Consider the following 51,132-nt stretch of genomic DNA (forward strand, 5'->3'; position numbering starts at 1 on the left):
TATACCTCAATACCCTAAGCCGTGATAGCATTGGCTTTGCCTTAAACGACCGGGTAGCCGTAGTAGCGTCAGAGCAGATTTTTGGAAGCGGAATCGGTACCATTGTAATTGCTGTGCTCGTGATGATTTCTACTTTTGGTTGCGTTAACGGAATCGTCCTGGCCGGCGCAAGGGTTTTTCAGAGTATGGCAGAAGACGGAATGTTTTTTAAAGCTGCGCTTAAAAACAATAAAAATGGAGTTCCTGAAAAATCACTCTGGATGCAGGGGATATGGGCTTCTGTTTTATGTTTAAGCGGACAGTATGGAAATCTTCTGGATATGATATCCTTTGTAATTGTACTCTTTTATATGATTACCGTGTTTGGCGTTATTTATTTGCGGATAAAAAAACCTAATGCCGACAGGCCATATAGAACCTGGTTATATCCGGTTACTCCGATTATTTATTTATTAATTGGCGCCGCATTTTGCGCTTTGTTGCTCGTTTACAAGCAGCAATATACCTGGCCGGGACTGGTGATTGTTTTGCTGGGAGTGCCGGTTTACTTTTTTATTAATAAAAAAGAACAGTAGGATCAGGCGGATTTTAAATGGGGCTCCATGAGACCTTTAAATTAAGTCTGCGAGGCTTTTTTTATGGGCATAGCGTCTCAGGTCTGGCTCAGATCTTTTAGGTTTTATTTTGAAAAGCAGGGTTCTGTATCAATCGGTTCCGGAAGCCCCGCTGTCCGCTTTACTTCGTGCCCGCTGCCATCGGGTTTATTTTGGTTGGGTCTGTACAGTTAACCGCGTTCTTAAACCAGGAATAAGGGATACGGGCCTTTTGAAGGCCTGCATGCCCAGCTGAACGAACGGGTAGATATATGAGCTTGTGGCGGGCTAACGCTGCAATAAAATGCAGCACTTGCTTTCCTAAAAAAAAAGAATGTAGCATCCAAGCCTTTGGTAAAGAGATGCATTGCCTCTAACCGCTCCCCAAACCTATTCAAAAACCGTATCATTTTTTAGACTTAATATGCCAAAGCTGGGCATGGGTATATGCTGTTGCAGAAAACTTTTCAACAATTTTACATTATCCAATATGGGGGTTTAAATCCTTTCTCGAGCCGTTTAATGATGCATTTCCTTTTCTTTTGATTTCCAATTGGTATTTGTTGATGGGCCCGGGATGTTACAATTGGCCTAATATTTGGTTTAACAAGCCCGGTAGCAATAGCTGCACTAATCAAATTTTAACCTTTAAACTTTAAAACTATGGCTTCCAAAGCTAGATTAAATTTTTCAGGCAAAAAGTACAACGTACTTCAGTATGCCTACGCATTAAAGCGTGATATATGTGGAAATATCTTTTCCGGAACTCACGTTAACAGTACAATTATCAGATTTAACAAAAACCTGGGCTAATTACCCTAATGCTAATTTAATGTGTTGGGTTAAAAGGTGTTACCACTTAGCGCCTGCGATAGGCCCGGCATTGTTTTTAAATTTTAACATGCAGTTTATGCGCTCGTACTTCCGTTTTAATGTTTTTTTTGTTTTGTTATATGCCGTATCTACCTGTTTTGCAGGTTGTAATGGTAATGGCAAGGAGGAAAATAAACCAGGCAATAATAAGGCCACAGCAAAAGCAAATGTTACCGATCTGTTTCTTTCTTATACCGATTCGGCGGCAAAGCTTCCGCTAGACAGGTTTAATGAAGCGGGTATAACATCTTTGAACAAAACATTTGCAGGTAAATTACCACTAACCATATATGACGGTAAAGAACATAGGGATGATAAAAGTATCGTCATTCAACCCTATAAAAATAATGATATTGCCACTATAAGTGCCGGCATGATATTGCTGGTTCCAAAATCGATTACCGAATCTTTACGTATAGGAGATTTTACCCGCCATTTTGGAGAAATTAAGAAAGAAAAACCGTTAATCGGCATCACAGAACAGCCACTTCCCGTTGAAATAAGTATAGATGCCCATACCTCGCTAAAATTGACTTTTAACAATAACGAAAAACTCGATCAGGCTCATGTGACCATGGTTGAAATTTTAAAATATAGGTAAACAACAATGAATACGCTCGTAAAAATTAAAGAATATGATGCTCACGGTGGCCCCTCAAATATTAAAATGGGAAGTGATGGCCATTCGCAAACTTCTACAACAACCGGTAGGTTTATAATCAAAAGTATCGAAAAACACGTTAGCTATGGCCGTTATGCCATGTGGTCGGGCATTGCCTGGGGAACCGAAGTAAAAATAAGCGGCAACATCGTGATGGTGAAACAGCTTGGCAGCTGGAAAAAATTAACCGATGTAAATGCACAATGGGGTAAATATAAAAACGATCAGAAAGGGGTTACCGATGCTGTACTTAAATACCAGCGCGATCTTTACCCCAACTCACCAATACCCACCAAATGGCTGTTCAATGATTTCGGACACATCTCGGTTAAGTATTTCAAAGACCTGAATAACGACCGGAAAATGAACGGAAAGGAATACATCATGGGCGATTTTATCCATACCACACCGCCCGATGAAGCCGCAACCGCTGCGGGCAGGATTTTCCAGCTGGCCGAATCGCATGGTTGTATCCATGTGCGGCCAAACGATATCGATACCATGATCGGAAATGGGTACCTTAAAAAAGGCAATACCATAGAAGTGCATCCCTACACGAAGAAGGCTATCGAGGTCTCGCCTAAAAGAAATGCAGCAGGAACGCAATTTGAAGTGCATTTTTATCCCGGGCTTTATAAAATTGTGGTTTATAAAACAATGTAGCCCATAACGCTACCGGTAAATGAATACTACACTATGGAAAACAAACTTATCGTAGAAATCAGTATTGAAGGTTCGGCAATAACTCATTTTGCGTCTTTTAATCTGCTACAGGCTTTTAACCAGCACCATTACTTCGAACTACATTTTAACCACGATCAATTGGGCGCTCCCGGTTTAATCAGCCTTGATGATAGCCGCGATTTCGTGGGCAAAACCTTAACCGCTTCTTTTGGCCATTCGCCAGAAAACCTGCAGCATTTTTCAGGATTGGTTACAAAAGTAGAACTCTCTCAAAGCCATGGCTATCACGGCGTACTCGTGGTAAGTGGCTATAGTCCTACCATATTAATAGACCGTGGACCAGATTTAGGTTCTTATCTGGATAAGGATCTTGATACCATTGTTAAACTGGCTACTAAAGATACGCCCGCTAACGACCTCGCCATTGTAAGCAATGCATCAAGGAAAGCAGCGATCGATTATCTTATTCAATACCGTGAAAGCGATTTTGAATTTCTGAACCGGCTATCGGGCGAATATCACGAATGGTTTTATTATGATGGAAAGCAGCTTAATTTTGGTAAACCCGATAAGCAAAAAGAAGTATCGCTTTTTTATGGCCGTGATGTGTTCAACCTGCAATACGCCATGGAGGTTTCGCCCATCAAATACAAACGTTTTGCCTATAACCCCCGGCAGGATGAAATGCTGCAAAGCGAAAGTACGGGCAAAGCTGATGGAAATCCGGATCTGGCACACGCCATAAAGGCCTCGAACACCATGTATAGCAAAACATTTAATCAACCCTCTTTAATCAGGGTTGATAGTGGCAACGATATCAAAAGCCATGTAGAAAACGAAGAAAAGGCACATATCAGCGAACTGTTAAAAATTAATGCCAGCGGAGATAACGCTCAACTGAGTATTGGCAGCATTGCAGAAATCACCATGAGCATCAGAAAAGAGCTTGCCTTCGCAACTGAAAGTCTAGGTAAATTCCTAATTACCAATATTAACCATCAGATAGATGGAACGGGTAAATACAGTAATACTTTCGAAGGTTTGGTGGCAACTACCGAGCGTATCATGGTTAAGAATTACCAAAAACCACAATCGGACATGCAGCTGGCTGATGTGATCGATAATGACGATCCGCAGGGACAGGGTAGGGTGAAGGTTAAATTTAAATGGGAATGCCAGACGAACGATCCTACCGAATGGCTAAGGGTAGTGAGTCCGAATGCAGGTAGCGGCGATACAGGTAAAAATAGGGGTTTTCATGTTATCCCCGAAAAAGGCGATCAGGTGGTAATCGCTTTCGAAGAAGGGAATGTAGCCAGGCCGGTGGTAATGGGCAGTGTATATCATGGCAAAAGCGGAGATAGCAGTGGATTTAAAAACAGCAATACCAAAGGACTCACTTCAAGAAAGGGAAGCAGTTTAAGTTTTGATGACCTTAACCACGCATTAAATCTTGGTACCAATGCGGCAAATTTTGTAAAAATCGAAAACGGTCCGGGGTTGATCACGGCTCAATCTGCCGAAACGATTGTGATTAAGACCGGGCAGAGCAGCATTACATTAAAGAAAGACGGAACGATTGATATTATCGGTAAGGTGGTTAATATTCAGGGCACCGAGGTAATTAACGCAAATGCAGGTGATAAGCCAGGCAATGCGGTAAATATTGGTAAAAATGCCACTACCGCAGTAACCATTGATACAAAAAATATCGATTCAAAAGCGAGTAATGGCATTACCGTTAACTCTCAAACCACTATTTCGCAAACCTCAACAGGCGTACACACCATTACCGGTAGCCAGGTAGATATTAATTAATTATGAGCAGATTTAAATTTTTTGATGAAGAAATAAAACAAGAGGAAACCTTTAAGGACAAATTGGAATATTTGGGAGGACCAAATGATTTAAATTATGTCATTATGCAGCAACAGAAGACAGTTGCAAATGGACAGGCAATTTCTGATACTGAAACGAAAATGCTTTGGCAGCTTGAAAATATAAAAAACGATAAAGAAGGATATCAACTCTATCTGAATCAAAAAGAGCATGATGTTTTAAAAACAAATAGCCAGTTGCAGGAATTAGTGGGCTTTGCTAAATTATTTAATGCTCCAACATCAAGATTGCATTTAAGATTTAACAAAACAGGTAAAGTGATTTCGGTACTAAATCAATCAGAAATATTAGCCATCTGGCAAAATATGAAAGAAAATGAATTATTATCGCTTGTTAATGCGAATAGTAATGAAAGTAATCTTATTCTAAAAGCTGGAGATAAAGACTTTTCGGATAGTGTGCCGCTTGTTAACGACGGAATATTATACCAACTATTGTTTCCGTCGTTTTATGGGATAGCAAATCGAAATCATGTGACTAAAGTACAAAGGGATTTCAGATCTAATATATTTAACGAGAAAAGAATTGAACTTTCAGGAGAAAGAATAGTTGAAGGAGGTGGGACCGATGAGTTGATGGTTAGAGAAAATTTTATCAACGGAAAAAGGGGAGATTATACTCAAGAAATATTAAAGACCTATAATACACAATATAAGCCAATATTTATTGCTGATTTAGATTATATGTATCGGGTGAATATTGACTATAAATTTTTTAATCATTCTGGGATATTAAAAAATGTAGAATGTGAAGTAGAAGAGCGGTTAAATAATAATTTTTATTTTAAATCGCATTATTCATTTAAATTAAAAAATGAACAGTATGGCTAAGATTTATGTACCTGATCAAACTTATCTGGTATGCTCTGATGGCATGTCTAAACAACAATTAAAAGTTGGAAGTCAGTCTACTATAAAAATTGTAGGTGGACGTCTGGCAGGGACGATAGATGACCGTATGGGAGGGAATTTTAATTGTGCTAAGATGGTTGTAGCCGGTGCAATAATAGGAGCAATAGTCGCAGGGCTTATCGCTGCTGCAACGGTAGCAACCGGTGGTGTAGCAGGAGCACTTATCATTGGCGCGATAGCTGCTGGTGGAGCCGCTGGTGGAGCTGCCTTAGGACTTGGTGCAGGTTTTATGCCTTGCATTTGTGCATTATTAACTTCGGGGAGTGATTGGGCACCTGTTCATCCAAAAGTTTTAATTGAAAAGAAAAAAGCATTGATAGAAAGTTCTAAAGTAAGCTGTTTCTTCGGCGGCCAGGTAATGATATTTTATTCGGAAAAAGCTGCTGATGAGGCTATTGATTTAAAGAGAAAAAAAACTTTGGCAGACGTCGGACTTGTAATGGCCTCTGCTTTTGTTGCAGGAGGTGCTTTCCAGGGGATCGTAGGGGCATTTAGTACAGGATCGACAATTTTGGCAACTTTTGGTAAGGTTGCACTAGGGGAATATGTTGGATTAACTTTATTAGGAGGTGCAGGGGCGTATGGTGCGGATTTTGTTTTGAGCAAAACAAAGGAGGGAGCGTATGAATATGCTGGTGTTAAAGACCAGATTGATGGCTATGAAACTGATATTACCGTTATAAATCAGCAAATTGCTAAACACGAGCCATACACAAGTGAAACTGCACTAGATCAGGGAACAAAAGGGATAGATGCTACAGGTAAAGGTCATGAAGTTAGTAAACAAAATATATCCGGATCTAATACTTATGTATCTCAAGATTATGCGAGATTAAATGATATAGAGGAGTACGGGCAAACCAGGACTTATTCCAGTGTAGATCCGAATGCCATTCAGGGCAATAATCCACAACGTGAAACAAGTTATAACCAAAATTCACACTTTTCTGATGAGACCGGTAGTTATTCCGACGGGCAGGTGCAGCACGTGACGACCAATAATCAATGGTCGAGGCTTTCGCGAAGTAATGCGATGAAAGGTATAGGGCAAGGTGCAACGAACACATTTAAAGATTATAAAGGTTTTTTACTTGGGCTTATACCAGATTTGTATAAATATATCACCAACCCATTTGTGAAAGACGAAATCCAGGATTATATTAAAGCGATGGTTAATGACGAAGCCAAAGCCAAAGCAGGAATAAATGTGATCGAGACAGATATATGAGTTGGTATAAAATTTATAGATTCCCACTTCTGGCATCAATCACCTGGGCGGTTTTTATTCTATTTCTTGCTGTCAATTTTAAACAGGCAACCGTTATTTCTCTTGCAAGAAAAGATATTCTTCTCCAAAAAAAGAATAGTGGGGTTTATGGGAAATTTAGTTTTACACTAAATATATCTGACCATCAAACAAACAACTATTCAAGGTCATTTAAAAATTATTGCATTTCAAATTTATTTCTCAATTTAAAAAAAATTGAAAATGCCGATTCAATCTATATAGCAGTATCAGCCAATCAGCTTGGTTCTAAGAATCAAAACAAGCATCTTTATTATGTGACAGATCATAGGCTAAATGTGCTTGAAAAAATATTTCATATGATTTCTTATACCATTAGTAACCAAATCTTATATTTAGTTATTCCGTTGATCCTGACATTTATACTTTGCACAGATGAGTACAAAAAAGACTACCGGTATATAAATAGTTTACATAAAAGGTTGTCAGACATTGCCTATTCATTAATTGGAATTTTTATTTTGTTAGTTGCTATTTACTAAACGCTATGGGAAAAAAACAACCTTTAAAGGGTACTAAGCTGATTGTATTCGGTATTTTATTTACAGTATTCATGCTGTTTTTGGGTTATAAAATTCTTTTTAAGTCTAATGATGAAACAAATATTACTTCCATTAACCAAAAAATCGAAAAGGATAAAGGACTTCGCCAATTTGATAAAGGACTTGAGCTTTATGATCAGAAAAAATATGCTGCAGCCGGTAAATATTTTGAGGAATCAATAAATAATGGCTTTCCTGTAGCCCATGCTTTATTGGGGGAGTGTAAATTACATCTCGGAGATCTAAAATCTGCCCAGTATCATTTAATGCAGGCTTTAGCTGTAGAAAATGGTGAAAATGAATTGGCTGGATATTATTCGGGAGTAGAATTTAATTTAGGTGTGGTTTTTAACTTGCAGAAAGACACTAAAAACGCAATAGCACATTTAAAAAAGGCCAGTGAATTAGGAAATAAGGATGCCGCAATGTACCTGTCCAAAATAAAGTAAGGTTTATTTAACAGCTCTCTGCAATATGTTAATCCCAAATTGTAGGCTCAATCTCACATCTGCTATGTAATGTCTTAAATCTAACCCCACGTCTCGTTCAAAAACTGTATTTTTGCAAACAATGGGAACACAGGTAGATTCAGGTATAAAAGGATATAAAAATTACGGCACGTATCTGCGCGAAAAATATAAAGGACAACGTGTATTTAAAGTAATTGTTGATGGCGGTTTTACCTGCCCCAACCGCGATGGCAGCAAGGGGTATGGCGGTTGCACTTATTGCAATGTAGATTCTTTTACACCAGAGCCTTCACGGAAAAATCCCAACATTAAAGACCAGCTCGAAGAAGGTATGCTAAGGGCCAAAACCGCTTACAAAGCCGATAAGTATATCGTGTATTTTCAGCCCAACACCAATACATACGCACCTGCGCACTATTTAAAGATGATGTATGATGAAGCCTTGTCTGTCAACACGGAAGATATTGTGGGATTTGCAGTGGGTACCCGTCCGGATTGTATCGATGCAGAAAAGGTAGCCTTATTGGAAAGTTATACCGATCGTTTTGATGTGGATCTTGAAATGGGTATGGAATCGATTTACGATGAAACGCTTAATCAGATCAACAGGGGCTGTAGTCATGCTGAGTTTGTTGCTGCGGTTGAGCTTTTAAAAGACAGCAAGCTCGATCTTTGTGTGCATACCATTTTTGGCTTTCCCTGGGAAACGAGGGAGCAAATGCGGGGCTACATCCACGAGATTAACCGCTTTCCACAGATCAAATTTGTAAAATTCCACCACCTTCATGTGGTAGAGGGATCAATAATGGGGGCGAAATACAAAAAAGAACCATTTAAACTGTTTTCTTTAGAAGAATACACTGATCTGCTCTGCGAACTGATCCCATTGTTGCGGCCTGATATTGTAATACAACGGCTTTTTGGTATTTCAGACTGGGATTTATTAATTGCGCCTAACTGGGGGCTTAATAAATCGGCAATTCAGACCTATATGGATAAAGAAATCGAAAAAAGGGGTGTTATTCAGGGTTCTGAGTATTTTTATTGAAAGAATAGAATTTTATATATTTTTTTGAAAAACCAGTGAATTTTCACTGGTTTTTCTGTTTTTAGCGAGTTTTTTTTACTTATTGGCGGTGTATTTCATGTAAAATATTGTAAAATGCTTAAAATGTGATGTTTTATTTTTATTAAAAAGATGTATTAAAATCCGCTATTTTTTTCATTATTTTTATTTTTTAGGTAAATTTTTGTTGTGTTTTATAAAAATAACTGTTTTTTGTTAAAATATTTCAATTTAATGGTGTAAAAGTTACAATATGTCGTATTTTTATGAAAAATAAATAACCAAAAATCACACTATTTAATCAATTCTAACAAATAAATCTAAAAACTATGAGTAAATTCTCCTTTAAGCAGTTTGCGCCTTTCGTTATTTTGATGGTTGTCGCAATTTTCGCTCTATTTATTCCTCTTCTTCCAAATTTTGATGAAGGAAAGTACAGCGGTCCGGATATTGCCTTTATTTTAATCGCTGCCGCATTGGTATTTTTAATGACACCAGGCCTTGCATTCTTTTATGGTGGTATGGTTCATCGTAAAAATGTGTTGTCTACCATGATCAAAAGTGTGGTAGCTGCAGGAGTAATCACTGTTTTATGGACAGTTGTAGGTTTTAGTTTAGCTTTTGGTGATACTATTGGCGGATTTATCGGAAACCCATCAACGTTTTTGTTCTTTAAAGGGGTAAACTCTGGAGCACCTCACTTGCAGGGAGGGGCGGACTTAACTATCCCGCTTTCTTTATTTGCTGTGTTCCAGTTAATGTTCGCCATCATTACCCCAGGTTTAGTGGTTGGTGCTGTTGCAGAACGTATCCGTTTCACCTCTTACATTTTATTTATCGTATTATTTGCAATCTTCGTTTATTCTCCTTTAGCACACTGGACCTGGCATCCGCAAGGCTTCCTGTTCAAAATGGGCGTGTTGGATTTTGCTGGGGGTACGGTAGTACACATTTCGGCAGGTATGGCGGCTTTGGCAGGTGCATTGGTTTTAAAACGCAGAAAATCGCACTTAGAACATAAAGAAGTTCCACCAGCTAATATTCCCTATGTTTTAATCGGTACAGGTTTACTCTGGTTCGGTTGGTTCGGTTTCAATGCGGGTTCTGCATTAAGCGCTGGTAGTTTAGCGGTTTCTGCATTCTTAACCACCAATACAGCTGCAGGTGCTGCCGGTTTATCATGGATGTTTTTCGATGTAGCCAGGGGTAAAAAACCTTCAGTATTGGGCTTCTGTATCGGTGCTGTAGTAGGTTTGGTAGCCATTACACCAGGCGCCGGTTTTGTAAGCATTTCATCAAGTATATTCATCGGCGCCATTGCTGCGGTTATTTCTAACCTGGTAGTTACTTGGAAACAAAAAACCAGCTTAGATGATACTTTGGATGTTTTCCCTTGTCACGGTGTAGGCGGTATCGTTGGTATGTTATTAACAGGCGTATTCGCTACAAAAACAGTTAATGCAGCTGGTGCCGATGGATTGTTCTACGGTAATGCAGCATTCTTTATCACCCAGTTAAAAGGCGCTTTGATCGTAATCGTTTTTAGCTTCGTGGTATCCTTCATTATTTTCAAACTGGTAAACTTGATTAATCCAATCAGGGTTTCAGAAGAAGAAGAAGAATTAGGATTAGATGCATCTCAGCACGACGAAAAATACTCTCAGGGAACCTTATTAGTGGAAGAGAAAGCCATCTATATCGAAAAAAACAGTCCTATAACAGAACCAATTTAAGGATTTTATATAATATCTAAACTCAATTCAAGCTCAAACATGAAGAAACTTTTAACCGCTATTTTCGCAATGGCCGGCACTACGTGTGCCCTGGCGCAGGAGACCACCACATCACCACTTGAAATTTCAGGTTCGGTTGATACTTATTTCAAATATGATTTTGCCAAGAAAGCAAACAATATCACAACCTCGTTTGCCAGCGACCATAATTCGGTATCGCTGGGTATGATCGATATTGCTTTGAAGAAAAAAACTGGCAAAGCTTCATTTGTAGGGGAACTGTCTTTTGGTCCGAGAGGGCAATCTCAATCCATCCCGGATGCTGCTGCGGGTGGTTCATCTTTCCATATCCAAAACTTATATGTGAATTATGATTTTACCGATCAATTTTCAATGACTGCAGGTTATATGGGTACATTTATAGGCTACGAAGTAATTTCGCCGGTTGGTAACTTCAACTATTCTACTTCGTACTTATTTACCAATGGTCCGTTTCAGAATGCAGGTATTAAAGCAACCTATAAATTTTCTGATAAAGTGAGTTTAATGGCAGGTGTTTTCAACGATTGGAACGTTTATAGCGCAACACGTGGGGTGTCTGCAGTAGGCGGGCAGTTAATGGTAGCACCGGTAGAAGGGTGGACTGCTTATCTTAACGTCTTGTCGGGCGCAGGCGCTGGTGGTTATGGTACTATCGAAGATTTAACAACCTCGTATCAGATTACTAAAGAATTTAAACTGGGCTTAAATGCTGCAAATTACGATATCGATAACGATGGTGGTGGTTATGCAGGTGCTGCACTTTACCCTCAGTATGCGGTAGCCGATGGTGTAATATTAGGTTTAAGAGGCGAGTACTTTAAGTATAAAGATGTAGGTCCGGTTCAAGGCGTAAAATATACTGCCGTAACTTTAACTGCAAACATTAAATCTGGCGGTTTAACTTTTATCCCGGAAGTTAGATTAGACCATAGCGGAGATAAACCGTTTTTTAACAAAAGCGGGGGAGCTGCGCCAAATGCCGGTCAGTTTTCTTTAGCCGCGGTTTACGCATTTTAAAAGAATAAATTTGTTAATATTGAGCCGTCCTGGTGTAAAATCCGGACGGCTTTTTTGTATCTTTAAAAATATCCGGTTAGTTATAAATCCATTCTAATGAAATACATTCTTCTGATTCTTTTGATTACCATTTCTATTGATCTCTCTGCACAACAAAAACAGTTTGCTAAAGATGATAACGGTAATTTTATTTACTATCAGGTGGTAGATTCTCAATCTTTAAGTAAAGATACCTTATTGCAAAGGGCCAAATCTTTTGTTAACGTCGTTCAAAAAAAAACGATGAAAGCAGAAAGCATTACCGATACCTCTGTTTTGGCCAAAGGAACTATGATTATCGATAAAACCATTTTAGTGGTCGGTCACCCAAGTGGCGAAGTGAGCTATAATTTTGTATTTGAAGTTCGTAAAGGGAAATACCGTTTTTGGTTAACTGATCTTTTGTTTATACCCTATCAACGCGACCGTTATGGAAACTTCGTAGCCACCACTAAAATCGGTGTGCCTTTAGAACGTACGCCAGGCAAGCTTGGGGCCGGAGCATGGAAAGATATTGTAAATAGTACCTACACTAAAATTGAAAAATTTGGAGAGGATTTTAAAAGATATTTAGCAACCGACAGGGTAGAGAAAGCCAAAAAGAGAACCGAAACCATTTCTACCAAAAAATGGGAATAGCTCAAATTAAAACTTGCCAAAAAGTTCTTCAACTTTCTGATAGCGGAATTTAAAAATCTCTTTGATTTTACTGTTTACGAGTATTGCATTTGCAATGCTGCCGACCGGGCCCCATCCTATACTGTAGTGCAAAGTATCGTGCATTAAAATACCTCCATCTATTTCTTCGAAATGATGTTGATGGTGCCAGAAGGCAAACGGGCCGAAACGCTGTTCGTCTATAAAATATTCTTTATCCTTCACATGAGTAATTTCGGTTACCCAGCTCAATTTAATTCCGAATAAAGGAGAAACCTTGTACGTAATAATTAAACCCGGATACATTTTGGTATTCGCCATATTAGGCGAGGTAACATCAAATGCCATATCTTTTGGGGTAATCTCTGCCAGGTTTAAGGGCGAAGAGAAAAAATCCCACGCAGTATCTAAATCTATTGGGATTCTCTGCTTAAATTCTAATCTATAAGTTCTCAACTGTTTGTTTTAAGCTAAAACAACAAAGATGCAGTTTTGTTGGCATTTAACCGCAAAGTTTGCAGAATGAAGGCGCAGTTGGAGCGCGACGGGTTTCGTCCTCCCGACTGAAGTGCAGCGGAATGCCTTGCCGTACAGGCGTGGAGGGATCTATTAGGGATATTGATCCCCAAAGTGGCCTATAGATTTCTCGGCTACGCCCGAATTGATGGCGCTAGGTTTCAGGAACCTGATCCCATCATCAATTTCACATCTTACAGCTTAATGTACCATTTTATCAGCGCAAGTGGAACTGGCAAATGCTTCCGGTTTAGCTTTAAAGATAAAACCCATACTTAAAATATAACCCATCGCATCATTAAGTGCTTTGTTCGATTTAAATGAAGGACTGGTGTTGATATCAGCATGTACTTCCAGTGCTACATCATAAATGTCAAGTAAATCGCAGATAGAATAAGCGGTTTCAATAGATTTTTGTACTTCCATCAGCATTCTTTCCTTAATGCTTACCTGTTGCGTGCTTTTCTCCTGGTGGATATACATAAAGCCGCCATGATGTTCTCTTAACAGCACAATTACCGTTGCAAAATCGGTTATGGCTCCTTTTACCTGCGAATCGGTACCGATGCAAACTTTAAGCTTATAGCCATTTTCGCTTTCTCTGATAATTGCTTTTTCTACTTCTTCCAAGATCGAAGTCTTAATAATTTCACCATTAAATTTTTTCCACGTCATACATTGTATTTTTTGAGGTTAACTCCAAAGGAAATCCCTTTGGTACAAATGGTTATCAGGTTTCTATAAAAATAAGTGCTAAAAATTAAATATGTGTTAAGTGTAAATGGTTTATTTGCTAACAAAATATTAGTTATCAACAAGTTAATAATAATGTTTTGGATCAACTTATAATTTATTGAAACAAATTATTATCCGGGTCGTTACTATTTGTACATTCATAAAAAATCTTAACTATGAGAGCAGAACTGATTTTAGAGCTCCAGTTATTACAAAATAGCAGGGCCAATAAATTTTCGGATGAGCTGGCAGATAGAATTTTATCCTCTGTTGATACCATTAATGAAAAAGTGCTATCATCCATGTCTAAACGTGGAAACATGTTAATGTTATTGGATAAAACCTTAAATTTTTCGAGGTTGCGCAAATTAAAGAACCGGTTTTTCAGGCCCTAAAACCAAATCACCGGTTTTTGCCCAGGGGGAAATGATTACCTTTATGGCTGAATGATAGAACATGCGTTAAAAAAATTAAATATTACTGCACTTAACCAGATGCAGGAAGCTTCTTTACAAGCGGCCAGAACCGGTAAAGATGTGATACTGATTGCACCAACGGGTTCGGGAAAAACATTAGCCTTTTTATTGCCCGTGCTCTCCAGCTTAAAAACAGGGGTAAGGGGTGTCCAGGCACTGATTTTAGTGCCATCGAGGGAACTTGCCCTGCAGATCGAGCAGGTGTTTAAACAAATGGGTACTGCATTTAAGGTAAACTGCTGTTATGGTGGTCATGCGGTACGGATAGAAAAAAATAACCTCGCACACCCGCCAGCCGTTTTAATCGGTACACCTGGCAGAATAGCATACCACCTGGATAACCAGAATTTTGACGAATCTTTTATCCAAACACTGGTTTTGGATGAGTTTGATAAATCGCTTGAGTTTGGTTTCGAAAATGACATGTCTTATATTATCGGCTCGCTACTTTCGTTAAAACAGCGAATACTGACTTCGGCAACGAAAATGGAAGAGATCCCGGCATTTGTGAAAATCAATACTCCGGTAGAAGTCGATTTTTCAAAGCATACAGAAGCCAGGCCAGATCTAACACTTAAAAAAGTAACCGCGCCGGCTGCCGATAAATTAGATTATCTTTTTCGATTGCTAAGTAAGATAGGTGATAAAAATACGCTGGTTTTCTGTAATCATAGGGAAACAGTCGACCGGATCAGCGATCTGCTTTTCGAAAACGGGCTAGGACATGATGTATTTCATGGTGGAATGGATCAGTTTGACCGAGAAAAGGCTTTATTAAAATTTAGAAATGGAAGCCATAGGATTCTGATCACAACAGACCTTGCTGCCCGTGGCCTTGATATCCCGGAAGTAGAGCACATTGTACATTACCAATTACCCTATACACAGGACGCTTACATTCACCGTAATGGTCGTACCGCGCGGATGCATGCCAAAGGGACAGCTTACGCCATTTTAACCACCGGAGAACATTATAGTTATTTACCTGATGATATTGAGGAAGAGATTTTATCAGCTCATTATAAATTGCCCGGGGCCAGCGATTGGATAACCTTGTATTTGGCGCACGGTAAGAAAGATAAAATCAACAAAATTGATATTGTTGGTTTATTTTTGCAAAAAGGTAAGTTATTAAAAGAAGATCTCGGATTAATAGAAGTTAAGGATACTACAAGTTACATAGCCGTTAAAAGAAACAAAGTAGAAAAACTATTGAAAGCCTTAGATGGAGAAAAAATTAAAGGGAAAAAACTTAAATTAAAAATTGCCAGTTGAGCCTTTTGGTTCAATGGTTCATCAGCCAATAGTTCATTGGCTTTAGGCAACCGTCAAACTTTGAACTTTCCAGCATTAAATTTTTTTCGGGCCCGCAACATTTTAGCTTTAAAACGTTCTAACATTAAACATTCAACAACTCAAACCCCATGAGCAATAACGATATATTAAAAAAATTAAGAGTAGCCTTATCATTAAAAACGGAAGATATTATTACCATTTGCAACCTGGTAGGCTTTAAGGTAACCAAAGCTGAGCTGGGTGATATTTTCAGGAATGAAGATCATGAGAATTTTAAACCTTGTGGCGATCAGATCCTCCGTAATTTTTTAAACGGTCTGGTGATTTACAAAAGAGGTCCGAGGGATGAAAAAAAGCAATAAATTATGCTTTTTATTATTTTTTATACTGATCACTTTCTCTTTTAACGCTCTCGCACAGTCTCAGTTTAAAATAAGAGGCAGCATCATCGATTCCCTGAAAAAGCCTATCGAGGGTGTATCTATCCGATTACTTGCCAATCAAGATACCCTTCGTTCAACTTCTGATGCGAAAGGGAATTTTACATTCGCAAAGGTAAGCCACCATAAATTCTATCTTTCCGTTGCTGCTTTGGGCTATAAACCATTTGCCTCCGTCTATGAAATTGAATCTTCGGAGAAAAACTCCGTTTTAGCGCCCATTATGCTCCAAATGGAAACAATTCGTCTGCAAGATGTAGAGGTTAAAATAAAAGTAAATCCCATTAAGATCAAGAAAGATACCATTGAATATAATGCCGGGGCCTATGCAGTAAGGGAAAACGATAAGGTTGAAGATCTGTTAAAGCAACTTCAAGGCGTTGAAGTTGATGAAAAAGGAGCAGTTACTGCCATGGGTAAAAAAATGACCAAGCTGCGGGTAAATGGCGAAGATTTTTTTACCGGTAATGTAGAAGATTACATTAGGCAATTGCCCGCAGATATTATTGCTAAACTTCAGGTTATTGATGATTATGGTGATGAAGCCAACTTTACAGGCATAAAGACCGGTACGCCACAAAAAATGTTAAACCTGGTAACCAAGCCTGGTATGGGTAAAGGTTATTTCGGCGGGGTGGATATGAGTTCTGCTACCAATAATGCACACCATCTTGGCACTAAAGGTAATATATGGGAAAAAACAAAGCAAATTGGTTTTGGAAGCCGTTATGGTATAACCAATAATGAGTTTGCCAAAGTAAACAATGGAGCTTTAAACGGTAGCATCAGAGACAAAATCTCGAAGGAATTTAATTTTAATGGAGGGTACCATTTTACTAACGGCATTAATAAATCTGTCCAGAGTACTTACCTGGAAACCTTTAATCCCCAGGGAACCCTATTCGATTTAAGGGAAAGTGCCAATACTTCCAAATCCATAAACAATACCATCAACCTGGGCTTAAATGGGGCCACAAAGAAAAACTATTTTAATGTTTCGCTCAGTGGGGCTTTAGCCAATACCCGTAATGATGTATTTTCTACTTCGAATAAAACCGGTTTTATTAACCAGGACCTGATATCTAATTCAGGTTCGAGGAATAGAAACCCTAATGTTAATGCAAGTGTTAATTGGTCTTCGCGGTTAGCTAATCGTAAACGGTCATTATCGATGGGATTTAATTTTGGCTCAAGCGAAGGAAATTCAAGCAGCACGATTAACGACATGATCAGGTACTATAACGAAACCACAAACGTACTGGTTAAAGATTCATTATTAAACAGATTGGTTGCGAACAATACCTCAAGCTCTAATTTTGGGGGTAATTTCCAATTTTCCAATTCATTAAAAGAGCCGAACGACAGTACAGGCTACAGCTTTATTAACCTTTCTTATCGTTTTTCGGTTAGCAGGAACCGGAATCTGCAAACTACCATGGTTACCAATCCGTTCGGTAATAGTTTCGTTGTCGATTCGCTCGGGCAAGATTATGTATCTGATTTTATTAATCAGAATTTTGGAATTGGTTTTAGTACCAATACCAAGCAGATCAGTTACAATTTCGGGCTTAATTTTTCACCGAGCATCATAATGGGTAAATACCAAAATAGGGGGGAGGAATTAAAAAACTATCAGTTAAATTTTTCGCCCTCTGCAAATTTAAGTTACCAGCTTAAAGACAATGAAAATTTAAGTTTCGGTTACAACGGTTATACCAGCTCACCTGATTTTAATAAATTGCAGCCTATCAGAAATAATAATGACGTGCAGAACCTGGTTATCGGTAATCCGGACCTCAAGGCAACATCGAGCCATACTGCCGATTTGAGTTATAATCAGTTTGGCCTTAGGTCGGGATTGAGTATTATGGCAGGTTTAACGGGTTCTTTCGCTTTTAATAGCGTAGTCAGTAACACCATTTTTCTGCGTGATACGCTAAACAGCTTAAAACAGCAAACCACCTACGAGAATGTAAACGGTATTTACAATGTGGGAGGTAATTATTCCTTAAATAAAAGATTGTTGACCAATAAGCTGTCACTTTCGATCAATGGCAACATTGCCTACAGCCATAATGTTTTTTATACTGAAAACGTATTAAACCGCAGTAGTGGGATTAACGTTTCAAATGCTTTTAGGCTTAACCTGAACGAGAAAAAATATTCATTTAATACCAGTGTGTCGTACAGTTTTAGTTCAAACACTTATTCTATAATGAATCAGAATATTAAGAATGTCCAGGTTTTAGCTTTAAATAGCAATGGCAGCTGGATTCCAAATAAACGTTTTAGGGTAAATGCATCGGTCTCTAAAAGTTTAAATTTTGGGTATAATCTATCTGCCGGAAATCCTTTATTGGTAAATATGGGACTAAATACCTCTTTTTTAAAGGATAATAAACTTCTTTTTTCTATCCAGGCAAACGATCTGTTTAATCAGGGAGCGTTGTTTAGCAGCAGTATCAGCAATAACGCTATTTCCGAGAACAGGACAAGGTTCATCAGCCGTTTTGTACAAGCTACTTTGAGCTATAACCTGAGTCAGTTTGGAAATAAAAAAGGTAAAGTGGATAGTAACTTTAACGTCGACGAATAAAATAATTAAATCCAGATTATTTAGTTTAGCGTTTCGCTTGTTACCAATTATATACCCCATGAAAAGTAAATTCTTGTTTTTCATCTTGCTAATTTCTGCATGCAATTTATTTGCCCAGGTTCAGAATGCAGATTCTTTAAACAATAAACCTAAGAAAGAAAACTTTGCCGATGATTGGGCGGCGCTTACGAAGTACCAGAAAGAGAACGAACTTTTGCCCCTGCCAAACCGAAAAGAAAAACGGGTGGTATTTTTAGGGAGTTCGATTTTTGAATTCTGGAAGCAGAAAGATCCTGAATATTTTACTAAAAACCCCTATCTGGATAGGGGGATAAGCGGGCAGATTTCGCCGCAACTGCTTATCCGTTTCCGGCAGGATGTAATTAACCTTAAGCCAAAAGTAGTGATTATTTTGGCGGGCAGTAATGATATTGCAGGCAATACAGGTCATGTTACCATCGATAAGATTATGGATAATATTAAATCGATGGCAGAACTGGCGCGGTTACACCATATTAAGGTCATACTTTGTAAATACCTGCCTGTTTATGAATATCCGTGGAATAAGAATATTAAAGCAGCCGATATCATTGTTAATTTAAATGAAAAGATTGCCGCCTATGCAAAAGATAGAAATTACACCATTTTGGATTATTGGACACCTTTGGTAGACGACAGGAAAGGGCAGCGGGCTGAATTAACAATTGATGGTGTTCATCCTAATCTTGCAGGTTATAAAATAATGGAAGAAGTGACAGATGCTGCGGTGAAAAAAGCCTTGAAAAGCAGACATTAGCAGTCACCTCTACCGAAGTAAAGCGGAGCAGAGCGCGCTATCCCTAGTGGACTTTTATATCACTCATAGCAATGATTTTTTCAGGATAAACTGATGTGATAGTTTATTTTCATGAATTTTCAATAATATTTGAAAGTTTAATAAATTTAACTTACTTTTACATGGTGATAGGAAAAAGCGCATAAAACATTTTAAAGACTGCCTCTAAAGAGGTGTATTTTTTTAACCTGTACTTTCATTTTTTCCTGAAAAATAAATAAATTAAAGTTGCTGGTTATGGATTACAATATACTCGGCTATGCCATTTTTATAACGGCTATCGTATTTATCATAGTAGTTGTAGGAAAAATATGCTACCATAACGGAAATATCTTTGTAGCTGAACTGATCCCTGATCACCTCGACCTCTGCAAACAGATCAATAAAACGCTACTGGTTGCTTATTACCTGGTAAACATAGGTTATTGTGCCATGACCTTGGTAGGTTGGGAGACGATCACTTCATGGCAGCAATTGGCAGAAGTAATGGCAGTAAAGGTGGCCACCATTGTCTGCATTTTATCGGTACTTCATTATTCAAATATTTACCTGCTTACCTATACCATACATAAATTAATAAAATAACAACCTAAATTTTTTCATTATGGAAACGACTAAAATTTTAATCGGCTATGCAGTTTACCTGCCCATTGCACTTTTTTTAACTTTTTATGTTTCAAAAACGCTGTTCAAAAACAGTAAGGTATATATGCTCGATATTTTTAAGGGCAGGGAAGAAATAGCGGGGGCTACCAATAAACTTTTCGAAACGGGTTTTTATCTGCTCAATATCGGCTTCGCCCTGCTAATCATGAAAATTACCATCCACGAAAATAATTACCGCAATTTAATAGAAGCTTTAAGCTCAAAGATCGGTGGATTTGCGATCTATCTGGGCATAATGTTGTTTATTAACCTGTATTTCTTTTTCAGGGGAAAACGAAAAGCCAAAGAAAGCTTAAAGCCTATTCCTTTTCAACCTGCATAATTATAAGAAAAATGGTTATCCTGAGCTTGTCGAAGGACCTACGTAGATTTATGGTAAGCGTTTCGATACTTCGTCAAGCTCAGTACAGGCTGGGCTCAACATGACATTTTCTGGTTTTTCAAGTTGTCTTTTTTTAACACTCAGATTTATTTAAAACCTTTCCATTAACGCCTCAAACAAAAAAGTCCCGATTTTTGATCGGGACTTTGCATTAACTTAATTTTTTATACCTGATGCGTTTTGGTGTAACATCACCTAAACGTTTTTTACGGTTTTCCTCATAGTCTGAATAATTACCTTCAAAGAAATAAACTTCAGAGTTACCTTCAAAGGCCAGGATATGTGTACAGATCCTATCGAGGAACCACCTGTCGTGGCTGATCACCACGGCACAACCACCAAAGTTTTCCAAAGCTTCTTCAAGGGCACGCAGTGTGTTCACATCGATATCGTTGGTCGGCTCATCCAGCAACAGTACATTTGCTCCTTTTTTCAAAGTAATAGCCAGGTGAACACGGTTACGCTCTCCACCGGAAAGAATTCCTACTTTTTTCTGCTGATCGCCACCGTTGAAGTTGAATTTTGAAACATAGGCACGTCCGTTAACTGCTTTGTTGCCCAACTGAATGTTATCTAAACCATCGGTAATATTTTCGTACACGGTTTTATCGGCATCGAGGTCGTTGTGCATCTGATCTACATAACCCAGCTCTACGGTTTCGCCAACGCGGAAAGTCCCTGCATCAGCTTCTTCCTGTCCGGTAATTAAACGGAACAAAGTGGTTTTACCTGCCCCGTTTGGCCCGATGATACCGACAATACCCGCAGGAGGCAGCGAGAAATTTAAATTATCGAACAAAACTTTATCGCCATAGGCTTTGGTAACGTTTGTAGCTTCGATTACCACATTACCCAAACGCGGGCCCGGAGGAATAAAAAGTTCCAGTTTTTCTTCTCTTTCTCGTCCATCTTCAGAAGCTAATTTATCATAGTTGGCAATACGTGCCTTCGATTTTGCATGCCGTGCCTTAGGTGCCATACGCACCCATTCGAGCTCGCGCTCTAAAGTTTTCTGGCGCTTGCTTTCGGTTTTTTCTTCCTGAGCCAAACGTTTTGCTTTCTGGTCTAACCAACTGCTGTAGTTTCCTTTCCATGGAATGCCTTCGCCACGGTCCAATTCTAAAATCCATCCGGCAACGTTATCCAGGAAATACCTGTCGTGGGTAACTGCAATAACGGTTCCTTCGTAATTCTGTAAGAATTGCTCTAACCAGTCGATACTTTCGGCATCAAGGTGGTTAGTAGGTTCGTCCAGTAACAATACATCAGGATGTTGGAGCAATAGACGGCACATGGCCACGCGGCGGCGCTCACCACCCGAAAGTACGGCTATTTTAGTGTCTGGATCCGGGCAGCGCAGGGCATCCATAGCCCTTTCGAGTTTCGAATCGATTTCCCAGGCACCTAAAGAGTCGATTTTGTCCTGAAGCTCCCCCTGCCGGGCCATTAACTTATCCATCTTATCAGGATCAGAATAGTTTTCCTCCAGGCCGAAAGCTTCATTTACCTCTTCGTATTCTTTTAAGATAGCGGTTACTTCGGCAACGCCTTCTTCAACTACTTCGCGAACGGTTTTCTCCGGATCGAGGATAGGTTCCTGTGCCAGATAACCAACAGAATAACCTGGTGAAAAAACCACTTCGCCCTGGTAAGATTTATCTAAACCGGCAATGATTTTTAAAAGCGATGATTTACCCGAACCGTTTAAACCGATCACCCCGATTTTAGCCCCGTAAAAGAAAGAAAGGTAAATATTTTTTAAAACCTGTTTTTGTGGCGGGTAAATTTTATTTACACCTGCCATTGAAAATATTATTTTCTCGTCAGACATGATATTTTTAATATTAGCGTATTTAAGGCATTTTTTCTTTGAAACGGAGATTTTTTAAGGGGGCTGATCAGTATAAATCCCTTTTTACCAGTTAGCGGGCCTACCAACCAAACAACTTCCTTAGCGCTGTAAAAAAATCGTTTGTACCAAACCTTACATCCATCCCAGCTCCGAAGCGGTAATGCCCAGACCGGGTACAAAGATAAAAACAACAGGGCCATTACAAAATGTTTGTGAAGTATATCATAACTTTTGATAATGGCAGAATCGTCATTTTGACTTGAAGGACTTGGAGTCGCTGCTATATTATAATGTCATCGAAATCAGATGGTGTCTAAACTTTAACAAAGTATTATAAGCACTTGCTGTATTCTGCGAACTTCATGTGTTAGGTATAATTTTTTCTAAGAAAAATAAGCGTTACTTAAACGTTTTAATTGGATAATAATTGTTTAATTGAGCGCCTGATGGGTTTTTCATATTAATTTGGCCCCTAAAAATTACCATATTGCCCCTCACTCGGATAGGGATTTTAATAGTTAATTTGTTGCAACCAACCAAATATAATAATGCACATATGGAGAAAACCAAACTATTAAAAACATTGGAATAACATCAACTTATAGTTACCCCTATAATAGATGATTTTGCCTAATTTATCATCAAGCTCTTTCACTAACTAGAAAAGCTTTCAGCTGAGTTTTGCAAAGTAAGTATATCTGCCATCATAAGGTTTGACCATATGGTGATTGGTACGCTCATGAATAAACTAATCAACAAACAATTTCAACTAAAATCAAAAAATGAGAAAAATCTACAAAAAGAATGTCCTGATTTCGGGCTGCCTATTTTTCCGTGGAGGCGTATTCCGAACGCTGCTCAGTATGCTGTTATTTTTGGGCATAGGCTTTTCGGTCTCGGCTCAGAATGAAGTAACGGTAAAAGGGGTGGTCAAAGATACTTTGGGCGGATTACCAGGAGTAAACGTAAAAGTTTCCGGAACAAGCCGCGGAATTTCTACAGATGATCTGGGAAGATACACCATAAAAGTAGCCCGTTCCGGTAAATTGCTTTTTTCCCTGGTAGGTTACAAAGCACAAACCAAAGCTGTCGCTGATTATGAAAAGTCCGGCGATGGAAGTTATATCATTAATGTGGTATTAAAGCCTGATGCCAATTCCCTTCAGGATGTTGCCGTAGTTGGTTTTGGTACACAGAAAAAGCAAAGTGTAATCAGTTCAATCACCTCAATTAATCCAAAGGAGTTGAAAGGACCAACCAGTAACCTGACCACGATGCTGGCTGGTAGGGTGGCTGGTATGATTGCTTATCAGCGAAGCGGTGAACCCGGGGCAGATAATGCGTCGTTTTTTATCAGGGGATTAGGTAGTTTCGGCGCAGGTAAGCAAGATCCTTTGATTTTGATTGATGGTGTGGAATCCACTCAAAATGACATGGCCCGTTTGCAACCCGATGATATTGCTTCATTTAACGTATTGAAAGATGCCACAGCTGCCGCGGTTTATGGTGCCAGAGGGGCAAATGGTGTACTTTTGATTTTAACAAAGGCAGGACAGGCCGGAGAAACCAAGTATTTTTTTCGTGCTGAAACTTCATTATCCGGTAATACGAGAAATTTCAAATTCGCAGATAATGTTACCTACATGAAGCAGGCAAACGAAGCCGCTTTAACCAGGAGCAGATTGGCCATATTACCTTACCTCCAAACCAAAATTGATGCTACGGCAGCTGGAGATAACCCGCTTTTATATCCAAATAATAACTGGATCGAAGAGTTAATTAAAGATTATACGTTTAACCAACGTTATAATATGAACGTAACCGGTGGGGGTAGTAAAGCGAGTTACTATATTTCAGGTACTTATAATATTGATAATGGGGTATTGAAAGTGGCTGATCTCAATAATTTTAACAGTAATATTAAGCTGAGAAATTATTCATTAAGATCTACGGTTAACATTAACCTGACCAATACCACTGAAGCTATTGTAAGGGTTTACGGTCAGTTTGATGATTACAGGGGGCCAGTAGGAGGTTTCGATAGCAACGGAAATAAAATCAATGGAGGCCAGAAAATTTTTAACCAGGCACTGTGGTCAAATCCGGTAATGTTCCCTGCGGTTTATCCTGCAAGTTACCAGCCATATGCTAAACATCCGTTATTTGGTAACGCTATTTCTCCTAGCGGATCACTTTATATCAATCCTTACGCAGAAATGGTAAAAGGGTATCAGGATAACAACTCTTCAACCCTGCAGACACAGATCGAACTTAAGCAAGATCTGAAAAGCTTACTGCCAGGTTTAAGTGCACGGATGATGTCTTATGTAATCCGGTATTCCTATTTTGATATTGCGCGAAATTATAATCCTTTTTATTATTCAGCTATTCCCAATCCGGCTGGTGGGGATTTTATACTAAACCTATTAAATAGCGGTGCACCTCCCACCTACGGCCTTACCGGAACAGAATATCTGAATTATTCTGAAGGAACTAAAAGTTTGAACTCCACTTTTTATACAGAAGTAGCGGTAAATTACAACCATACTTTTAGCGAAAAACATGCGGTAACCGGCATGTTGATTACCAATATGAGAAATTATCTGGCTGCAAACGCCGGAAGTCTTCAGTTGTCATTGCCATCCCGTAACCAGGGCGTATCTGGACGTGCAACTTATGGATATGATAACCGCTATCTGGCAGAATTCAACTTTGGTTATAACGGATCGGAGCGTTTTGCAGCAAATAACCGTTTTGGTTTCTTCCCATCCTTTGGTTTGGGTTATCTGATCTCAAATGAAAAATTCTTCAAACCATTGAGCAAAGTATTAAGCAATGTAAAATTAAGAGCCACTTATGGGATAACCGGTAATGATCAGATTGGAAGGACTCAGGATCGTTTCTTCTATCTTTCAGAAGTAAACATGAATAACGGAACTTTTGGCGCAACATTCGGTGAGAATAACTTTTATTATAAAGATGGTATCTCAATTTCTCGTTATGCCAATCCTCTAATCACATGGGAAAAATCCAAGCAACTCAATCTTGGTCTGGATATGACCCTGTTCGATGCATTAAGTCTCAATATTGATGTATATAAACAAAACCGTTCAAATATTTTAACAGATAGGGTATATGTGCCAAGTACCATGGGACTTCAGGCGGCAGTTAAGGCGAATACAAACGAGATGGAAAGCAGGGGAGTTGACTTTTCGGCCAACTACAACAAATCTTTTGGAAACAGCATGTATCTGCAATTGAGAGGTAACTTTACTTACGCTACCAATAAAGTTTTAATCAACGATGAACCAGCTTATAATACAAATGAGGCATACCGCACACGTGTAGGATTGCCAAGCACCCAAGCTTTCGGATATATCGCAGAAAGGCTATTTGTTGATGATGCTGAAGCCAAAAATTCACCTGTACAGTTTGCAGGTAAGCCCGGACTTGATTACGGTGGCGGCGATATCAAATACAGGGATGTAAATGGCGACGGTGTGATATCAGAAGCAGATGCTGTACCTATTGGATTACCACAATCGCCAGAAATAGTTTACGGTTTTGGAGGAACATTTGGTTTTAAAGGTTTTGATATTTCTGCCTTTTTCCAAGGTTCTGCCCGTTCATCATTCTTCATCAATCCGCAAAATATTTCTCCGTTTGTATTTAACGGCGGTTCACAAAATGGTCTTCTCGACGTGATTGCAAACAGCCACTGGAGTGAAGAGAATCGTAATATATATGCATTCTGGCCGCGTTTGAGTGATAAGTTTATCGCTAATAATAATCAGACCTCAACCTGGTGGATGCGTAACGGGTCATTTTTAAGATTAAAAACGGTAGAGCTCGGTTATAATCTTCCAACCAGGATCCAAAACAAGCTTGGAATCAGGGCTACCCGGTTTTATGTAAATGCCAGTAACCTTGCTGCCTTTAGCTCATTTAAATTATGGGACGTAGAAATGGGTGGAAACGGTTTAGGTTACCCTGTACAAACGGTATACAATTTAGGTGTGAGTTTAAGTTTTTAAAGATTGTTAAAGAAAATACAATGAAAAATACCGAAATATTATTTCAAAATAAAAAGAAGCCTGGTTTAATGGGGTTTGCCTCCATTCTAATGCTAAGTTTAGTTTTATTGGGTTCATGTAAAAAGTATCTGGATATTGTTCCTGATAACGTGGCCACAATAGACAATGCATTTACCTTAAGGAGTGAGGCAGAAAAGTATTTATTTACCTGTTATTCCTTTTTGCCTAAAGATGGCGAACCGCTATATAACATGGGTTTTATGGCTGGAGATGAAATCTGGTCGAATATTGAAGAACGCGAGTTTATTTCTTATGGTTGGCGCATTGCCAGAGGTAGCCAGAATGCCGACAATCCGTTAATGGATGCCTGGAATGGACGTTATCAGGGAGGAGGAAATGGTGATAACTTTGGTTTATACAGAGCAATCAGAACCTGTAATATTTTCCTGGAAAATGTACAGGATCAAACCAAAGTTCCGGATCTTAAATTGGATGAAAGGCAGCGCTGGATCGCGGAAGTAAAATTTTTAAAAGCATATTATAACTTTTTGCTGCTTCGTATGTACGGCCCGATTCCAATTGTAGATAAAAACCTGGATCTGGATGCGTCTGTTGATGAAGTGAGAATTAAAAGGATGCCTTTTGATGACTGCGTGAATTATGTAAATAATTTATTGGATGAAGCTATTACAAACTTACCCGTGATTATTACTGACAGAACCAATGAGCTGGGGCGTATTACCAAGCCGATTGCACTTGCAATCAAGGCAAGATTGCTGCTGACTGCTGCAAGCCCTTTATTTAACGGAAACACAGATTATGCAGGTTTCAGGGATAAGGATGGGGTTGCACTTTTTAATACGACCTACGATGCCAATAAGTGGATAAAAGCCAGGGATGCGGCGAAAGCTGCGGTAGGTGCAGCCGAAAGCGCAGGATTTAAATTGTATCAATTTCCAGGATCTCAGTTTAAATTGTCTGACTCTACACTAAGGGAGCTTACGATAAGAGGCGCATTAACCGAAAGGGTAGCTCAAAATTCTGAGCATGTTTGGGCTAACCCAAATAGCCTGTCATCATTTATGCAACAGGTAGCGATGCCTCGTTTAATGAAAGGTTCAGATCCGATTCCGGTAGGACTAGCCAGACAACAGCTGGCTCCTCCTATTAAAATTGCAGAAATGTTCTATACGCGGAACGGTGTGCCGATTAACGAAGATAAAACGCTCGATTTCAGTAACCGTTATACCATCAGGAAAGCAGTAAAAGCAGAGCGTTTTTATATCAAAGAAGGATACAATACTGCAAGATTAAACTTTGACAGAGAGCCACGTTTTTATGCCGATTTAGCATTCGACGGTGCTACCTGGTACAAATATGACAGCCCTTCAGGTTCTGATGAAAATACCTATACGGTTGAAGCCAAATCTACACAATTGGCCGGAGCGAATAACTTTGGCTGGTACAATGAAACCGGTTATTTTGTTAAGAAAGTGGTGGATTGGAATATGTCGCAAAGCAACAGCGGGGCAACCTACAGAACTTATGCCTGGCCGGAGGTTCGTTTAGCCGATTTATATCTGATGTATGCAGAAGCGCTGAATGAAACTTTATCGAGCCCTTCTTCAGATGTTTACACTTATATTAATAAGATCAGAACCAGGGCTGGTTTGCAAAGTGTAGAAACATCATGGACGAACTATTCAACCAATCCATCAAAATATACCACTAAAGATGGCATGCGCCAAATCATTCAACAGGAACGTTTAATTGAAATGGCCTTTGAAGGCAGCCGCTACTGGGATATCAGGAGATGGAAACGTGCGGCAGAAATGTTTAATCAGCCCATTACTGCGTGGAGTGTAAACCAGCCTGATGAGCAGTCTTATTACCGCGTAAGAACGGTATTAAACCAGAATTTTATAGCGCCGCGGGATTATTTATGGCCAATCAGAACATATGATTTGACCGTTAACCCTAAGCTGGTACAAAACCCTGGATGGTAAAATTTCATTAATCAAGAGAAAAATATGAAAAAGATTAATAAACTATTTTTTTTGGTGCTATCAATGATGATAGTGTCATTTATAGGATGTAAGCAGGATGAACTCAAACCATTCGAAAAGAATGAAACGCCACCAGGGCAGGTTTCCAACATTACAGTAGAGAATGGTCCGGCAAACGCAAAAATTAGTTATAGCTTGCCTGCAGATAAGGATTTACTTTATGTTAAAGCGGTATACAAATTAGCAAACGGTACGGAGGCAGAAGTTAAATCATCTTATTATAATAACAGTCTATTGGTAGAGGGCTTTGGCGATACCAATGAGCATGAAGTTATGGTTTATGCCGTAAACAGAAGTGAGGTCGCTTCAGCGCCAACAATTGTTAAAATCAAACCTTTGGAAAACCCGATTAAAGGAGTATTCAGAAACTTAAAAGTGATACCTGATTTTGCGGGCATTAACTTTACCTCAAGCAATCCGGCCAAAGCAGATTTATCAATTGAGGTAATGATCATGAAAAATGGTAAATATGAATCGCTGGGTAAAAACATATATACTTCTGCGGCAGATATTAACCAGTCAATTCGTGGTTTGGATACCATTGCAAGTAAATTCGCCATTACTATTCGCGACAGGTGGTTAAATTACAGTGATACCTTATACACTACATTAAAGCCACTATACGAAACAGCGCTTTCAAAATCACTATATAAAGCGTTAAAACTTCCTACAGATGCAGTACAGACTTACACCTCCACTGCATTAGAGAATATGTGGGATAATAACTTTATCGACTGGCCAAGGTGCTCACTTACGGATGTAACGCAGATAACGCCACAATGGGTAACGTTCGATCTCGGAAAACCTGCTATCCTAAGTAGGATTGTAGTATGGAACTATCCGGAATACCTAAATGCCGGAAGGATGTACTATTATGGGGGAAATTTAAAAGATTTTGAAATCTGGGCATCGGATAACCCTCCTGCAGATGGCAGTTTTAATAATTGGGTAATGATTGGATCATATAAATCTACCAAACCATCCGGTAGCGCTTATGGTGTGCAAACATCAGAAGATTATGCCTTTGCCAATGCCGGTATCAGTTATACTTTTGGAGCTGTTGCTAAAAAATTCCGTTATCTGCGCATTAAATCTAACAAAAACTGGCAGGGTACAACTTTTCAGTCTATTTCTGAAATTCAATGTTATGGGGATCCGCGATAGCGATTTAAGTTTCATTTAAAAATGATAAAGATGAATAATTATAAATCTAAAAAATATAGAAAGTTAACTGTTTCTGCCCTGCTTATATGTGTTGCAGGCGTTTACAGTGCCTGTACCAAACAGGATGACTTTAAGAAATTTGTAGCAGGTGGCGAAATTTCTTATACAGGTAAACTGGATTCTGTGAAAATGTACTCTGGTGATTCGAGAGTTGTGTTAAAAGGACTTTTCCTGGCAGATCCAAAAGTGGTAAGCTGTAAAATATTTTGGAACAACAAAAAAGATTCAATAGTAATCCCGGTTGTGAAAAAAAATATTGTAGATACACTTAATTACTCTATACCCATCAGTGCTGAAGGGTTGCAGAATTTTACCATATATACTTATGATAAGGCGGGTAATAAATCTATCCCGGTTTATGCCAATGCCAGATCGTATGGGGATCGTTATAAAGCTTCGTTAAGTAACCGCGGTATTTCTACAGCGGTTAAAGGAACAGACGGCAACGCAACCATCCAATGGTTAGGTATGGATAAATTAACCGGTGTTTTTACAACTGAGCTTCAGTATACAAATTCAAGCAATACGCTGGTTACCGTTAGAACACCAATTGATTCTACTAAAACAATCCTTAAAAATTATAAGAGTGGTTCAACATTTAAGTACCGTACTTTGTTTCTGCCAGATACAAATTGCGTAGATACTTTCAGAGTAGCTTATTCAGCCAATCTCTCTGTGGATGAAGATATGACCAGCTTATTGTCGAATACCGGCCCATTTGTAAGGGCTACTTATGATGGGTCAAGATGGGGAACATTGGCCGGATGGACCACCAGTGCCGGTGCTAAAAACATCAACAACAATCAGTATGGTGGATATGAGTTTAGAAATGGCACTGGCGTATTATCTTTCGAATCCGGCTGGGGAATCAATACGCCTGTTACCAATGGTCTTATTTATCAAACCATCACATTACCCGCAGGCAGGTATACTTTTAGGTTATCCGGTATTGATCAGAATAGTGGTGGATCAAGGTATATTGCTGTTGCTGTCGGTAACACCTTACCTAATGTAACTGATATTCCAACTGCAGCTATTGCTTATGCCAATATCGCTGATGGTGAATTAAATTTTTCACTTACACAACAAACTACAGTATCAATAGGTTTCGGCGTATCTATAGCTAACACCGGTCAATATATTAAGGTTGGAAGTGTGAAGTTATTAAAATGGGCTAAATAATTTTACCGGGGTTGTATCATTAATACTGAATTGTCATCCTGAGCTTGTCGAAGGACCTGTTTTAAATGTCTTACAGGTTTCGACAGGCTCAACGTGACAAATTCGATTGAATTACATTGAGGATGCAACCTCGTTTTTGTTCAGAATTCCTTTAGCAAAACATAGAAACAAGTGTTTGATTCTTGATTCTGACCCGCTATTGCCTAAATTTTTTCCTCACTAAATAACGAACCGAATGAAGACTCAATCAAAAAAATATCTTATTGCAGCATGTTTTATTATTGCCCTGATTGGCGGGTGTAAAAAAACTGAAAAAGTAGCAGAGATCACAACTGCCAAGACGGAAGTAACCGGCACTGTTGCTACCTTAACCACTAGCGAATTTACCTCCATTACAACCACCGGAGCGATAAGTGGAGGAACCATTATTAACAAGGGAAGTTCTGCCGTTACTGACCAGGGGATTTGCTGGAGTACCTCACCTAAACCGACTATTGAGAGTAAAAAGGCTGGTGTTGTTAGCATTAATGGCTCAGGTGTTTTTATCAGTCAGCTTACGGGCTTAACTGCCTCAACCAAATATTATGTCAGAGCCTTTGCCATTAATAAAGCAGGAGTTGCTTACGGTAATGAAATCGAACTCACCACAGCCAGTATAGCCGGCGCAACATTTGGTTTTTCGCCCATGTATATTATAGGCTCGACGGTAGCAGCAGCAGATATTGAAGTGTTAACAGATGGGGGAGATGCCATTACAGAACGGGGCATTGTTTATGCGTCCCTGCCAAATCCTACGGTCAGTAGTAGCAAAGTGAAGCATAATAATGCCGGACTTGGTAAGTTTAGGCTGAGCTTAAAAGGCCTTACACCAAAAACCACTTATTATGCCAGAGCCTATGCCATTAATGCAAAGGGGGTGAGTTACAGCAGTGAAGTTACCTTTAAAACCATTGCAAAAGGAAATGTTACCTATACGATTAATAAATCATCAAACCCAACTGAGGAAGAAATCAATGCCTATGCACGCATAACTGCTGCTGCTGATAGCGCTTGCTGGTACTTAAACAACTATACATCAGCAACTAAGAATATCACATTAAATTACGTGCCCGGTGTAGGAACAGCTGATGCAACTAATACGGGTTGGGTACGTTATGGCACTAATGCTACTTATCAAAAATTACGTACCACATTGCACGAGTTCAACCATACTTTGGGAACGGGAACCACCGACTGGTGGACCGGCACAGCTATAGTGAACGGGATTTATACCGGTAATACGGTAAATACTTTACTCAAAAAAATAACCGGTAAAGACACCCCACTTAATGGAGATAGGCAACATTGGTGGCCTTATGGCCTAAACCAGGATAGTGAAGTTTCATCAAGTTGGGATTATGTCTACAATTGCTTAATTATAGAAGCCATGCGAAAAGATGGCTTACCTGAATGGAGTAGCGGTACCTATACACCATAACCATTATTTTGAATGCAATGGCCTGAGCCAATTTTCAACCACAAAATGAAAAGCGGATAGGGAAATCCCAAAAGTTTTTAGTCTAACTTTTGGGGTTTCTCCTTATAAGGCAATCCGTTCCAAAGTGGTTAGATTGGCCTAACTTGTATCAGGCTTAACGAAAGATCTCAACACCTTCAGCACCCGCTTAGCCTTGGAAGTACTGATCAACCCAGGATAGTTTTCAGAACATAATCACTAAAAAGCAATAATCATTGAATCCGTAGAGCATCAATTTTAACCTCGTTTTATATAATTTATAGATCATGCTGTATAGAAAATAGGTGGTTTTTTCTTGGTGACTAAAATAATAACCAGGATTAGGCTGGCTATTATTTGGGCTATTGGTTTATGGGAAGTAAATAATAAGTTTTTTAATGATTTTTGGCTGAATTTAGGTAATTGAGGTTGTTTTGTTTGGTTTTTTTTAAGAATAATCAGATAATTGGTGTGTTTTATCAGTAAATATAGAAATTTGCGTTAATTACCTTATGAAATTAGAGGATGAAATTTTAAAACCCATTTTTTATTTAATTTATACCAGCATAGAAAGTAATCTGTTTAACAATAATAAACTTAAAGTACTATTTAGTCAGTCTAGAGATTTTAATAACCGGAATAACATAACCGGAATATTATTATATGTAAGGGGCCTTCCGATTACGAAGAGTAAAGGAAGATTTATGGAATTGCTTGAAGGAGACGAGCGGATTATTCGCAGGCTTTTCAGGAAAATTGTAAATGATGACCGTCATGAATCGGTTGTTTTACTACAGATTGGCAAATATGAACAGCGATGTTTTACAGAATGGCGAATGGGATTTGAACATACTGACGGAGAACTTCATCCATCGCTATCGGGTCATTTCAATCTGAATGAGATAAGTTCAAAATGTAATAAACTTGGCGTTGCCGATGTTCCGCTACAGTTTTTGCAGAAGCTATCTTCAAACCATAAAGAGGAATTTGCAGAGCCGTTTTATGGTTAAAAAATTTAATGACAGCATTGCCTGGTTTCTGGAGTGAAACGGTGTCTCCTCTGTGATGACTGATCATAACCATTTTTTAAAAACCAAAACAACCTAAATACAGTTAAATTCGTATTGGGTTTATTGGCAGTGCGGTTGATCAGATTTAGGTATTTATTTTGTGCTCATGAAATTGTTAAATGATGTCACGTTCTTTTTGTTTTTCTGTCAAAACTTGTAAATTGCCTTTGTAAAAAGCAACAAATTGTCAGTTATTCGAATCGAAGAAATCCTTACAATAAACCGACAAAGTAATATTTTAAAGGGTAGAGTTTGATTAAATCGCCTTTTAAAACCTATAAAACAGTTATTACGTATATAGATATATAGTTATAGGAAAGATAATCAAACCGTATTTTTTAAGCTGGTGGATATCATTACTGCCTTTTATCCACCTGTATGGCGCAATTGTTGATAAAATAAACAAAATGGTACAGTCGCTTTTTATAATTTATTTTATAGTTTAGGGACGTAGCTGTTAAGAAAGGTATTATGGAAGCAAAATTTTCACCACAGGTTAAAGATGTAATCTCTTTTAGTAGGGAGGAAGCGCTCCGCTTAGGGCACGATTACATCGGAACCGAGCATTTATTATTAGGCCTCATACGCGAAGGCGATGGTATGGCCATAAAAATTTTAAGATCGTTAGGGGTTGATACCGGTAAATTGCGCCGCTCAATTGAAGATGCCGTTCGCGGTACCTCGAGTGTTACAGTAAACTTAGGCAATATTCCATTAACAAAACAGGCAGAAAAAGTTTTAAAAATCACTTATTTAGAAGCTAAAATATTTAAAAGCGATTTAATTGGCACCGAACATTTGCTGTTATCGGTTTTGAGAGATGATGATAACATCGCCTCGCAAATCCTGTTACAGTACGGTGTTACTTATGATGTTTTTAAACAGGAGGTTGAAGTAAATAAAAATGGTTTCAGAGACGATATCTCAAACAGCGCTTCAACAGGAGGCGATGATGACTATCGTGAAGAGGAAAGCTTTAGTACACCTAAAAAGGTTTCCGATATAAAATCTAAGACACCTGTTCTGGATAATTTCGGGCGCGATTTAACCAAAGCCGCAGAAGAAGGCCGTTTAGACCCGATTGTGGGCCGCGAGAAAGAAATTGAACGTGTATCGCAGATTTTATCCCGTAGGAAAAAGAACAACCCGATTTTGATCGGGGAGCCTGGTGTAGGTAAATCTGCAATTGCAGAAGGTTTGGCCCTCCGCATTGTACAGCGTAAAGTTTCGCGTGTGCTTTTTGGCAAACGCGTGGTTACACTGGATTTGGCCTCGCTGGTAGCCGGTACCAAATACCGTGGCCAGTTCGAAGAGCGTATGAAAGCCGTAATGAACGAGCTTGAAAAATCTACCGATGTGATTTTATTTATTGATGAGATCCATACCATTGTTGGTGCAGGTGGTGCATCAGGTTCATTGGATGCATCAAATATGTTCAAACCAGCTTTGGCAAGGGGCGAAATTCAATGTATTGGTGCCACCACTTTAGATGAATACCGTCAGTACATTGAGAAAGACGGGGCTTTAGACCGTCGTTTCCAAAAAGTAATGGTGGAGCCTGCAACACCGGATGAAACAGTAGAAATTTTAACCCGTATCAAAGATAAATATGAGGAACACCACGGGGTAACGTATACAGATGAAGCCATCCAGGCCTGCGTTACGTTAACGTCTCGTTATATTTCTGATCGTTTCTTACCGGATAAAGCGATTGATGCTTTAGATGAAGCGGGTTCGCGTGTGCACTTAACGAATATCCACGTTCCACAGAATATCATTGATATCGAAGCTAAAATTGAAGATATCAAGTTGGAGAAAAACAAGGTTGTTCGTAGCCAGAAATATGAAGAAGCGGCAAAACTTCGCGATACTGAGAAAAATTTAATCGAAGAATTAGATAAAGCTAAAGCAGAGTGGGAAGCTGAAACCAAGACTAAACGTTACGAAGTATCAGAAGATAACGTAGCCGAAGTGGTTTCAATGATGACGGGAATTCCGGTACAGCGTGTCGGACAAACAGACAGTACAAAACTGTTGAACATGTACGATAAAGTGGCGGAGAAAATTATTGGCCAGGATGATGCGATCAGGAAATTGACCAAAGCCATCCAACGTACAAGAGCGGGGTTAAAAGATCCTAAAAAACCAATAGGCTCATTTATTTTCCTCGGCCCAACAGGTGTGGGTAAAACAGAACTCGCAAAAGAACTGGCCCGTTTCATGTTTGATAGCGACGATTCTTTGATTCAGATCGACATGAGTGAGTATATGGAGAAATTTGCGGTGTCCCGTTTGGTGGGAGCGCCTCCAGGATACGTGGGTTATGAGGAAGGTGGCCAGTTAACTGAAAAAGTTAGAAGGAAACCTTATGCTGTAATTTTGTTGGATGAAATTGAAAAAGCTCACCCGGATGTATTCAATATCTTATTACAGGTTTTGGATGAAGGACAATTAACGGATAGTTTAGGTCGTAAAGTTGATTTTAGAAATACCATCATCATCATGACTTCTAATATTGGTGCACGTCAGCTTAAGGATTTTGGTCAGGGTGTTGGTTTCTCTACAACAGCGAAAACAAACCAGGCCGATGCACACAGCCGTGGTGTAATCGAAAGCGCATTAAAACGTGCTTTTGCACCTGAATTCTTAAACCGTGTGGATGATGTAGTGGTATTTAACAGCTTAGGCAAAGACGAAATCTTTAGAATTATCGATATCGAGTTAAAAGCTTTATTCGGCCGTGTTCATACCCTTGGCTATGAAATTGTATTAACCGATAATGCTAAGGAATATATTGCTGATAAAGGCTTTGATAGTAATTTTGGTGCTCGTCCGTTAAAAAGAGCCATTCAGAAATACTTAGAAGACCCGATTGCGGAAGAAATTCTTAAAGGCGAACTTGCCGAAGGTGACGTTTTAGAAATTGATTACGATAAAACAGCCCAACTGATTTCGATCAACCACAAAAAAGACGAAAAGAAAAAACAAGAGCCAAAACAAGAAGAAGATTCTTCAAGTAAATAAATGAAACTCCCGATGAAAATCGGGAGTTTTTTGTTTTACGATATTCCGTTAAAGATTAAATGTTTTTGGAATGCGAAAAAGATGGGTATTAATTATTTTTTTTAATTAAAATCATAGTATCTTTCCTTAAACAAACTATAAAATGAAATCCATCGTCTTCCCGCTAATGTGTATAGCGCTGTGCTGTACTTTATCCTGTAAAAAAGGAGCTGATTCCAATACACCGGATACCTCACCTAAAACATTAAAAATAGAAATTTCAACGGCAACAAACATCAATAACGATGTGCTGTTAAAATTGGTTAACGACACACGCCTGGCCGGTTGTAATTGTGGTACGACTAAAATGCCACCTGTTGCCGCTTTAACCTGGAATGCCAATCTGGCCTCAGCTGCAATTTATCAAAGTAATTACATGGCATCGATTAAAAGCATGTTACATACCTCCGCAAACGGTGAAACGGTTGGGGTAAGAGTTACGGCTACAGGCTACAACTGGACAACTGTAGGCGAGAATATTGCTGCAGGACAAACGTCAGAAGCACAGGTTTTTAACGAATGGATAGCCAGCGAAAGCCATTGTAAAAACATCATGACGGCGTCTTTTAAAGAAATGGGTGCGGCCAAAACAGATAATTACTGGGTTCAGGTTTTTGCAGCGAAATAAAACCTTTACGATCGTCATTTGGACTGGAATGCAATGCCTGTCTATTACAGACGGGGAGAGATCTATTTACAGCTGATTTAACTTGCGCTGAGCAAGAGGAGATTCCCGACTACATTGCATTCCTTTACCAGTGGCGTATTTTGTAATTATTTAATTATGAATGGTTTATGTTTTTTTTCGTTTCCGCCCGCTTAGCCCGGAATACCGTAGCTCTGTTCTACTTAAATCTCTCTCCATACAATAAATTATCCCTTTAAATGACGATTCTCTTTACATCAGCTCCTTTAAGGCCTGATAATACCGCTCATAATTTTGAGATTCGGTATTCAAAAACAGGAAAGGTTCAATCAGTTCTAATTCCATCAGTAAAAAATCGCCATTTACAAAAGTGCCATCAACCCGGGCGTAAAGACAGTTCTTGGCAAATGCATCCACATATTGCTGCGCGATGGCAATCCGTTCTTCGTCAGGCTTTTGTGGGTGCACCGAACCACCATGCGCAGGTTGTACCCTAAAATCACCAGGTTTAGCCTGCTTAATTAGCGAATGGCTGTAAATGCCATTAAAAAAAATGAAAGACCACTCGCCCTTTTCTAAAATTTCTGGCAAAAATGGCTGAACGATAAAATCTTCTTCCCGGGTAAGCTGATTTAATTTTTGATTTACTTCTTCAGCATTATCGATGGTTACCTGGAAGGTGTTTTTGGCTCCGCCACTAACGCATGGCTTTACAATTAACTTGCCGGTATTAAATTTTTCGAAGTAATGCTTAAGGTTAATACGTTCATTCTTCCGGATAAAAACACTTGGGGTAATCTTTAAACCTGCCTGTTCAATTTCCTGGAGATATTGTTTGTTGGCATTCCACCTCACTACCCCAAACGGGTTGATCAATTTTACTTTTTTGCTTTCCAGCTGATCGAGCCATTTGTAAAAATCTCCAATCAGGTCAAAATAATCCCACGGCGATTTTAAAATGGCCAGCGAATAATCTTCCCAGGCCACATCTGGATCGTTCCAGATTACTTTTTCAATCTTCAAGCCCTTTCCTTTTAAAAAATATAAAAGTTTATCGTCTTCACTTTCAACGGTAGTGGTATCATAAGCACCCCTGTCAAGATAAGTGATCAATGCAATATTCATAGGGCTAAAACTAAGTTTAATCCGTTCGGTTTACAAATTTCTGCTGTTAAAGAATCCGATATTTTGACTGTTTTCAGGGAATTACAAGGCAAATAGAAGATCCCGATTCTAAAATTGGGATCGACATGTTGAGATGGCCGTGATTATAAACCACGGCCCTGAGAGCGGAGGATTTTCTCCCCGAATGTTAAAACAAACTCACCTGGTTGCTCGGAATTTTGAACAACGTGTGGTTTAAAATAATATCTTTTACATTTAAGCCGTTTAACCTGCAGTGCAGTTTGAAGTTATCCCTGATCATCTGAGAAATGTTGCCGTCTCCGCGCATGCGGTCACCGAAACGGCTGTCGTTTACATTACCGCCATGGCAACTCTGAATCGAATGCCAAACCTTATCGAAACGGTCAGGAAAATTTTTTCTAAGCCAATCTTCAAATATCTGGCCGATTGCCCCATTTAACCGTACCACTGTATAACCCGCTTTTATCGCACCGGCACCTGCAACCGCTTTTAAGATTTTTGGGATTTCATGATCACTTAAGCCGGGTACCAAAGGGGCAACCATTACGCCCATAGGAATCCCATCTTTGCTAAGTTCTTCTACTACCTTTAGGCGCTGTTTTGCCGTTGTTGTACGGGGTTCCATTACCTGGCGTAAATCTTCATTTAAACTGTTAATGGAAACATAAACCATACACAGGTTTAATTTGGCCATTTCCTGCAAAATATCCCTGTCGCGTAGGATGAGGGAGTTTTTGGTAATCATGCCAATGGGCTGCTTATAGGCCAGGGCAATTTCGAGCAACTGGCGGGTAAGTTTAAATTTCCTTTCCGCAGGTTGGTAGCAATCGGTATTGCCTGATAATGAAATGGTGGTGGCATCCCAGCCTTTTTTCTCCAGAAACTTTTTAAACAGGGCAGGGGCATCTTTTTTTACGATTATCTTCCGTTCGAATTCGATGCCTGCACTATAACCCCAGTATTGGTGCGAATTGCGGGCATAACAATAGGTACAACCGTGCTCACAACCCTGGTAAGGATTAAGGGAGTATGCCATGCCCACATCAGGACTATCTACTTTATTTACAATGGTTTTAGCATTTTCGAATATGAAGGAGGTTTTACGGTCGCTCTCTTCCCAATCGTCTATTCCTTCGTTGTGTTCTTTGATGTAAATATCCTTTAAAAACTTATTGTGTGGATTAACCTGGGCACCCCGCCCTTTAAAATACTGTTTTTCTCCTGCTCCGTCCATGGATTAAAATTACTAATATTTTTAGTAATTTTAATAATCAGAAATGTTTACTTTTCAACAATTTTAGATCTGATTCTCCATCTTCTATTTTCTATTATTACTTCTTTGGGAGCGGAACATAATCCATCGGTACCATATCGGCCACTTTTTCGTAAGCCCAATAGCCTTCATAAAGCAGCGACCGGGAGTCGTAAATGCCCCCGTTTTCGTAAAAACGAACACCATCACCCGTTAAATTTGCTACCGATATTTCGTATTCAGGAACATCCAGGGGCCTGAAAATCCAGAAACCGGTTTTAGAATAAGCCAGCGATTCTTTTTCCTTCGTGTATTGAATAAGCAAAGCATCGGTATAGCTGAGGTATTTTAAATTCTGATTATAATAATGTACCAGTGTATCGGTAAGTACATCGGCTCTCGAAAACTTGTCGATGGTTTTAGGCATTTCCTGTTGTTTTGTCCAAAAGGCAAGTAATGCCGTGTCTATTTTACCTTTCGTTTGCCTGATGCCTGTTTTTTCAGGCACGGCTTTGATTTTTTCCAAATTGGCATTAATTACATATTGCGGATAACGGTTTGGATTGGGGATTTTGATCATTTTGTTAATGATAAAACCTTCTTCCTGTGCTTTATTCGCATAAAGCGATCGGAAAAAATGTTGCGAAGAACCATAATAGGCCACCTCACGGGCGGCGATATATTTTTTCTTTTTAGCTGCTGAAGCTTTAAGTTCTTCGAAAAACGGGTGCCCCGAATAATAGATAATATGCGTGCGCGAGTTGTACTCAAAATGATCGAGCATATACTTAAGGCGGTAGCCCAAAGCTTTGTTTTCGACTACCAAAAATTCTGTAGTGGAAACTGTTAGGGTACTTTTGGTTACGTCGAAATCGACATTTAAAACCTGGGGATTGATTATTTTACATTGTGCTGCATTGGGTGTTTTCCCGATAAAAAATTCTTTGAACTGGTTGATGTATTTCTGCCGGTTAGGATCGGCCCTGATCACTACTTCGTCTAATTGGGCTACATTTTCTTTCAATACGAGTTCTACCTGTACCGATTTATCCGAAATAATTACGCTTTTAGAGTAGGGGAGATAACCCACCAGCTGTACCAGGATATCGTAGCTGCCTGGTTTTAGGTTTGTTAAGGTAAAGCGGCCGTCATTATCGGCCACGGTAGCAATTTTATAGCCACTTAAATAAATGCTTGCTCCTGGCAATCCGTCTTTCTGATCGCGAACCAGCCCACTGATCGAGAAGGTATTTTGAGCTTCGGCATTAGTACCCAAAATGATGAATATAAGGGCTACTAAAAGGCTTTTAATCATAGAGCCGAATGTAATTAAAAGACTTAATATTTATCAAAAGCGCAAAAGATTTTTAACAAATTTAACATTTAAGCTTAAGCCTTATAATTACCATTATCCTGAATATTCCCGCCATGAGGGCATTCCTTAGGTATCTGTTAATGGTAGTGTATCAGAAGGGCAACCAATGTGCTTTTGAAAAGCAGCGGCCCGTTTTCATGGCTACAGTTGTCCCGCCATCGCTCATAGTCCTCGTTACGCTGCACTTCACTGTGGGCTACCCGCTCTGTCGGGTTTATTTAACAAAGTTGGTGCTGCTATGCTACAAAAACCTTTAACAGGATTGGTGGACCATGCCAGCCAAAGCCCGCCTGTACGCGCAGTCGACTGCATTGTAAAACTCTTAACCCGCTGCACGGTGCTCCGGTCGTATTCTGGGTGTACCGTTACTTTTTCCCTTCTAAACCGGCTGGCGGCAAATAATCCATCGGCACGCTATCGGCAATCTTTTCCCAGCCCCAGTAACCTGCATAAAGCATCGAACGCGGATTATATATAGAGCCGTTTTCGTAGAAATATACCGGAACAACCTGAAGGGTGATGGTCGAAATCTGGTAGTCAGGCATATCCAATGGTCTTGCAATCGATAAACCGATCCGGTTGGCATAGGCAGGGTCTTCGCGCTCTTTGGTATAAACCACATAAAGCTTATCGGTAAAATTAATGCTCCTGATGCTTTCGTTCTCTACATGTACCAGTGTATCCTGGGCGATGGGAGCACGGCTTAAAATCGATAGCGCTCTTGGCATTTTTTTTATTTTTATCCAAGAGTTTAAGGAATCGCCTGTTCTAATGGTTAAGGGACTGGTTAAACCGGTTTGCGCTTTTGTTAAGTCTTTAATGTTGGCATTAATGGTGCTGTCAGATGGCCTGTCTGGATTTTCCTTGGTGATGAGTTTATTGATGATATAACCTTCTTCGGTTGCGCGTTGATGAAAAAGAGCCCTGAAAAAATGTTGCGGAGAGCCTAAATACGCCGCAACCCGTTTTTGCTCCCAGATTTTTTTTCTCCTTGCAGAGCCTTTTAAATCTTCGTAATAGGGAAAACCTTCATAATAAATGATCCTCGTTTTACCATCATATTCAAAATTGTTCAGCAGGTACTTAATGCGGTAACCTAATGCCTTGTTTTCTACAATCAGGAACTGAGTGGTTTTTACCGTGAGTTTAAATGTCTCTTTATCATAATCAACAATGAGTACGTTTGGATTGATGATTTTACATTGCTCCGCATTAGGCGTAGTGCCGATAAAATAACTTTTAAACATGTTGATATAATGCTCCCTGTTTGGGTCGGGTTTTATGGTCACCTCTGCCAGTTGGGTTATACTTTCTTCTAAAATGAGGTCGAGTTTTACGGCCTTGTCTGAAATCACGACGTTTTTATTCAGGGCCTTATAGCCAATCAGCTGCACTAAAATGTCGTAATTTCCGGGTTTCAAAGGAAGGTTATACCTGCCGTTGTTATCGGTAACGGTAGCAATTTTATAACCGCTTACATATACACCCGCCCCGGGTAAAGCCTCGCCATGTTTATCTTTAACGAGGCCAGAAAGCACATAGCTTTGCTGCGCTAAACAAAATTTACCAACAAATAATAGACATATAAGTAGTGCAGATCTCATTATATAAATATAAAACTAATTTATTAGTTTTATGAAAAATGCAAAAGAAATATTACTTAATGGTAATTCCTTGTCTGTGTTTTCACTGATCCCTAACTTTACCGGTTTTAAGTAGACATGAAAAGGGCCTGTGGGCATACAGACTTTGTGGTGAGCATACGATAGCTAAGCCAATAATTCCCTGGCGTTTTCGATGGCCGATGCACCCGGGTTTTTCCCGCTTAACATTTCGGCAATTACATCAACACGTTCTTCCTGTTTAAGTTTGCGGATTCCGGTAGTGGTTTTTCCTTTCTCCTCATGTTTGTATACAAAGTAGTGTGAGGTTCCTTTGGCGGCGATTTGCGGCAGGTGTGTAATTGAAATTACCTGCATATTCTTGCCCAGGTCAGCAATTACTTCACCAACCTTTAAAGCCGTTTCGCCCGAAATCCCGGTATCGATCTCATCAAAAATAATAGTCGGTAAAGAAGTATGTCTGGCCAGCAGTGCTTTTATAGCCAGCATTAAACGAGATAATTCACCCCCTGATGCTACTTTATTTACAGGAGCAGGCATTTGACCAGCATTTGCGGTAAAAAGCAGGTTGATTTCGTCCAACCCATCTTTATTCAGTTCAGTTAAGGTTTTTTGATCAAGAACGAGTTTGGCATTAAGCATACCCACTTTTTTTAGGGTGATGCCGGTTTGCTCTTCTACCACCTTGATGGCTTTTTTGCGATTAGCACTTAGTTGGCTGGCTTGTTTATGAAGTTCTTTTTTAAGCTCATCGATTGCTGTCCGGAGTTTTTCAATATGCTCATCAGAAGATAAGAGCCTGTTCAGATTCTCTTCCAGTTGTTTTTGAAGGGCCAGCAGCTCTGTATTATTGGCCAGCCTGTGTTTTTGTTGAAGTGAATAAAACAGGTCTAACCTCTGGTTTACAATTTCTAAGCGATCGGCATTGTGCAAGGTATTTTCTTCTATAGCAGAAACCTCGTCGGTGATGTCTTTTATTTCTATGATCGATGAACGTAACCGTTCATAAAGTGCATGAATGGCAGGATCGAATTTTTCTATCCCCTGTAACTGTAACGAAGCTTCCTTTAAAATCTGTAGGGCAGAAGGTTCACTTTCATTGATCAGGCCCGAAGCAGTAAGTAATGCCCGTTTAATGGTTTCGGCATGCGTTAAACGTTCGAGTTCCTGCTCCAGTTCTTCCTGTTCGCCTTCCTGTAATTTTGCCTGTTCAAGTTCATTAAACAAAAACTGTTCATAATCCTGTTTATTACGGGCTTCGTCGGCCTCAGCGATTAATTTTTTTAACTGGGAAGTATCCTGTTTAAGTTTTTTAAAACCGCTGCGGTAATCAAACAATAATGATTGATGATTGGCTAAAGAATCCACAATCAGTAATTGAAAATCAGCATCATTGATTTCCTGTGTAGCATGTTGTGAGTGGATATCGATCAGTTTTTCGCCGATCAGTTTCAGGATCGATAAATTAACCGGTGTATCATTAATGAACGATCTTGTTTTACCGTCAATTGATATTTCCCTGCGTAAAAGGCTTTCGTTCAAAAAATCCAGGTCGTTTTCGTCAAAAAGCTCTTTCAGGTTTTCATCTGCCAATATAAAACTACCTTCTATAACACATTTTTTATCCTGGTTAAAGAAGTATTTGCTTTCTGCCCGCTGTCCTAGTAATAGCGATAATGCACCCAGTATGATGGATTTACCGGCCCCGGTTTCACCGGTGATGATATTTAAGCCTTTATCGAATTCGATATCAAGACTATCAATTAATGCGTAATTACGGATCGAAAGTTTTTGTAGCATGCCCAGCAAAAATATTAAAATTTATTCAACAGGCCAGTACAAAACAAAAACAGCGGAGAATAATCTCCGCTGCTCCTTAATCTGTTTGGTTGTGTGTTTTTTATTTTACCGAAATGTTGATGGTATTGTTATTTGCAATGGCAATTGGGGCATCTGTTTTTATAAAACTTTTTAATGCCAGCTGGTCTGCAATTTTAAAATCAGCATTTTTATAAGTGACCATCGCATTCTCAATTCTCAATGTTTTAACAGGGGCTGAAAAATCTTTATTATTATAAAGTATTACCGCAGGACTGATCTGTGAGCTTTTGTTACCACCTTCTACCTTTTCCTTTTTCCCTTTCTTCTCCATTTTCTCTTTCAGCTCTTTTACATCGCTATCGAACTTTTCTTTCAATTTCTTATATTCTTCGCTTTGTCTTATCTTACTGTTTGAGTTATCGTTGTAATTAAAAAATACACCATCAGAAGAAAGCAGGAGACCTTTGGTTTTCAATAAGGAATCGGCATGTAATGTACTTAAGGCAGATAGTTTTGCCAGATCACTTGATTTTAAGGCATGTGTTCTGACATTTTCTAATTGTAGCCTGAATTCCGGGCTATTTACTTTGGCTGCAATTTCTTCACTCAATTTTTTCCACTTTGCCTGTGCTTCCGGCGAGCTGAATTCCTTAGCCATATCCTCACTCATTTTTTTCCACTTGGCCTGTGCTTCCGGTGAATTCATTTTCCTTTGCATCTCTTCCCCAAACTTTTTCCATTTGGCCTGTGCCTCTGGTGAGTTGTATTTTTTAGCTATATCTTCCCCAAATTTTTTCCATTTAGCCTGTGCTTCCGGCGAATTGAATTCTCGATCGATTTTAACCCTGAATAGGGAATCTTTGAATCTAAATGCACTATCCATCTGCAATCTGAATGTATTTTTACCTGCAAAAAGTTGGTCGCGGTAGAAATCCTTACGAAGGCTGTCAGGCATTTCTTTTACCGAATTGTATTCGGTTTTATTGCCCTTGGCATCGATGGTTACAATTTTTATTTTACGTTTTTTAGTGGTATCGGTACAGAGATCAGGGTTTAAAACCGGGCTTGAGGTAATAAACCTCACCATTTCCTGCTTGGTCTGTTTTTTAGTCTCTTTTTTCTTATCGGTTGGATTCACCCAGGCTATGGAGAACAGACAGGCCACACCAAGGGTTAGGGCCGCCATTTGTTGCTTGGCATTTAAATAATTTGTTTTCATGTTGGTTATTCTTTTAATACGTTGATATAAATTTTGGGTCTTGCCAGTGGCAGCAAGGGCATAAACCGGACTGTTTTTATCTTTAAGCAGTTCGAGTTTTAACAGGGCATGTGCATAGTTAAGAGGTTTTCCTGTAATTTTAAGCACCAGGTCATCGCAGGCATGCTCACGCTCAATGTGGATGAAGCGGCCTGCCAGCCACACAAAAGGGTTATAGAAAAGCAGAGTTTCTATGGCTGTTTTGATAAGGTTCAGTAAAAAGTCGTTTCGCCTGATGTGCGATAGCTCGTGGATCAGAATGGCCTCTACCTGGTCGTTGTCTAATTGGTTTACCAGGGCCACGGGAAACAATACCACGGGTTTTAAATACCCGATAACCAAAGGTACATTGACAATAGAGGATAAATGGAACCTGGTAATCTTTTTGATTTTAAGCCGGGCGGTTACCTGTTCGAAAATAACTTTCCAATGATCCGGAATGGCACTTAAACTTTCTTTCTTCAATTTAGAAAGCTGACCATAACCTTTAACAATAACGAATAGCTGCAACAGAATGCCGATAATGTAAAATATTACAATGATGGGGAAGTACTGTTCTGCTTTGCTGCTGAAACTTTGAGGAAGGTTGTTGAAATAGTGATAAACCTGTACATTTTGAGGGTTAATGACAGCTTCCTTACTGCCGATGCCCTGCATAAGTTGATTGATGAAATTGTAGGCAAAGCCGGCAAACATTAAAATAATAGCACCAAAAGCAAGATTGTGCTTATGTTTTGCTGCCAGCTTCGGGAGGCTAAGCATTACGATAAATAAGATACCGTAAATAAGGGCGCTTTGCCAAAGTGAGTTTAAAATACTCCAGCCAAATGCTTTGATGAACTGTTGTAATAAAGTTTCCATAACGGTGGTTTTAATTTTTTATGCCGGGATAAACCGAAAATTGTTAATTCTTATCAGGGACCCAAACCCTACCTTTTTCAACCCTCACCTCAGCCTTATTTAAGGCTATCTAAATATTTTTTAATTTCATCAATCTCATCTGCGCTCGCACTGTGATTACCTAAAGCCTGCATTACCAATCTTGCTGCCGACCCGTTAAATACGTTATCGATCATTTTGGTCACCAATTGCTTTTCGGTTTTATCCTGACTAACAAGTGCCCTGTAGATATGTGTTTTCTGGCTGGTATCTCTTTCTACGATTCCTTTCTCGTGCAAAATCTGCATCAGTTTTAAGGTAGTGGTATAACCGGAATCTTTTTTATTCAATGCCTCATGCACTTCCCTTACCGTTGCATTCCCTTTTTGCCAAAGTACCTGGAGTATTTCCATTTCTCCTTCTGTTGGTTTGATGTTCTGATTGCTCATATGTTACAGTTGTACGAATTATTTCGTAATCAAATGTACGAAGATATTCGTAATAACAAAATATTTTAACAAAATTTTAACTTTATTGGTTAATTGTTAAACTGGTTAACCGGTAACCGGACCGTTGAGTAAATCAGTTTGTTGGGAGATAAGACGAAAGAAAATATAAAATGTTGCAGGCTACTGGCTTTGGAAGGGAAGCCACACCTATGAAAAACAGATGCTTGTTATTATATCTGATTATCGTGGAAACCGGCCAACGCATATGGCCTTTCAAGTGACCGCCTGAACGAATGGGCAGGTAAGAACGAAAGCAGGCTGGTTTTAATTGAAATACTGTTACGGCTCGCAAAAAAAAGAATGAATTGCTTTTTGTGCATCAAGATCAATTAACCGATTTAACCAGCAATATTAATTCTTCTTCAGTACCTCATACTTACCGATATTAGCCGGATCGATTTCTGCCAGCATATTATAGGCCTTTATACGCTCTTGTCCGTTGAGCTTAGAAAGTACATTGGTTAATTCTTCTGCTTTGGAAGCAAAATAAACATTAGGGAAAATAGAGCCCAATTTCTGTTTGTCCATTTGTTGCAATGCCGGTAAGGCAGCCATAATTTGTGTTAAACCCTTATCGTTATCGGTTAGTTGGTCCAACCCACTTAAATGGTAGCTGTAAATGAAACTTCTTAATTCACTAAATATCGGGTTCAGTACATTCTCATTAAACCAGAAACGGTTGCGTAAGCCATCAGCTGCTCTCCAGCCGGTATTACCCGATGCCTGCGCCAAATTGATGATGTTCTGTGCTTTTTTGTAAAAAGGCGTTCCGCCCATCTTACTGAAACTGTCTTTGTCCATTCCTATAATGGTATAAGCATAATAGGTAAGGAGGGCGCTGATATTTGAAATGTAGTTCTGATCAGAAAAATCAATTGTAGAGCCATCAAGATAATTAAAATCGAAATTTTTATCGCTCATGTTTAACAATGTACTATTATAAGAACTGTTAAAAACAGGGCGACTGCTTTGAATCTGTGCTTCGGCAGTATAACCGGAGCCGCCATCCCACGAATTAATGGTAATGACAAAGCTGCACTCAATGCGTTCCTGGGGTTTGTAACTTTCGTTACTGAATTTATTATTGTTTAAAAAATCGCGGATGGTTTTTTGAAGCGCATCAATTGTTGGTTTGCTAATGTTCGAAACCTGAGGAGCCAGTACGGTTACACGCGCGTTGAGTTCCTGTGCCTGTAGTTTGCCTAAGCCCATTAACAATACCAACAGCCCAAAAATCCTTTTTATCATTTTGCAATTTTTAAAATAGCCGAACAAATATCTTTAGCAACATCAGCTTTAGCTTTCATTTCGAAAACACTGCGTTCTAAAGCCTTGTTAAAAATAGTAATTTTATTGGTATCTGATCTAAAGCCGGCGCCCTTATCGTTTAAAGAATTTAAAACCACCAGGTCGAGGTTTTTCTTTTCCAGCTTGCTTTTTGCATAATTTTCCTCATCATTGGTTTCCAGGGCAAAACCCACCAGAATTTGATGTGCTTTTTTAGCGCTGCCTAAAGATGCAAGGATATCGGTAGTTTTTTCCAGTTCAAGCACCAGATCGCTCTGCTGCTTTTTGATCTTCTGCGTGGCAACCTGTTTAGGGCGATAATCGGCAACAGCAGCACACATCACGGTAATATCGGTTTCAGGGAAAACCGATAAACAGGCATCATACATCTGTTGTGCACTCACCACATCAATCCTTTTTAAGTTTTGTGTAGCTTTTTGTGTGGTAGGCCCGGCAATTAAGGTAACATCAGCACCAAGTCTGGCCAACTCGTCGGCCAGGGCAAAACCCATTTTTCCTGAAGAGTGGTTACCGATAAAACGCACAGGATCTATGGCCTCATAAGTAGGCCCGGCAGTAACCAACACTTTTTTACCAAATAAAGGTGAAGATTTTTTAATGGCATTATCCAGGAAAGAAACAATTTCTTCAGGTTCGGCCATTCGGCCTTTTCCCCAGAGTCCGCTGGCCAGTTCTCCGTCAGCGGGAGCGATAACAGTATTGCCGAAACTGGTCAGGCGATCAATATTACTTTGGGTAGTGGTGTGTTTCCACATATCGAGGTCCATTGCAGGGGCAACGTACACCGGGCATTTGGCCGAAAGATACACTGCAGTCAGTAAATTATCGCAAATTCCCGTGGCGAGTTTAGCCAAAGTGTTGGCGCTTATCGGCGCAATGATGAGGAGATCGGCCCATAAGCCCAGTTCAACATGATTGCTCCATACACCCGTTTCTTCTTCGAAATATTGTGTATAAACCGGATTTTTAGAAAGCGTAGCAAGGGTAAGTGGTGTAATAAAATTAGCACCATCAGAAGTAAGAATAACCTTTACGTTTGCACCAGCTTTCACGAGCAGCCGGACCAGAAATGCCGACTTATAGGCTGCGATACTACCGCAAACGCCAAGGATTATATTTTTATTTTTCAGCATAGGATACAGGGCATGGGGCTTAGAGCATTAATATGCCTACAAAACTGCGCCATGCTCTTTGCCTTATGCGAATTACTTTTGTTCTTTGGCAGGGTTTCTATGGTAAACTTTGCCATTCAAAAACTCATCCATAGCAACCAAAACAGGCTTCGGCATACGCTCGTAGTGCTTGCTGATTTCAATCTGCTCACGGTTTTCGAAAATTTCTTCCAAATTATCGTTGCTAGAAGCAAATTCTGCCAATTTACCGTGTAACTCCTCTTTAACGTTGTTCGAGATCTGGTTTGCCCTTTTAGCAATTACCACTAACGATTCGTATAAATTATCGGTAGTTTTATCTAAATCGTGTACGTTTCTGGTTACTGTAGTATTTGGTACAGCAGGTTTGTTAGTATTCATCTATTACTTGTTTTTAATATTCGTATTATCTGCATTAGTTGGTTTAGTAGAAACGGTATCTTTTAATCTACCGGTTCTGATCAGCATCTGCTTGTATTTTTCCTGATCGGCAGCGTATAAAGCCAATTCTTGTTTGGTGGTTGCAATACCTGCTTCAACGTCTTCCTTAAGCCCTTTAGCTTCTTTCGCAAACTTGCTGTCAGGATGATTTTCGGTAAACTCGGTATATAAAGCCAGTGCCTCATTATAACGGTCTTCCTGGCGGTAAACCAAACTGTTTTTAGCATATAAATATTGGGCCTTGATCATCAAGAAATCCATTTCCTCGGCATATTTAATATCCGGATAATCTCTCTGTGCATTTTTTAAAGCAATAACTGCCGCTCTGTAATTATCGATATTACTAGGCCCGGTTGTTAAATACATTTTCGCATTTTCAAAAGCTTTATCCTCCAGTTTACCTCTTAAAGTAGCGATATATTTAGCTGCAGCTGCGGCACGGTCGCTGGTAGGGTATAAGTTGATAAACAATTGGAGGGCATCAATGGCTTTATAAGTGTTTTCCTGATCTAAAGAGAAATTTGGCGATTCTAAATAATAGCAGTAAGCACCCATGTACCTCGCTTCTTCTGCATTTTTACTTGCCGGGTAAGTCTCCGCAAAGCTTTTAAACTGATACCTGGCGGTTGTGTAATCACTTAATCTATATAAAGTATAAGCGTAATAATAGTTAAGATCCTCGGCTTCTGCACGGCCGCGGTATTTTTGAGAAAGATCCTCAAAAAGTATCAATGCTTTACTGTAATCGCGTTTATTATATAAACGCAACGCCTCCTGGTATTTTTTTGCAACATCATTGCTAGCCCTCAATTTCTCGAAGCGACTTTTACAACCCGCAATCCCCAAAGCGGCAACAAATACTAAAATAATTAAGTGTTTAACTTTAAACATTCTGCAAAGATAATTAATAATACGATAACATCAATAAAAACAATTCGCCGCTAAGCTATGCAAAGCAATTCAGTAGGGTATAACAGTTAACAAATTTTAACATATACTATATAATAGATGCCGTTAACCCTGCAAAGGGGCATTCGTAGTTTTTATGATAGTATGATAGCTATATCTATTATGTGTTATCATCAAAGCCTGTTCCTGTGCTTGTAGGTTTTGGCTATTCCGCACTTTCTTCAAACCCTCCAAGGAAAACCCATCCGGTTTTCGAAACCTGTGGGTTTGAAGGGGAGGGTAAAACAGCCTGAAGCCTTAATTGTTTTACATCAGGCAATATTATTTTCTGCTGTAAACCATAGGTTTACGGGATTTTGCGCATTATTTGCTGAATTTGCTTTGCAGGGTTTAT

The 51,132-nt window shown here is 39.3% G+C and carries 41 protein-coding genes (1 of these 41 cut by a window edge); 27 read left to right on the forward strand and 14 right to left on the reverse strand.

The window, feature by feature from the left end; genetic code table 11:
• The 12 genes from GGQ60_RS22510 to GGQ60_RS22565 form a co-directional block, all read left to right on the forward strand.
• Window positions 1–575: the end of an APC family permease gene (locus GGQ60_RS22510; RefSeq protein WP_183768657.1), read on the forward strand. It extends 862 nt beyond the left edge of the window; only the last 575 of its 1,437 coding nucleotides appear in the window; the start codon falls outside the window, past its left edge; the stop codon is at window positions 573–575.
• Between the two features lie 919 nt (window positions 576–1,494).
• Entirely contained in the window at window positions 1,495–2,067 is a 573-nt protein-coding gene (locus tag GGQ60_RS22515) for a hypothetical protein (protein ID WP_183768659.1), read from the forward strand.
• A gap of 6 nt (window positions 2,068–2,073) precedes the next feature.
• On the forward strand, window positions 2,074–2,790 hold the full coding sequence (locus tag GGQ60_RS22520) for a hypothetical protein (RefSeq protein ID WP_183768661.1): 717 nt from the start codon (window positions 2,074–2,076) through the stop codon (window positions 2,788–2,790).
• 33 nt (window positions 2,791–2,823) lie between these two features.
• Window positions 2,824–4,629 (forward strand): type VI secretion system Vgr family protein, encoded by a 1,806-nt coding sequence (locus GGQ60_RS22525; RefSeq protein ID WP_183768663.1) that lies wholly within the window; start codon window positions 2,824–2,826, stop codon window positions 4,627–4,629.
• 2 nt (window positions 4,630–4,631) lie between these two features.
• Window positions 4,632–5,540 (forward strand): hypothetical protein, encoded by a 909-nt coding sequence (locus GGQ60_RS22530; RefSeq protein WP_183768665.1) that lies wholly within the window; start codon window positions 4,632–4,634, stop codon window positions 5,538–5,540.
• Window positions 5,533–6,849: a PAAR-like protein gene (locus GGQ60_RS22535; protein WP_183768667.1), complete on the forward strand. Its 1,317-nt coding sequence runs from the start codon at window positions 5,533–5,535 to the stop codon at window positions 6,847–6,849. The genes GGQ60_RS22530 and GGQ60_RS22535 overlap by 8 nt, the downstream gene beginning before the upstream one ends.
• Window positions 6,846–7,409, forward strand: a complete 564-nt coding sequence (locus GGQ60_RS22540; RefSeq protein ID WP_183768669.1) for a hypothetical protein — start codon at window positions 6,846–6,848, stop codon at window positions 7,407–7,409. The genes GGQ60_RS22535 and GGQ60_RS22540 overlap by 4 nt, the downstream gene beginning before the upstream one ends.
• A 5-nt stretch (window positions 7,410–7,414) precedes the next feature.
• Entirely contained in the window at window positions 7,415–7,918 is a 504-nt protein-coding gene (locus GGQ60_RS22545; RefSeq protein ID WP_183768671.1) for a tetratricopeptide repeat protein, read from the forward strand.
• Window positions 7,919–8,039: 121 nt separating this feature from the next.
• Window positions 8,040–8,987, forward strand: a complete 948-nt coding sequence (gene mnmL, locus GGQ60_RS22550) for a tRNA modification radical SAM protein MnmL/YtqA (RefSeq protein WP_183768673.1) — start codon at window positions 8,040–8,042, stop codon at window positions 8,985–8,987.
• 347 nt (window positions 8,988–9,334) lie between these two features.
• Window positions 9,335–10,738, forward strand: coding sequence for an ammonium transporter (locus GGQ60_RS22555; RefSeq protein ID WP_183768674.1), 1,404 nt, complete (start codon window positions 9,335–9,337; stop codon window positions 10,736–10,738).
• A gap of 39 nt (window positions 10,739–10,777) precedes the next feature.
• Complete coding sequence (locus GGQ60_RS22560; RefSeq protein WP_183768675.1) at window positions 10,778–11,797, forward strand: porin; 1,020 nt, start codon at window positions 10,778–10,780, stop codon at window positions 11,795–11,797.
• A 96-nt stretch (window positions 11,798–11,893) separates the two neighbouring features.
• Window positions 11,894–12,475, forward strand: a complete 582-nt coding sequence (locus GGQ60_RS22565; protein WP_183768677.1) for a DUF4468 domain-containing protein — start codon at window positions 11,894–11,896, stop codon at window positions 12,473–12,475.
• Window positions 12,476–12,481: 6 nt separating this feature from the next.
• On the opposite strand, the gene GGQ60_RS22570 is transcribed toward GGQ60_RS22565, so the two are convergent.
• Both GGQ60_RS22570 and GGQ60_RS22575 read right to left on the reverse strand, forming a co-directional pair.
• Complete coding sequence (locus GGQ60_RS22570; protein WP_183768679.1) at window positions 12,482–12,949, reverse strand: SRPBCC family protein; 468 nt, start codon at window positions 12,947–12,949, stop codon at window positions 12,482–12,484.
• A gap of 261 nt (window positions 12,950–13,210) precedes the next feature.
• On the reverse strand, window positions 13,211–13,684 hold the full coding sequence (locus GGQ60_RS22575) for a ribonuclease H-like YkuK family protein (RefSeq protein ID WP_183768681.1): 474 nt from the start codon (window positions 13,682–13,684) through the stop codon (window positions 13,211–13,213).
• Between the two features lie 236 nt (window positions 13,685–13,920).
• Between GGQ60_RS22575 and GGQ60_RS22580 the strand changes: the two genes are divergently transcribed.
• From GGQ60_RS22580 to GGQ60_RS22610, 7 genes are all read left to right on the forward strand, one after another.
• Window positions 13,921–14,139: a hypothetical protein gene (locus GGQ60_RS22580; RefSeq protein ID WP_183768683.1), complete on the forward strand. Its 219-nt coding sequence runs from the start codon at window positions 13,921–13,923 to the stop codon at window positions 14,137–14,139.
• 51 nt (window positions 14,140–14,190) lie between these two features.
• Complete coding sequence (locus GGQ60_RS22585) at window positions 14,191–15,495, forward strand: DEAD/DEAH box helicase (RefSeq protein WP_183768685.1); 1,305 nt, start codon at window positions 14,191–14,193, stop codon at window positions 15,493–15,495.
• A 149-nt stretch (window positions 15,496–15,644) separates the two neighbouring features.
• Complete coding sequence (locus tag GGQ60_RS22590) at window positions 15,645–15,878, forward strand: DUF1456 family protein (RefSeq protein WP_183768686.1); 234 nt, start codon at window positions 15,645–15,647, stop codon at window positions 15,876–15,878.
• Window positions 15,862–18,552: a TonB-dependent receptor gene (locus GGQ60_RS22595; protein WP_183768687.1), complete on the forward strand. Its 2,691-nt coding sequence runs from the start codon at window positions 15,862–15,864 to the stop codon at window positions 18,550–18,552. Before GGQ60_RS22590 ends, GGQ60_RS22595 begins: the two co-directional genes overlap by 17 nt.
• 58 nt (window positions 18,553–18,610) lie before the next feature.
• Entirely contained in the window at window positions 18,611–19,348 is a 738-nt protein-coding gene (locus tag GGQ60_RS22600) for a GDSL-type esterase/lipase family protein (protein ID WP_183768688.1), read from the forward strand.
• Between the two features lie 276 nt (window positions 19,349–19,624).
• On the forward strand, window positions 19,625–19,972 hold the full coding sequence (locus tag GGQ60_RS22605) for a hypothetical protein (RefSeq protein WP_183768689.1): 348 nt from the start codon (window positions 19,625–19,627) through the stop codon (window positions 19,970–19,972).
• Window positions 19,973–19,991: 19 nt separating this feature from the next.
• On the forward strand, window positions 19,992–20,375 hold the full coding sequence (locus tag GGQ60_RS22610; RefSeq protein ID WP_183768690.1) for a hypothetical protein: 384 nt from the start codon (window positions 19,992–19,994) through the stop codon (window positions 20,373–20,375).
• Between the two features lie 211 nt (window positions 20,376–20,586).
• Here GGQ60_RS22610 and ettA read toward each other — a convergent pair whose 3' ends face one another.
• Complete coding sequence (ettA, locus tag GGQ60_RS22615; protein WP_183768692.1) at window positions 20,587–22,266, reverse strand: energy-dependent translational throttle protein EttA; 1,680 nt, start codon at window positions 22,264–22,266, stop codon at window positions 20,587–20,589.
• Window positions 22,267–23,069: 803 nt separating this feature from the next.
• On the opposite strand from ettA, the gene GGQ60_RS22620 reads away from it, so the two are divergent.
• From GGQ60_RS22620 to GGQ60_RS22655, 8 genes are all read left to right on the forward strand, one after another.
• A complete protein-coding gene (locus GGQ60_RS22620; protein WP_183768694.1) occupies window positions 23,070–26,321 on the forward strand; it encodes a SusC/RagA family TonB-linked outer membrane protein in 3,252 nt (1,083 codons plus the stop codon).
• A gap of 20 nt (window positions 26,322–26,341) precedes the next feature.
• Complete coding sequence (locus GGQ60_RS22625) at window positions 26,342–28,327, forward strand: RagB/SusD family nutrient uptake outer membrane protein (RefSeq protein WP_229685193.1); 1,986 nt, start codon at window positions 26,342–26,344, stop codon at window positions 28,325–28,327.
• A 24-nt stretch (window positions 28,328–28,351) separates the two neighbouring features.
• Window positions 28,352–29,551, forward strand: a complete 1,200-nt coding sequence (locus GGQ60_RS22630; RefSeq protein ID WP_183768696.1) for a DUF5000 domain-containing lipoprotein — start codon at window positions 28,352–28,354, stop codon at window positions 29,549–29,551.
• A gap of 30 nt (window positions 29,552–29,581) precedes the next feature.
• Window positions 29,582–30,793: a DUF4998 domain-containing protein gene (locus GGQ60_RS22635; protein ID WP_183768701.1), complete on the forward strand. Its 1,212-nt coding sequence runs from the start codon at window positions 29,582–29,584 to the stop codon at window positions 30,791–30,793.
• Between the two features lie 235 nt (window positions 30,794–31,028).
• Entirely contained in the window at window positions 31,029–32,270 is a 1,242-nt protein-coding gene (locus GGQ60_RS22640; protein WP_183768703.1) for a hypothetical protein, read from the forward strand.
• 530 nt (window positions 32,271–32,800) lie between these two features.
• Entirely contained in the window at window positions 32,801–33,298 is a 498-nt protein-coding gene (locus GGQ60_RS22645; protein WP_183768705.1) for a BLUF domain-containing protein, read from the forward strand.
• Window positions 33,299–33,829: 531 nt separating this feature from the next.
• Entirely contained in the window at window positions 33,830–36,382 is a 2,553-nt protein-coding gene (locus GGQ60_RS22650) for an ATP-dependent Clp protease ATP-binding subunit (protein WP_183768707.1), read from the forward strand.
• A 142-nt stretch (window positions 36,383–36,524) separates the two neighbouring features.
• Window positions 36,525–37,049: a CAP domain-containing protein gene (locus GGQ60_RS22655; protein WP_221236027.1), complete on the forward strand. Its 525-nt coding sequence runs from the start codon at window positions 36,525–36,527 to the stop codon at window positions 37,047–37,049.
• Between the two features lie 270 nt (window positions 37,050–37,319).
• On the opposite strand, the gene GGQ60_RS22660 is transcribed toward GGQ60_RS22655, so the two are convergent.
• The 11 genes from GGQ60_RS22660 to GGQ60_RS22710 form a co-directional block, all read right to left on the reverse strand.
• A complete protein-coding gene (locus tag GGQ60_RS22660; RefSeq protein ID WP_183768708.1) occupies window positions 37,320–38,192 on the reverse strand; it encodes an ATP-grasp domain-containing protein in 873 nt (290 codons plus the stop codon).
• Window positions 38,193–38,379: 187 nt separating this feature from the next.
• Complete coding sequence (locus tag GGQ60_RS22665; RefSeq protein WP_183768709.1) at window positions 38,380–39,447, reverse strand: PA0069 family radical SAM protein; 1,068 nt, start codon at window positions 39,445–39,447, stop codon at window positions 38,380–38,382.
• Between the two features lie 97 nt (window positions 39,448–39,544).
• Window positions 39,545–40,780 carry a carboxypeptidase-like regulatory domain-containing protein gene (locus tag GGQ60_RS22670; protein WP_183768710.1) on the reverse strand — a complete coding sequence of 412 codons (1,236 nt, stop codon included), beginning with the start codon at window positions 40,778–40,780 and terminating at the stop codon, window positions 39,545–39,547.
• Window positions 40,781–41,205: 425 nt separating this feature from the next.
• Window positions 41,206–42,444, reverse strand: a complete 1,239-nt coding sequence (locus GGQ60_RS22675) for a carboxypeptidase-like regulatory domain-containing protein (protein WP_183768711.1) — start codon at window positions 42,442–42,444, stop codon at window positions 41,206–41,208.
• A 165-nt stretch (window positions 42,445–42,609) separates the two neighbouring features.
• Window positions 42,610–44,262 carry a DNA repair protein RecN gene (gene recN / locus GGQ60_RS22680; protein ID WP_183768712.1) on the reverse strand — a complete coding sequence of 551 codons (1,653 nt, stop codon included), beginning with the start codon at window positions 44,260–44,262 and terminating at the stop codon, window positions 42,610–42,612.
• 100 nt (window positions 44,263–44,362) lie between these two features.
• The gene (locus GGQ60_RS22685; RefSeq protein ID WP_183768713.1) at window positions 44,363–46,402 is read right to left on the reverse strand and encodes a M56 family metallopeptidase; all 2,040 of its coding nucleotides are present in this window, start codon (window positions 46,400–46,402) and stop codon (window positions 44,363–44,365) included.
• Window positions 46,403–46,497: 95 nt separating this feature from the next.
• Window positions 46,498–46,869: a BlaI/MecI/CopY family transcriptional regulator gene (locus GGQ60_RS22690; RefSeq protein ID WP_183768715.1), complete on the reverse strand. Its 372-nt coding sequence runs from the start codon at window positions 46,867–46,869 to the stop codon at window positions 46,498–46,500.
• A gap of 411 nt (window positions 46,870–47,280) precedes the next feature.
• Window positions 47,281–48,177 carry a type IX secretion system protein PorD gene (porD, locus tag GGQ60_RS22695; RefSeq protein ID WP_183768717.1) on the reverse strand — a complete coding sequence of 299 codons (897 nt, stop codon included), beginning with the start codon at window positions 48,175–48,177 and terminating at the stop codon, window positions 47,281–47,283.
• Window positions 48,174–49,370, reverse strand: a complete 1,197-nt coding sequence (gene coaBC, locus GGQ60_RS22700) for a bifunctional phosphopantothenoylcysteine decarboxylase/phosphopantothenate--cysteine ligase CoaBC (protein ID WP_183768719.1) — start codon at window positions 49,368–49,370, stop codon at window positions 48,174–48,176. Before coaBC ends, porD begins: the two co-directional genes overlap by 4 nt.
• A gap of 72 nt (window positions 49,371–49,442) precedes the next feature.
• Complete coding sequence (locus GGQ60_RS22705; RefSeq protein ID WP_090988294.1) at window positions 49,443–49,769, reverse strand: DNA-directed RNA polymerase subunit omega; 327 nt, start codon at window positions 49,767–49,769, stop codon at window positions 49,443–49,445.
• A 3-nt stretch (window positions 49,770–49,772) separates the two neighbouring features.
• Window positions 49,773–50,720, reverse strand: a complete 948-nt coding sequence (locus GGQ60_RS22710) for an outer membrane protein assembly factor BamD (RefSeq protein ID WP_183768721.1) — start codon at window positions 50,718–50,720, stop codon at window positions 49,773–49,775.
• Window positions 50,721–51,132: the final 412 nt, after the last annotated feature.

It is taken from the genome of Pedobacter zeae (assembly GCF_014196715.1).
GTDB classification, from domain to species: Bacteria; Bacteroidota; Bacteroidia; order Sphingobacteriales; family Sphingobacteriaceae; genus Pedobacter; species Pedobacter zeae.

Coding starts and splice junctions, on each gene's coding strand:
- GGQ60_RS22535 (WP_183768667.1), top strand. CDS start 5,533: ATGGCTAAGATTTATGTACCTGATCAAACTTATCTGGTATGCTCTGAT.
- GGQ60_RS22600 (WP_183768688.1), top strand. CDS start 18,611: ATGAAAAGTAAATTCTTGTTTTTCATCTTGCTAATTTCTGCATGCAAT.
- GGQ60_RS22670 (WP_183768710.1), bottom strand. CDS start 40,780: ATGATTAAAAGCCTTTTAGTAGCCCTTATATTCATCATTTTGGGTACT.
- GGQ60_RS22685 (WP_183768713.1), bottom strand. CDS start 46,402: ATGGAAACTTTATTACAACAGTTCATCAAAGCATTTGGCTGGAGTATT.
- GGQ60_RS22660 (WP_183768708.1), bottom strand. CDS start 38,192: ATGAATATTGCATTGATCACTTATCTTGACAGGGGTGCTTATGATACC.
- coaBC (WP_183768719.1), bottom strand. CDS start 49,370: ATGCTGAAAAATAAAAATATAATCCTTGGCGTTTGCGGTAGTATCGCA.
- GGQ60_RS22690 (WP_183768715.1), bottom strand. CDS start 46,869: ATGAGCAATCAGAACATCAAACCAACAGAAGGAGAAATGGAAATACTC.
- GGQ60_RS22625 (WP_229685193.1), top strand. CDS start 26,342: ATGAAAAATACCGAAATATTATTTCAAAATAAAAAGAAGCCTGGTTTA.
- GGQ60_RS22620 (WP_183768694.1), top strand. CDS start 23,070: ATGAGAAAAATCTACAAAAAGAATGTCCTGATTTCGGGCTGCCTATTT.
- GGQ60_RS22555 (WP_183768674.1), top strand. CDS start 9,335: ATGAGTAAATTCTCCTTTAAGCAGTTTGCGCCTTTCGTTATTTTGATG.
- GGQ60_RS22640 (WP_183768703.1), top strand. CDS start 31,029: ATGAAGACTCAATCAAAAAAATATCTTATTGCAGCATGTTTTATTATT.
- GGQ60_RS22540 (WP_183768669.1), top strand. CDS start 6,846: ATGAGTTGGTATAAAATTTATAGATTCCCACTTCTGGCATCAATCACC.
- GGQ60_RS22665 (WP_183768709.1), bottom strand. CDS start 39,447: ATGGACGGAGCAGGAGAAAAACAGTATTTTAAAGGGCGGGGTGCCCAG.
- GGQ60_RS22575 (WP_183768681.1), bottom strand. CDS start 13,684: ATGACGTGGAAAAAATTTAATGGTGAAATTATTAAGACTTCGATCTTG.
- GGQ60_RS22530 (WP_183768665.1), top strand. CDS start 4,632: ATGAGCAGATTTAAATTTTTTGATGAAGAAATAAAACAAGAGGAAACC.
- porD (WP_183768717.1), bottom strand. CDS start 48,177: ATGATAAAAAGGATTTTTGGGCTGTTGGTATTGTTAATGGGCTTAGGC.
- GGQ60_RS22590 (WP_183768686.1), top strand. CDS start 15,645: ATGAGCAATAACGATATATTAAAAAAATTAAGAGTAGCCTTATCATTA.
- GGQ60_RS22710 (WP_183768721.1), bottom strand. CDS start 50,720: ATGTTTAAAGTTAAACACTTAATTATTTTAGTATTTGTTGCCGCTTTG.
- GGQ60_RS22520 (WP_183768661.1), top strand. CDS start 2,074: ATGAATACGCTCGTAAAAATTAAAGAATATGATGCTCACGGTGGCCCC.
- GGQ60_RS22650 (WP_183768707.1), top strand. CDS start 33,830: ATGGAAGCAAAATTTTCACCACAGGTTAAAGATGTAATCTCTTTTAGT.
- GGQ60_RS22645 (WP_183768705.1), top strand. CDS start 32,801: ATGAAATTAGAGGATGAAATTTTAAAACCCATTTTTTATTTAATTTAT.
- GGQ60_RS22580 (WP_183768683.1), top strand. CDS start 13,921: ATGAGAGCAGAACTGATTTTAGAGCTCCAGTTATTACAAAATAGCAGG.
- GGQ60_RS22610 (WP_183768690.1), top strand. CDS start 19,992: ATGGAAACGACTAAAATTTTAATCGGCTATGCAGTTTACCTGCCCATT.
- GGQ60_RS22705 (WP_090988294.1), bottom strand. CDS start 49,769: ATGAATACTAACAAACCTGCTGTACCAAATACTACAGTAACCAGAAAC.
- recN (WP_183768712.1), bottom strand. CDS start 44,262: ATGCTACAAAAACTTTCGATCCGTAATTACGCATTAATTGATAGTCTT.
- GGQ60_RS22605 (WP_183768689.1), top strand. CDS start 19,625: ATGGATTACAATATACTCGGCTATGCCATTTTTATAACGGCTATCGTA.
- GGQ60_RS22635 (WP_183768701.1), top strand. CDS start 29,582: ATGAATAATTATAAATCTAAAAAATATAGAAAGTTAACTGTTTCTGCC.
- GGQ60_RS22585 (WP_183768685.1), top strand. CDS start 14,191: ATGATAGAACATGCGTTAAAAAAATTAAATATTACTGCACTTAACCAG.
- GGQ60_RS22560 (WP_183768675.1), top strand. CDS start 10,778: ATGAAGAAACTTTTAACCGCTATTTTCGCAATGGCCGGCACTACGTGT.
- GGQ60_RS22545 (WP_183768671.1), top strand. CDS start 7,415: ATGGGAAAAAAACAACCTTTAAAGGGTACTAAGCTGATTGTATTCGGT.
- GGQ60_RS22630 (WP_183768696.1), top strand. CDS start 28,352: ATGAAAAAGATTAATAAACTATTTTTTTTGGTGCTATCAATGATGATA.
- ettA (WP_183768692.1), bottom strand. CDS start 22,266: ATGTCTGACGAGAAAATAATATTTTCAATGGCAGGTGTAAATAAAATT.
- mnmL (WP_183768673.1), top strand. CDS start 8,040: ATGGGAACACAGGTAGATTCAGGTATAAAAGGATATAAAAATTACGGC.
- GGQ60_RS22565 (WP_183768677.1), top strand. CDS start 11,894: ATGAAATACATTCTTCTGATTCTTTTGATTACCATTTCTATTGATCTC.
- GGQ60_RS22595 (WP_183768687.1), top strand. CDS start 15,862: ATGAAAAAAAGCAATAAATTATGCTTTTTATTATTTTTTATACTGATC.
- GGQ60_RS22655 (WP_221236027.1), top strand. CDS start 36,525: ATGAAATCCATCGTCTTCCCGCTAATGTGTATAGCGCTGTGCTGTACT.
- GGQ60_RS22515 (WP_183768659.1), top strand. CDS start 1,495: ATGCAGTTTATGCGCTCGTACTTCCGTTTTAATGTTTTTTTTGTTTTG.
- GGQ60_RS22675 (WP_183768711.1), bottom strand. CDS start 42,444: ATGAGATCTGCACTACTTATATGTCTATTATTTGTTGGTAAATTTTGT.
- GGQ60_RS22525 (WP_183768663.1), top strand. CDS start 2,824: ATGGAAAACAAACTTATCGTAGAAATCAGTATTGAAGGTTCGGCAATA.